Source organism: Neisseria mucosa, assembly GCF_003044445.1.
Classification (GTDB): domain Bacteria; phylum Pseudomonadota; class Gammaproteobacteria; order Burkholderiales; family Neisseriaceae; genus Neisseria; species Neisseria mucosa_A.
This window is the reverse complement of record NZ_POWX01000016.1, coordinates 1-57,671: the sequence shown is the minus strand read 5'-3', so window position 1 is coordinate 57,671 and position 57,671 is coordinate 1. Positions and strand designations below refer to the sequence as shown.

General features: G+C 50.9%; 49 protein-coding genes, 1 tRNA gene and 3 pseudogenes (1 of these 53 running past the window's edge). 25 read left to right on the top strand and 28 right to left on the bottom strand.

The annotated features are described in order from the left end of the window. The 3 genes and pseudogenes from DBY90_RS09565 to DBY90_RS09555 all read left to right on the top strand — a co-directional run. On the top strand, nt 1-515 hold the 3' portion of the coding sequence (locus DBY90_RS09565; RefSeq protein WP_234405132.1) for a FecCD family ABC transporter permease. The gene continues 454 nt to the left of window position 1, outside the view; only the last 515 of its 969 coding nucleotides appear in the window; its start codon lies beyond the left edge, outside the window; its stop codon occupies nt 513-515. Between the two features lie 3 nt (nt 516-518). After that, nucleotides 519-1,304: an ABC transporter ATP-binding protein gene (locus tag DBY90_RS09560; RefSeq protein ID WP_070490870.1), complete on the top strand. Its 786-nt coding sequence runs from the start codon at nt 519-521 to the stop codon at nt 1,302-1,304. A 418-nt stretch (nt 1,305-1,722) separates the two neighbouring features. Further along, nucleotides 1,723-1,929 (top strand): annotated as a pseudogene (locus DBY90_RS09555) (helix-turn-helix domain-containing protein); the annotation flags it as partial. Between the two features lie 135 nt (nt 1,930-2,064). On the opposite strand, the gene DBY90_RS09545 reads toward DBY90_RS09555, so the two are convergent. Then, complete coding sequence (locus DBY90_RS09545; protein ID WP_107987084.1) at nt 2,065-3,072, bottom strand: IS5 family transposase; 1,008 nt, start codon at nt 3,070-3,072, stop codon at nt 2,065-2,067. Nucleotides 3,073-3,319: 247 nt separating this feature from the next. On the opposite strand from DBY90_RS09545, the gene DBY90_RS13390 reads away from it, so the two are divergent. From DBY90_RS13390 to DBY90_RS09535, 4 genes are all read left to right on the top strand, one after another. Next, nucleotides 3,320-3,556, top strand: a complete 237-nt coding sequence (locus DBY90_RS13390) for a hypothetical protein (RefSeq protein ID WP_234405131.1) — start codon at nt 3,320-3,322, stop codon at nt 3,554-3,556. A gap of 24 nt (nt 3,557-3,580) precedes the next feature. Beyond that, entirely contained in the window at nt 3,581-3,874 is a 294-nt protein-coding gene (locus DBY90_RS13385) for a TonB-dependent receptor plug domain-containing protein (protein ID WP_325047863.1), read from the top strand. Between the two features lie 41 nt (nt 3,875-3,915). Further along, nucleotides 3,916-5,622: a TonB-dependent siderophore receptor gene (locus DBY90_RS09540; RefSeq protein WP_234405129.1), complete on the top strand. Its 1,707-nt coding sequence runs from the start codon at nt 3,916-3,918 to the stop codon at nt 5,620-5,622. A 144-nt stretch (nt 5,623-5,766) separates the two neighbouring features. Beyond that, nucleotides 5,767-6,627 carry an EamA family transporter gene (locus DBY90_RS09535; RefSeq protein ID WP_107987082.1) on the top strand — a complete coding sequence of 287 codons (861 nt, stop codon included), beginning with the start codon at nt 5,767-5,769 and terminating at the stop codon, nt 6,625-6,627. A 64-nt stretch (nt 6,628-6,691) separates the two neighbouring features. On the opposite strand, the gene DBY90_RS09530 is transcribed toward DBY90_RS09535, so the two are convergent. From DBY90_RS09530 to gatC, 6 genes are all read right to left on the bottom strand, one after another. Next, nucleotides 6,692-8,485, bottom strand: coding sequence for a 2-isopropylmalate synthase (locus DBY90_RS09530; RefSeq protein ID WP_107987080.1), 1,794 nt, complete (start codon nt 8,483-8,485; stop codon nt 6,692-6,694). A 249-nt stretch (nt 8,486-8,734) separates the two neighbouring features. Further along, nucleotides 8,735-9,739 (bottom strand): 2Fe-2S iron-sulfur cluster-binding protein, encoded by a 1,005-nt coding sequence (locus DBY90_RS09525; protein WP_070492793.1) that lies wholly within the window; start codon nt 9,737-9,739, stop codon nt 8,735-8,737. 106 nt (nt 9,740-9,845) lie between these two features. After that, complete coding sequence (gatB, locus tag DBY90_RS09520; RefSeq protein WP_070492792.1) at nt 9,846-11,276, bottom strand: Asp-tRNA(Asn)/Glu-tRNA(Gln) amidotransferase subunit GatB; 1,431 nt, start codon at nt 11,274-11,276, stop codon at nt 9,846-9,848. Nucleotides 11,277-11,377: 101 nt separating this feature from the next. Then, nucleotides 11,378-12,250: a VirK/YbjX family protein gene (locus tag DBY90_RS09515; protein WP_070492796.1), complete on the bottom strand. Its 873-nt coding sequence runs from the start codon at nt 12,248-12,250 to the stop codon at nt 11,378-11,380. Further along, a complete protein-coding gene (gene gatA, locus DBY90_RS09510; RefSeq protein WP_070492791.1) occupies nt 12,250-13,707 on the bottom strand; it encodes an Asp-tRNA(Asn)/Glu-tRNA(Gln) amidotransferase subunit GatA in 1,458 nt (485 codons plus the stop codon). Before gatA ends, DBY90_RS09515 begins: the two co-directional genes overlap by 1 nt. Nucleotides 13,708-13,878: 171 nt before the next feature. Beyond that, nucleotides 13,879-14,169 carry an Asp-tRNA(Asn)/Glu-tRNA(Gln) amidotransferase subunit GatC gene (gene gatC / locus DBY90_RS09505; protein WP_003741352.1) on the bottom strand — a complete coding sequence of 97 codons (291 nt, stop codon included), beginning with the start codon at nt 14,167-14,169 and terminating at the stop codon, nt 13,879-13,881. 233 nt (nt 14,170-14,402) lie between these two features. Here gatC and mreB point away from each other — a divergent pair, with 233 nt between their 5' ends. From mreB to DBY90_RS13380, 7 genes are all read left to right on the top strand, one after another. Next, nucleotides 14,403-15,440: a rod shape-determining protein gene (mreB, locus tag DBY90_RS09500; RefSeq protein WP_070492790.1), complete on the top strand. Its 1,038-nt coding sequence runs from the start codon at nt 14,403-14,405 to the stop codon at nt 15,438-15,440. Between the two features lie 11 nt (nt 15,441-15,451). After that, nucleotides 15,452-16,291 (top strand): rod shape-determining protein MreC, encoded by an 840-nt coding sequence (gene mreC / locus DBY90_RS09495; RefSeq protein ID WP_070492789.1) that lies wholly within the window; start codon nt 15,452-15,454, stop codon nt 16,289-16,291. A 7-nt stretch (nt 16,292-16,298) separates the two neighbouring features. Beyond that, the gene (mreD, locus tag DBY90_RS09490; protein WP_070492788.1) at nt 16,299-16,802 is read left to right on the top strand and encodes a rod shape-determining protein MreD; all 504 of its coding nucleotides are present in this window, start codon (nt 16,299-16,301) and stop codon (nt 16,800-16,802) included. 9 nt (nt 16,803-16,811) lie between these two features. Further along, entirely contained in the window at nt 16,812-18,851 is a 2,040-nt protein-coding gene (gene mrdA, locus DBY90_RS09485; RefSeq protein WP_070492787.1) for a penicillin-binding protein 2, read from the top strand. Then, entirely contained in the window at nt 18,844-20,007 is a 1,164-nt protein-coding gene (rodA, locus tag DBY90_RS09480; RefSeq protein WP_070492786.1) for a rod shape-determining protein RodA, read from the top strand. The genes mrdA and rodA overlap by 8 nt, the downstream gene beginning before the upstream one ends. Nucleotides 20,008-20,018: 11 nt before the next feature. Beyond that, complete coding sequence (locus tag DBY90_RS09475) at nt 20,019-20,675, top strand: MarC family protein (RefSeq protein ID WP_107812589.1); 657 nt, start codon at nt 20,019-20,021, stop codon at nt 20,673-20,675. Between the two features lie 354 nt (nt 20,676-21,029). Further along, nucleotides 21,030-21,221 carry a hypothetical protein gene (locus DBY90_RS13380; RefSeq protein ID WP_234405128.1) on the top strand — a complete coding sequence of 64 codons (192 nt, stop codon included), beginning with the start codon at nt 21,030-21,032 and terminating at the stop codon, nt 21,219-21,221. A 153-nt stretch (nt 21,222-21,374) separates the two neighbouring features. On the opposite strand, the gene dcd is transcribed toward DBY90_RS13380, so the two are convergent. From dcd to DBY90_RS09455, 4 genes and pseudogenes are all read right to left on the bottom strand, one after another. Then, entirely contained in the window at nt 21,375-21,941 is a 567-nt protein-coding gene (gene dcd / locus DBY90_RS09465) for a dCTP deaminase (RefSeq protein ID WP_003741335.1), read from the bottom strand. Between the two features lie 70 nt (nt 21,942-22,011). Beyond that, nucleotides 22,012-22,428, bottom strand: a complete 417-nt coding sequence (locus tag DBY90_RS09460; protein ID WP_070492784.1) for an MORN repeat-containing protein — start codon at nt 22,426-22,428, stop codon at nt 22,012-22,014. Nucleotides 22,429-22,468: 40 nt separating this feature from the next. Next, nucleotides 22,469-22,576, bottom strand: a pseudogene (locus DBY90_RS12955) (IS5/IS1182 family transposase); the annotation flags it as partial. A 20-nt stretch (nt 22,577-22,596) separates the two neighbouring features. Continuing rightward, nucleotides 22,597-23,496 carry a recombination-associated protein RdgC gene (locus DBY90_RS09455; RefSeq protein ID WP_009312388.1) on the bottom strand — a complete coding sequence of 300 codons (900 nt, stop codon included), beginning with the start codon at nt 23,494-23,496 and terminating at the stop codon, nt 22,597-22,599. 155 nt (nt 23,497-23,651) lie between these two features. On the opposite strand from DBY90_RS09455, the gene DBY90_RS09450 reads away from it, so the two are divergent. Then, a tRNA-Glu gene (locus DBY90_RS09450) sits at nt 23,652-23,727 on the top strand. A 557-nt stretch (nt 23,728-24,284) separates the two neighbouring features. On the opposite strand, the gene recB is transcribed toward DBY90_RS09450, so the two are convergent. The 7 genes from recB to DBY90_RS09410 all read right to left on the bottom strand — a co-directional run bounded on the left by recB (nt 24,285) and on the right by DBY90_RS09410 (nt 35,858). Continuing rightward, nucleotides 24,285-27,926, bottom strand: coding sequence for an exodeoxyribonuclease V subunit beta (gene recB, locus DBY90_RS09445; protein ID WP_070492680.1), 3,642 nt, complete (start codon nt 27,924-27,926; stop codon nt 24,285-24,287). Between the two features lie 451 nt (nt 27,927-28,377). Further along, a complete protein-coding gene (locus DBY90_RS09435) occupies nt 28,378-29,655 on the bottom strand; it encodes an O-acetylhomoserine aminocarboxypropyltransferase/cysteine synthase family protein (RefSeq protein WP_070491325.1) in 1,278 nt (425 codons plus the stop codon). A gap of 193 nt (nt 29,656-29,848) precedes the next feature. Then, entirely contained in the window at nt 29,849-32,614 is a 2,766-nt protein-coding gene (gene gyrA, locus DBY90_RS09430; RefSeq protein ID WP_107987078.1) for a DNA gyrase subunit A, read from the bottom strand. 181 nt (nt 32,615-32,795) lie between these two features. Then, nucleotides 32,796-33,356, bottom strand: coding sequence for an elongation factor P (gene efp / locus DBY90_RS09425; protein WP_002219406.1), 561 nt, complete (start codon nt 33,354-33,356; stop codon nt 32,796-32,798). 41 nt (nt 33,357-33,397) lie between these two features. Further along, complete coding sequence (gene earP, locus DBY90_RS09420) at nt 33,398-34,549, bottom strand: elongation factor P maturation arginine rhamnosyltransferase EarP (RefSeq protein WP_070492542.1); 1,152 nt, start codon at nt 34,547-34,549, stop codon at nt 33,398-33,400. A gap of 48 nt (nt 34,550-34,597) precedes the next feature. After that, the gene (locus tag DBY90_RS09415) at nt 34,598-34,876 is read right to left on the bottom strand and encodes a hypothetical protein (RefSeq protein ID WP_003743234.1); all 279 of its coding nucleotides are present in this window, start codon (nt 34,874-34,876) and stop codon (nt 34,598-34,600) included. A 37-nt stretch (nt 34,877-34,913) separates the two neighbouring features. Then, on the bottom strand, nt 34,914-35,858 hold the full coding sequence (locus DBY90_RS09410; RefSeq protein ID WP_070492543.1) for a class I SAM-dependent methyltransferase: 945 nt from the start codon (nt 35,856-35,858) through the stop codon (nt 34,914-34,916). Nucleotides 35,859-36,195: 337 nt separating this feature from the next. Between DBY90_RS09410 and DBY90_RS09405 the strand changes: the two genes are divergently transcribed. Next, nucleotides 36,196-37,569, top strand: a complete 1,374-nt coding sequence (locus DBY90_RS09405; RefSeq protein ID WP_070492544.1) for a DEAD/DEAH box helicase — start codon at nt 36,196-36,198, stop codon at nt 37,567-37,569. A 217-nt stretch (nt 37,570-37,786) separates the two neighbouring features. On the opposite strand, the gene DBY90_RS09400 is transcribed toward DBY90_RS09405, so the two are convergent. The 4 genes and pseudogenes from DBY90_RS09400 to DBY90_RS12945 form a co-directional block, all read right to left on the bottom strand. After that, nucleotides 37,787-38,281 carry a hypothetical protein gene (locus DBY90_RS09400; RefSeq protein ID WP_003743239.1) on the bottom strand — a complete coding sequence of 165 codons (495 nt, stop codon included), beginning with the start codon at nt 38,279-38,281 and terminating at the stop codon, nt 37,787-37,789. A 412-nt stretch (nt 38,282-38,693) separates the two neighbouring features. Then, nucleotides 38,694-38,972, bottom strand: coding sequence for a cell division protein FtsB (gene ftsB / locus DBY90_RS09395; RefSeq protein ID WP_003743241.1), 279 nt, complete (start codon nt 38,970-38,972; stop codon nt 38,694-38,696). A gap of 16 nt (nt 38,973-38,988) precedes the next feature. After that, nucleotides 38,989-40,275 carry a phosphopyruvate hydratase gene (eno, locus tag DBY90_RS09390; RefSeq protein WP_039409060.1) on the bottom strand — a complete coding sequence of 429 codons (1,287 nt, stop codon included), beginning with the start codon at nt 40,273-40,275 and terminating at the stop codon, nt 38,989-38,991. A gap of 469 nt (nt 40,276-40,744) precedes the next feature. Beyond that, nucleotides 40,745-40,861: pseudogene (locus DBY90_RS12945) on the bottom strand (IS5/IS1182 family transposase); the annotation flags it as partial. A gap of 177 nt (nt 40,862-41,038) precedes the next feature. On the opposite strand from DBY90_RS12945, the gene guaB reads away from it, so the two are divergent. Continuing rightward, the gene (gene guaB / locus DBY90_RS09385; protein WP_019270955.1) at nt 41,039-42,502 is read left to right on the top strand and encodes an IMP dehydrogenase; all 1,464 of its coding nucleotides are present in this window, start codon (nt 41,039-41,041) and stop codon (nt 42,500-42,502) included. A gap of 71 nt (nt 42,503-42,573) precedes the next feature. On the opposite strand, the gene DBY90_RS09380 is transcribed toward guaB, so the two are convergent. The 6 genes from DBY90_RS09380 to DBY90_RS09355 form a co-directional block, all read right to left on the bottom strand. Beyond that, nucleotides 42,574-44,481: an ATP-binding cassette domain-containing protein gene (locus DBY90_RS09380; RefSeq protein ID WP_070493115.1), complete on the bottom strand. Its 1,908-nt coding sequence runs from the start codon at nt 44,479-44,481 to the stop codon at nt 42,574-42,576. Nucleotides 44,482-44,600: 119 nt separating this feature from the next. Further along, nucleotides 44,601-45,086 (bottom strand): 5-(carboxyamino)imidazole ribonucleotide mutase, encoded by a 486-nt coding sequence (gene purE, locus DBY90_RS09375; RefSeq protein ID WP_003743250.1) that lies wholly within the window; start codon nt 45,084-45,086, stop codon nt 44,601-44,603. 78 nt (nt 45,087-45,164) lie between these two features. Further along, nucleotides 45,165-45,899, bottom strand: coding sequence for a tetratricopeptide repeat protein (locus tag DBY90_RS09370; protein WP_003743251.1), 735 nt, complete (start codon nt 45,897-45,899; stop codon nt 45,165-45,167). Nucleotides 45,900-45,903: 4 nt separating this feature from the next. Beyond that, on the bottom strand, nt 45,904-46,572 hold the full coding sequence (locus DBY90_RS09365) for a class I SAM-dependent methyltransferase (protein WP_070493113.1): 669 nt from the start codon (nt 46,570-46,572) through the stop codon (nt 45,904-45,906). Nucleotides 46,573-46,582: 10 nt separating this feature from the next. Further along, nucleotides 46,583-46,768: a DUF3460 family protein gene (locus DBY90_RS09360; RefSeq protein WP_003743254.1), complete on the bottom strand. Its 186-nt coding sequence runs from the start codon at nt 46,766-46,768 to the stop codon at nt 46,583-46,585. A gap of 134 nt (nt 46,769-46,902) precedes the next feature. After that, nucleotides 46,903-48,231 carry an anaerobic C4-dicarboxylate transporter family protein gene (locus DBY90_RS09355; RefSeq protein WP_070493120.1) on the bottom strand — a complete coding sequence of 443 codons (1,329 nt, stop codon included), beginning with the start codon at nt 48,229-48,231 and terminating at the stop codon, nt 46,903-46,905. A gap of 331 nt (nt 48,232-48,562) precedes the next feature. On the opposite strand from DBY90_RS09355, the gene DBY90_RS09350 reads away from it, so the two are divergent. The 8 genes from DBY90_RS09350 to DBY90_RS09305 all read left to right on the top strand — a co-directional run bounded on the left by DBY90_RS09350 (nt 48,563) and on the right by DBY90_RS09305 (nt 57,328). Then, nucleotides 48,563-49,849, top strand: coding sequence for a CAP domain-containing protein (locus tag DBY90_RS09350; RefSeq protein ID WP_070493110.1), 1,287 nt, complete (start codon nt 48,563-48,565; stop codon nt 49,847-49,849). Between the two features lie 358 nt (nt 49,850-50,207). Further along, nucleotides 50,208-50,648, top strand: a complete 441-nt coding sequence (locus tag DBY90_RS09340) for a gamma-butyrobetaine hydroxylase family protein (RefSeq protein WP_070493107.1) — start codon at nt 50,208-50,210, stop codon at nt 50,646-50,648. Between the two features lie 287 nt (nt 50,649-50,935). After that, nucleotides 50,936-51,673 carry a bifunctional demethylmenaquinone methyltransferase/2-methoxy-6-polyprenyl-1,4-benzoquinol methylase UbiE gene (gene ubiE, locus DBY90_RS09330; RefSeq protein ID WP_003743261.1) on the top strand — a complete coding sequence of 246 codons (738 nt, stop codon included), beginning with the start codon at nt 50,936-50,938 and terminating at the stop codon, nt 51,671-51,673. 215 nt (nt 51,674-51,888) lie between these two features. Beyond that, nucleotides 51,889-52,800 (top strand): ParA family protein, encoded by a 912-nt coding sequence (locus DBY90_RS09325; RefSeq protein WP_107987076.1) that lies wholly within the window; start codon nt 51,889-51,891, stop codon nt 52,798-52,800. Between the two features lie 2 nt (nt 52,801-52,802). Beyond that, nucleotides 52,803-54,467, top strand: a complete 1,665-nt coding sequence (locus tag DBY90_RS09320; protein WP_107987074.1) for a ParB family protein — start codon at nt 52,803-52,805, stop codon at nt 54,465-54,467. Between the two features lie 33 nt (nt 54,468-54,500). After that, entirely contained in the window at nt 54,501-55,127 is a 627-nt protein-coding gene (locus DBY90_RS09315) for an STY4526/YPO1902 family pathogenicity island replication protein (protein WP_185952202.1), read from the top strand. Further along, the gene (locus DBY90_RS09310) at nt 55,124-55,867 is read left to right on the top strand and encodes a hypothetical protein (RefSeq protein WP_107987070.1); all 744 of its coding nucleotides are present in this window, start codon (nt 55,124-55,126) and stop codon (nt 55,865-55,867) included. The genes DBY90_RS09315 and DBY90_RS09310 overlap by 4 nt, the downstream gene beginning before the upstream one ends. A gap of 9 nt (nt 55,868-55,876) precedes the next feature. Continuing rightward, nucleotides 55,877-57,328 carry a hypothetical protein gene (locus DBY90_RS09305; RefSeq protein ID WP_107987068.1) on the top strand — a complete coding sequence of 484 codons (1,452 nt, stop codon included), beginning with the start codon at nt 55,877-55,879 and terminating at the stop codon, nt 57,326-57,328. The last annotated feature ends 343 nt before the right edge of the window (nt 57,329-57,671 follow it).

Here is a 57,671-nt window from a genome sequence, read left to right as displayed (position 1 = left end):
TTTTGGGATTGGTAAAATATCTGGCTGACCCTGAGACGGAATTAGCGGAAATCGTCTATTGGCAGTTGGGCAGTTTGGCCAAATCGGATTACGGCAATCTGACTATGTTGGCACCATTGATTTTAGCGGCCATATCGGTTTTATTTGCCATGCGTTGGCGAATTAACGTATTGTCGCTGGGAGACCGTGAGGCGCGCCTGGTGGGGGCGGATATCACATATGAGCGGACAGTGGTGGTAGTATGTGCCACTTTACTGACAGCTTCGGCAGTTTGCCTGAGCGGTACCATAGGCTGGCTTGGTTTGGTTGTACCACATTTGGCAAGGATGTTGGGCGGTGATAATAATTTGCGCGTCTTACCTTTGGCGTCTTTGATCGGGGCTGTATTCCTGCTGTTGACCGATATGTTGTCGCGCAATCTTTACGAACAAGAAATCCCACTGGGGATTATGACCGGTTTTATCGGCGCGCCGTTTTTTGCGTGGGTCTTGGTGCGGCAGAAAGTGGCGGACTAAATAATGTTGGATATCGGTAACCTGTATTACTCATACCGGAACCGTTTGGTTTTAAACGGGATTGATTTGAAACTGGACAAAGGGGGGCTGCTGACGCTGCTCGGCCGAAATGGTGCGGGAAAATCCACTTTGTTGAACTGCATAGCCGGTTTGTTAAAACCCCAAAGCGGTCGCATTATGCTGGACGGCAAGCCGTTGCAAACCATTAGTGCGCGCCAAATAGCGAAAATAACCGCTTATGTGGCGCAATATCCGCCGCAAACTTATCGTTATACGATGTTGGAGTATGCGGTTCTCGGTTGTGCGGCAAGATTGGGAATGATGCAGAAACCCGAAGCGGCGGACTATGAACGGGCCGGCCGGGCGTTGGATGTTTTGGGAATCGCCCACCTTGCCGACCACATTTATATGGATGCCAGCGGCGGCGAAAAACAGTTGGCGAATATTGCCAAAGTACTGGTGCAGGAGCCGCAGCTGATTTTATTTGATGAGCCGACTTCTGCTTTAGATTACGGCAATGCCGCCAAGGCCTTGCGCCTGATTGCCGATTTATCGGAACAAGGTTACACGGTGGTGATGACGACACACAATCCGGAGCATCCATTGTTGCTGCACGGCCGCTGCTCGGACAGCCAGACGGCCATTTTGGACGGTACGGGTCATTTGAGGGCGGGAAATACGGCAGAGATTGTTAATGAAGAAAACTTGCGTCAATTATATCAGGTGGATTTGAAACTGGTTGATGTCCCTGGTCGCCAACACAAAGCCTGTACCATAACCGGCCTGTAAGTGAGGGGAATGCAGTTTGTATCTGTTTTAATATTTCTTCGTGCGAAAACCATTTGTTGTAAAGTAATAGTAATTCTACCGGTTGAGGAGTTCTCGGCTTGATTCTCAAACCGCCGTGCAAACCGCACGGGAATTTCTTACACCTTAGTATCTTGTTGAAATATTCCGTTTTCAGCTGAGCCGGATATAAGTACGCCCACCATCGAGCTAAGAACCAGTATGACAGGATTTTAGCTCCCGCCCATATGTTTTCCCAATATTTCCCCTGAAAAGCACTGATGATCTTATGAGTAGAATCAAAAATTTACACATTTGACGAATTCATCCCAAGGCGGATTCGCATTTGAAGTGCAACTTTCCATAACAGAAAAAGGCCAGTATGCGGTAGCATACGGCCTTTCCTGCAAGAAAGATTGCCATGAGCTACACACAACTGACCCAAGACGAACGATACCACATCCAATACCTGTCCCGCCACTGCACCATCGCCGAAATCGCCAAACAGCTTAACCGACACAAAAGCACCATCAGCCGCGAAATCAAACGGCACCGTACCCAAGGGCAGCAATACAGCGCCGAAAAAGCCCAGCGGCAAAGCCGGCTTACCAAACAGAGACCTTTGCAAAAAAAGCCCTTCCCCCGACAACCGAAACCCAAACACAGGTTTTCGGCTGTTTTCGCCCCCAATCACTCCTAATTTTACCCAAATACCCCCTTAATCCTCCCCGGATACCTGATAATCAGGCATCCGGGCCGTCTTTTAGGCAACAACAGGCACACTTAGCCTGTTGGCCGCTTTCAACAGGTTTAAACACATCGCCTTCAGATGGCTTTGCGCACTCACTTTACACAGACCAAAATAGGCTGCTCGGGCGTAGCGGAATTTACGGTGCAGCGTACCGAAGCTTTGTTCGACTACATAACGGGCCTTCGACAAATAGCGGTTACGTTTGATTTGGTCTTCCGTCAGCGGACGGTTGCGGTGGGCTTTGCGCATAATGCCGTCTAACAACTGATGCTCTTCCAGATGTTGCCGGTTTTCCTTACTGTCATAGCCTTTGTCGGCATAGACGGTCGTACCTTCGGCAATGCCTTCCAGCAAAGGCAACAGATGGTTGCACTCATGGGTATTGGCGGGGGTAATGTGCAGTTTCCCGATATAGCCTTCCTCATCGGTACGGGTATGTTGTTTGTAACCGAGTTTGTAGAGGCCGTTTTTCTTTGTCCAGCGGGCATCTTTGTCCTTACTCGGTGTGGTTTGTCCGCTGACTTGTCCTTCGTCATCAACTTCTATGGCCTGACGCTGTTTGCTGCCGGCGGTCTGAATAATGGTGGCGTCAATAACGGCGGCGGATGCTTTCTCTACTTTTAGGTTTTTTTCGGTCAGTTGGCGGTTAATCAGTTCCAGCAATTCGGACAGGGTGTCGTCTTGCGCCAGCCAGTTGCGGTAGCGACATAAGGTGCTGTAATCGGGGATGCTCAGTTCGTCAAAGCGGCAAAACAGGTTGAAATCGATGCGGGTGATGAGGCTGTGTTCGAGTTCGGGATCGGAGAGGCTGTGCCATTGTCCGAGCAGGACGGCTTTGAACATGGACAACAGGGGATAGGCGGGACGGCCGCGGTGGTCTCTAAGGTAACGGGTTCTTTGACGATTCAGGTACTGTTCGATCGGTTGCCAATCAATCACTTGATCCAACTTCAACAGTGGGAAGCGGTCGATGTGTTTGGCAATCATCGCTTGTGCGGTTTGCTGGAAGAAGGTGCTCATGAGAAATCCCCTAAATGTCTTGGTGAGAATTTAGGGGATTTTGGGGAATTTTGCAAAGGTCTCAGGTAGCCAAACAACCATGTTTTCCTACTATCGGGTATTGTGGTGCGATTGATGTTGCTTTCAGGTTTGGCATGATATTTCTTTATCTCACGCTTTAAGACTACGACATTTTGCCGATAAGCACATTTCCCTGTTGCCGATAAAATGGGCGGTTAATTTAACCTATGCAAAGAGAAGTGAAGAAATGAACCATTCAGGATTTCGCCTGAGCTTGATTGCCTCTATGTTGCTGGGGGTGCATGCTATGGCGGCGGCAGAGGAAGTTGAGGTGTTGGAAAATATCCATGTGCAAGGAGTGAACCGCAGTACGCGTACCGAAAACCGCGATTCGTTCACCACCTCCGCCATGCGTACCACCACGGGTTTGGCTTTGTCGCCCAAGGAAACGCCGCAGTCGGTCAGCGTCATTACCAAAACCTAGATTGAAGGTCAGGGCATTACCCGTTTGGAAGACGCGCTGAAGGTCACTACGGGGGTTACCGTTGTGCGCGATTCCGACCGCTCGCGCTTCATGTCGCGCGGTTTCTATATCGACCAAATAGAAGAAGACGGCATTTCTTCCGATGTTTCCAGCTATGTGGGCGAAACCATTCTCAATGCCGAGAGCCAGACCGATTTGTCGGTGTACGATCACATCGAAGTGGTGCGCGGTGCCACCGGTTTGACGCAGGCCAACGGCGAGCCGGGCGGAACCATCAATGCGGTACGCAAACGGCCGACTTCGGCACAGCAAGTGTAGGGCAGCGTGAGTGCGGGCGTTTCGACACTTACCGCGGCGAATTGGATGTTTCCGGCAGCCTAAACAGCAGCCGCACAGTACGCGGCCGTCTGTCGGGTGCATGGGAAAAGGCAGGCTCTTTCATCGACCGCGTCAATAGCCGGCAAAACGTGGTGTACGGCGTGCTTGATTTCGATTTGGGCGAAAAGGCAGTGTGGACGGTGGGCAGCCTGTATCAAAACCGCCATGCGGTGCCGGATGTGTACGGCCTGCCTGCGGGCAGCGAGGATCATCCGCTGCATCTGCCGCGCAATGCTTATTCCGGTGCGCCGTGGAACAACAGCCGCTTCACCAAATTCAATTTATTTTCGGAGCTGCGGTACGATTTCAACGATAACTGGCGGGCTGTCGGCTTGGTCGATTATCGTCGCGATACCGCATTTAGAGAGTATGCCGCGCTCAGCAGCGGGCCGAGTTGGCAAAACAGCAGCGGCACCATTTGGGGCAGCGGCAACCGCCTTGCCGACAACAAAACCACGCAATGGACGGCACAAGGCAAGCTGACCGGCCGCTTTGAGGCTTTAGGGCGGCAGCACGACGTGTTTGCCATATACAGCTACAACAAACGGCGTACCGATTCCGAAACCATGCAGCATTGGAATTTGTGGGCAGACCCGTCCGACTCTTGGAACCAGTTTTGCGCATCGCGCGGCTGGCCGAACTGGTGCGACCCTAACTTGAGCCGCGATTTCCCGCTGGAGCCGTTTGACGGTTCCGTTATCCCGCGCCCCGATTGGAGCAAACTGGCCGATCTGGATTACCGCTTCAATCCCATCCGCCGGCATACCGATGAGCATACCCGTTCCTATGCCGTCAGTGCCGGCATCCGCTTTAATCCGACCGACAAACTGCACCTGCTGGCCGGATTCCGCTACACCCGTTGGCGTTATCGGCAAAACACCGATGACATTATCGACCCTGCCAACCCTGTCTCATTGGAAACACTGACCCGCCGCATCAACCACAACTGCTTTGTGCTTTATCTGGGCATTACATGGGATGTAACGCCGCATCACAGCCTGTATGCCAGCTACACCTCGATTTTCAAACCGCAGCTCGAATATAAAGATGCCAGCGGCAATGATTTACCGCCCGTTATCGGCACCAACTACGAAATCGGCTGGAAATCCGCTTGGAACAACAACCGCCTGAACACGGCCGTCGCCTTGTTCCAAATCGACCAGAAAAACCGTGCCGTTTATGGCGGTGACGACGGCATGGGCAACGGCTACTATATCAACACCGGTCGCGTGGTCAGCCGAGGCTTGGATGCGGAAATTTCCGGTAATCTGACCGATAACTGGAAGCTGTTTGCCGGCTACACCTACAACGACAGCAAATACCGCAACGGTGATGAACACAACGAAGATGGGCAAAGATTCAGTCAGCACACGCCGCGCAATATTTTCCGGCTTTACACCAACTATCGTTTGCCGGGTGCTGCCAACCGTTGGAGCATAGGTGTGGGTATGAGCACACAAAGCCGTACCGGCAACCTGTATAACCAGCCTAATCTCAAGCAGGGCGGCTACACCTTGTGGCATGCCGATGTGCAATACGCGCCGACCGACCGAATCCGTTTGAGCTTGATAGGTAACAACCTGACAGACAAACGTTATTTTGAAAACAATGCCAACCGCAGCAACGGCGCTTACAATTTTTACGGCATGCCGCGCAATATCATGTTCAAATTGAACTGGCGGCTGTAATCTCCTGGTCGTCTGAAATAACGAAAAGCAGCCTGCACTTTTGTTTTAAAATGTGCAGGCTGCTTTTTCTTTCCATCATTGCATGTCCATCCCGTTTTTCAGACAACCTTCGGACAAGCTGAAACACAAATACAAGGAATCCCGATGCCCAACCGCACCGCCGCCATCCTCGCCACCGCGCTCGCCCCGCTGATTTGGGGCAGCACCTATCTCGTGACCACCGAATTTCTGCCACCTGACCGACCGTTTACCGCTGCACTTTTTCGCGTGTTGCCCGCCGGGCTGTTGCTGTTGGCGTGGACGCGCAGGCTGCCTCAGCGCGGCGAATGGGGCATTGTCGCCCTGCTCGGTTTTTTGAACATCGGCTTTTTCCAAGCCATGTTGTTTGTGGCGGCGTATCGCTTGCCGGGCGGACTGGCGGCGGTATTGAGTTCGACGCAGACGCTGATGGTGCTGGTGTTCACTTGGTTAATCGGCAAAACCATGCCGCCCAAAGCGGCTTGGACTTGGTCGGCGGCAGGGGTTTTGGGGATTGCGCTCTTGGTTTTATCGCCGCAGGCGCGCTATGACGGTACGGGGATTTTGGCGGCACTGACAGGCGCGGTGGCGATGGCGTTGGGCGTTTATTTGTCGAAACACCGCCGCACTTCGCTGCCCGTATTGGCATTTACCGGCTGGCAGCTTTTTATCGGCGGCTTGTTTTTACTGCCCGTCGCCCTGCTTGCCGAACCGCCGCTGGAATCGTTAAGCCCCGCCAATATCGGCGGCTATCTGTATTTGTGTCTGTTTGGTGCCGTGTTGGCTTATGTATTGTTTTTTAGGGGAATTGCCAAACTTTCGCCTGCTGCGGTTTCGTCGCTGGGACTACTCAGCCCTGTCTCGGCATTTGTCTTGGGCTGGTTGTTTTTAGGACAAGGGATGGACGCGAAGTCGTTGGCAGGATTTTCGTTGGTATTGGTATCGATATTCGGTGTACAGCGGGCAGTCATGAAAAAGGTCGTCTGAAAACCTAAACTTCGGTTTTCAGACGACCTTTTTGCTTTTTAAATTTAAATCAATCTATTTAAGCTCAAATTGTACCGCTACCCTGCGCTTTCGGTTTAGCAGACCCGAATTCCAGTTTGCTCAAGGCGGAGAGGTAGGCTTTGGCGGTAGCGACCAAAACGTCAGTATCTGCGCCTTGTCCGTTGACCACGCGGTTACCGCGTGCCAGACGGACGCTGGTTTCGCCTTGGCTTTCCGTGCCTTGCGTTACGGCGTTGACGGAATAAATCTGTAAAGTCGCGCCGCTTTGCGCCACGCTCTCAATCGCTTTGAAAATCGCGTCGACAGGGCCGGAGCCTGTGGCGGATGCGCGTTTTTCTTCGCCTTTGATGCTGAACACGATGTCGGCGCGCGGCTCTTCGCCGGTTTCAGTGCTGATTTTTTGGGAGATGAATTTGTAACTTTCGGCGTTCATGCTGCCCATTTCGTCGGACACCAGCGCGTGCAGGTCTTCATCGAAGATTTCGCGTTTTTTGTCGGCGAGTTCTTTGAAGCGGGCAAACGCGGCGTTCAGCGCCTCTTCGCTTTCCAACTCGATGCCCAAATCCGCCAGTTTGCTGCGGAACGCGCTGCGGCCGGACAATTTGCCCAAGGTCAGGCGGTTGGTTGACCAGCCGACCGATTCGGCAGTCATGATTTCATAGGTTTCGGGGTGTTTTAACACGCCGTCCTGATGGATGCCTGATTCGTGTGCAAAGGCGTTTGCGCCGACCACCGCCTTGTTGGGCTGAATCGGATAGCCGGTAATGGTGGACACCAGTTTGGATACCGGCACGATTTGCGTGGTGTCGATGCCGGTTTCCAAGCCGAACAAATCATGACGTACTTTCAACGCCATCACGATTTCTTCAAGGCTGGCATTACCTGCGCGTTCGCCCAAACCGTTGATGGTGCATTCCACTTGGCGCACGCCTGCCTGAACAGCGGCCAGCGAGTTGGCAACCGCCATACCCAAGTCGTTGTGGCAGTGGGTCGACCAGACTACTTTGTCGCCGTTGGGTACGCTTTTGATGATGTTGCTGATACGCTCGTACCACACGGAAGGGATGGAGTAGCCGACGGTATCGGGAATATTGATGGTGGTCGCGCCCGCTTCGATAACCGCCGTAAAGATTTTGGCGAGGAAGTCCAAATCCGAACGCACGGCGTCTTCGGCGGAAAATTCCACATCATCGGTGTATTCTTTGGCGATTTTCACTGCTTTGACCGCCGCATCGATGACCTGCTGCGGCTTCATTTTCAGTTTGTGCTCCATGTGGATGGGGCTGGTGGCAATGAAGGTATGGATGCGTTTTTTCGGAGCGGGGAAAACGGCTTCACCCGCTTTGCGCACATCGTTTTCAACGGCACGCGCCAACGAGCAGACTGTGGATTTGGTGATGATTTTGGCAATCGCATTGACCGACTCGAAATCGCCCGGGCTGGCGGCGGCAAAGCCCGCCTCAATCACATCCACACCCATTTTCTCCAACTGGCGGGCAATGCGGATTTTCTCCTCTTTGGTCATGGATGCACCGGGCGACTGCTCACCGTCGCGCATGGTGGTATCGAAAATAATTACGCGGTTGGTCTGTGTCATTTCTGTTCTCTCCAGAGATTCGTTTTTTTGTAAAAAAGCATTCAAATCCAGCGGTCTGCCTTGCGCTTCCGCCAACGCGGTCAGCTTTTGCAGTTGCGCCAAAGGCAGCGACCCGCGCGTGCGCCATTTATAGATGGCGGCGGTCGTCGCGGCATGTTCGGGATCGTGCTGTTTCAACGCCTCGGCAAGCGCATTCACGCCGCCGAAATAAGCAACTAAGCGGTCAATGTCTAATTGCATGATGTTCCTTGTCCAAACATTATTGAAATTATTGTTTGCATTGGGAAGAGATTATACGCATTTTAGACAAAACGACAATCTATTTTTATAAAATTACGAATTTAATTTTAGAATTGAATTAATTTTATACATTTTGTCTAAAAAGAATTAAATTAAAGGTCATCTGAAAAGCTCCAAGCTTCTTTTTCAGATGACCTTGATGACGTTTGTCTGGCTGTAATAAACCAGAGGGGCAAGAAAACAGGGTTATTACGCCGGAGAAAAGGCGTCGGAATAGAAGGCTGTTTCAGGCAGGTTGCATTGCGCGGTCAATACGGATTTCGCACTTTCAATCATGGCGACGGAGCCGCAGGCATAAACTTCGTAGCCACTCAAATCGGGATAATCCTTCGCAGCGGCGGTTTGGACGTATCCTTTTTCGCCTTGCCAGCCCTCATTGGCTTTTGAAAGAACTGGGGTAAAGCGGGCGTTTTTCAGACGACCTGTCAGCTCTTGCGCTTCTTCGAGTGCGTACAAATCATCTTGATGACGTGCGCCCCAGTAGAGATGGACAGCGCGGCTGCTGTCTTGGCAGATAAGGTCGAGCAGGATGCTGCGGATGGGGGCATAGCCTGTACCGGTTGCCAAGAGAATGATGGGTTTGTCGCTGTCTTCTTGTAGGGTAAACGAACCGAGCGGACCTTTAACTCGGACGATGCCTTTTTCTTTGACTTTGGGTTCGCTGCCGAAAATCATTTCCGAACAGACGCCGTTTTCGCGCCTGCGGATGTGCAGTTCCAAAATGCCTTCTTGGTCGGGCGAATTGGCGATGGAGTAGCTGCGGCTGACGTTGCCCGGCAGCAGTAAATCAATGTATTGCCCGGCGTAGAAGGCAAACGGCGGGGCTTTGGGTAGCGCAAGTTTCAAGAGGGCGACATCGTGTTTGAAAACAATGCTTTCGATACGGGCGGGCAGGGTGCGGACGGGGAGGGCGTTGGCGTTGTAACCGGGGATGTTGATGCTGATGTCGCTTTGCGCGGTGGTGCAGCACATCAAAATCTTGCCTTGCACTTTTTCTGCTTCGGATAAGGCCTGTTCGGAGTGTTCGCCCATTTGAATATCGCCGCTGACCAGTTCGGCTTTGCATTGCCCGCAGGCACCGCTTTTGCAGGAATGGGGCAGATTGAGGTTTTGACGGGCGGCAGCGGCTAAAACGGTTTCGCCGTCGTTGGCGGTAAAGGTGGTTTGATCGGGTAGGGTAATGGTGTGGGTCATAGCTTGGTGTGGTTGGAATAGATTAAGTTAAAAGGTCGTCTGAAAGCTTGTTTCCCGTTTTACCTTCATTGGAACTTTGCTTTCAGACGACCTGTGTGATAACGGATTAAGCCAGTTTGGCTTTAATCAGTTCTTGAACTTGTGCGGGATTCGCTTTGCCTTTGCTGGCCTTCATCACTTGCCCCACAATCGCATTCAGGGCTTTTTCGTTACCGGATTTGAACTGTTCCACGGCCTTAGCGTTGTTTGCCAGCACTTCGTCCACCATCGCTTCAATCGCGCCGGTATCGGTCATCTGTTGCAAGCCGTGTTTTTCAATGATTTCGGCGATGGTGGCTTCGGGTTCCGCCCACATGGCTTCAAAGGCTTTTTTTGCCAACTTGCTGCTTAATGTGCCGTCGGCGATTTTGCCTATCAGTGCGGCAAGGCGCGGAGCGGTAATCGGGCTGTCGGCAAGTTCCATGCCTTCTTTGTTTAGCGTGGCGGCGAGTTCACCGTTCATCCAGTTGGCAGTCAGCTTGCCTTGTCCGCTCTCTTTGGCAGCTTCTTCAAAATAGGCAGCCTGCACGCGGCTGGCGGTGAGCAGGCGCGCGTCGTAGTCGGATACGCCGTAATCCGCCACGAAACGCGCCGCCATTTCTTTCGGCAGCTCGGGCATTTCTGCTTTGGCTTTTTGCAACCGGTCGTCTGAAATGATGACGGGCAGCAAATCTGGGTCGGGGAAGTAGCGGTAGTCGTGCGCGTCTTCTTTCAAACGCATCACGCGGGTTTCGCCTTTTTCCGGGTCGAATAGCATGGTTGCCTGTTGCACTTTGCCGCCGTCTTCCAAAATCTCGATTTGCGCTTCCACTTCGTAATTAATTGCCTGCTCCAAGAAGCGGAAGGAATTGAGATTTTTAATCTCACGGCGCGTACCGAATTCCGCTTGGCCTTTCGGGCGCACGGATACGTTGGCATCGACGCGGAACGAGCCTTCCGCCATATTGCCGTCGCAGATGTCCAGCCAGGTTACCAAGCTGTGTAAGGCTTTGGCGTAGGCAACGGCTTCGGCGGCGGAACGCATTTCAGGTTCGGAGACCACTTCCAATAGCGGCGTGCCAGCACGGTTCAAGTCGATACCAGTTGCACCGTTCAAGCCTTCATGCACGGATTTGCCCGCGTCTTCTTCCATGTGCGCGCGGGTTACGTTGATGGTTTTCACATCGTCGCCAACTACGATTTCCAATTTGCCGTGTTCGACAATCGGCAAATCCAATTGGCTGATTTGATAGCCTTTTGGCAAATCAGGATAGAAGTAGTTTTTGCGGTCGAACACGTTTTTCTGATTGATTTTCGCATCCAAAGCCAAGCCTAATTTGATGGCTTTTTCAACGACTTCTCGGTTCATTACCGGCAGTACGCCCGGCAATGCGCATTCCACTACGCTGGCGTGAGCATTGGGTTCCGCACCAAACGCAGTCGATGCGCCGCTGAAGATTTTGGATTGGGTGTTGAGCTGGACGTGGATTTCCAAGCCGATTACAGTTTCCCAAGTCATAAGAGGTTCTTTCTTTTGATGTCAATAATATAAAGTGGTCAGCTGTTTTCAGACGACCTGTTTTGGTTTGTAGAGACAACAGGTCGTCTGAAAGCCCAGTATCAAGTCTTCTGAAAGCAAGCCTGCATCTCAGCCGCCATGTTATCCAGCATTTGGTAACGTTTGCGGTACATCGATCGTTTTTTGCTTTCGATTTCCGCCAAGTCTTTTCGCGGCGGGGTTTGCGGCAGATGCCAGTAGCCGTCGCTTTCGAGCGTTGCGCCGTTCTCCTGCCAAAACAGGTCGTAATTCATTTTGACCCGTTTCTTCAGCCGCCAGCGCAGTTTAACCTGATGCTCTTGGGCAATGCCGATAACGCCGCTCAAATTGAGCGATGTCGAAAAATATTGCAGGGCGGTTACCATCAGTTGCTGCGGGCGCAGGCCGTGGAGTTGTTTGGTCAGGCTGCGTACAAGGTCTTTAGCTTCTTCCCCTGCGGGGCCTTGGATGGAAGCGGCCAGCAGTTTACCGTCAACTAGAGCGAAGGTCGCCATGTAGAGACGTTTTCCTTCGCTGTCGCGCAAGGATAGCGACCACATTCCTTCATCCACGCAATTATCGTTCCGGTTCAGCCACAAAGTCAGGTCGTCTGAAAGATGTGCTAAGACAATATGGAATTCGCGAGTCTCCATACCGGTAAGTGTTTCCTGTCCGAACAGTTTTTCAGCTGCCAACAGGTCTTCTTTCATAGCTTGCAGTCTGCGCTGTCTGTCAAAACGCTTATCAATAAAGGCATGAATCAAAGGATAGGCATCTTGTGGCAGCTTTTGGAAAAAAACACGACGTAGTGCGGAAGTATTGACAAAGGTTTCAAAATCCTTAATCTGCCTCCGTGCAAACAACTTGCGTAAGGTAAACTTCAAATGTTGGATTTGAAATTTTGGCGCGTTTTTATACACGGTTTTGAAGTCGGGAAAAACAAACTGCTCCGGCATCATGCTTTTCCATTAGGGTTTTTTTTATGCCAATCGCTCGCCAACTGTACTTGATGCGCTGCGCCAAGGATTTTGGCTTCGGAGAAGTGGTTGCCGATAAATTGCACGCCGATGGGCAGTCCGCTGCTGCTGAAACCTGCGGGCAGGGTCAGGGCGGGCAATCCTGCCAAATTTACAGCGATGGTGTAGATGTCGGAAAGGTACATCTGCACGGGATCGTGGATGTCGCTGCCGAGTTTGGGAGCGGCGGTGGGCGCAGTCGGAGCGAGGATGAAATCACATTGCGCGAATGCCGTCTGAAAATCGTTGGCAACAAGGCGGCGCAGTTTTTGGGCTTTCAGGTAATAGGCATCGTAGTAGCCGTGCGACAACACATAAGTGCCAATCATGATGCGGCGTTTGACTTCGCTGCCGAAACCTTCGGCGCGGGTGTTGCTGTACATTTCTTCTAGATCGCCAAATTGGGCTGCGCGGTGGCCGTAGCGCACGCCGTCGTAGCGGGAAAGGTTGGTACTGGCTTCGGCGGAAGCGAGGACGTAGTAAGCGGGGATGGACAGGGCGGTTTGCGGCAGGGAAACTTCAATGGTTTCTGCACCTTGTGCTTTTAAAAGGTTAATAACGTTTTGCAAAGCAGCCTGCACATCGGCATCCGCGCCTTCACCAAAATATTCTTTAGGCAGGCCGATTTTCATGCCTTTGAGCGGTTTGTCCAAATCGCGGGTGTAGTCTTCTTTGCTGCGTTCTAAGCTGGTGGAATCACGCTCGTCGAAGCTTGCCATCGCATTGAGCAAAATCGCGCAGTCTTCGGCGGTTTGCGCCATCGGACCGGCCTGGTCGAAACTGGATGCGTAGGCAACCATGCCGAAGCGGGAAACTGTGCCGTAGGTAGGTTTGATGCCGGTGATGCCGCAGTGTGAGGCAGGTTGGCGGATAGAGCCGCCGGTGTCCGAACCGAGCGCAGCAGGAGCAAGGCGGGCGGCTACGACGGCTGCGGAACCGCCGGACGAACCGCCTGGGACGTGTTCCGGATTCCACGGATTTTTGGTTGCGCCGTAGAACGAGGTTTCATTGGTCGATCCCATAGCAAACTCGTCCATGTTGGTACGACCGAGCGTTACCATACCTTCGTCGAGCAGATTTTGGACGACGGTGGCAGTGTAGGGGGAGACGAAGTTGTCCAGCATTTTGGAGCTGCACGCGCTGCGCCAGCCTGTTTGACAGAAAATATCTTTGTAGGCGATGGGTACGCCGGTAAGCGCGGTAGCGTTACCTTGTGCGATGCGCGCGTCGGCGGCACGGGCTTCGGCGAGAGTTTTGTCTTGGTCGAGGGTGATGTAGCCGTTGATAGCTGGGTTCTGCGCTGCAATGGCGGCGAGGTATTCGGTTGCCAGTTCGACGGCGGAGATTTGTTTGGATTGCAGCAGTTGGCTGGCTTGTTTGAGGGTGTATTGAGTCATTGCGCCATGATTCCTAATTAAGACGGTTTCTGTTTTCAGGCAAATATTCGGGAAAGTGTTGCCGAAAACGTAGGCTGAACAGTGATTGAAATTTCGAAGGAAAAAGGAAACGAGTTTCAGACGACCCAAGTTTAGATTTCATATTTCAATATAATGAGGTCGTCTGAAAAATTATTCTTCAATTACCTGCGGCACAATATACAAACGGTTGCGCACTTCCGGCGCGACGGCTTGATATTCGGCGGCATGGTCGGTTTCGGTAACTTTATCCTCACGCAGGCGTAGGGCGGCTTCGTGGGGGTGTGCCATCGGCTCGATACCGTCGGTATTCACGCTCTGCATCTTTTCGACCATAGCGAAAATGTCGTTCAATTCTGAGAGGGTTTTGCCTTTTTCTTCCTCGGTCAGCGAAAGGCGTGAAAGTTTGGCAATTTTTTCCACATCGGTTAAGCTTAAAGCCATAAAAAATCCTTGTTTAATAGCAGGCACCCTCTTATTTGGGGTATCATTGCATTCTTCTTCGATGAAACGAGGAATTATAACCGAAAACTACTCAAACGGCGTGTGATTTCGCCATGCGTTTCATACGGGGAGTGGGAAGGTCGTCTGAAAAGGCGTTGTTCCCATGTTTTTAATATTTTGAATAACAATTAAATAAAATCGGTGCTGGGCCGATATTCAGGTATTTGTATTTTATGTTTCGTTTTTTATCCCGTTTTTTCTCCAACGATATCGCCATTGATTTGGGTACGGCGAACACGTTGATTTATGTGCGTGGTAAAGGCATTGTTTTGGACGAGCCGTCCGTGGTGGCGGTTCAGTCGGGTACAGGCGGTAAAAGTAAGATTGTCGCCGTGGGTACGGAAGCCAAGAAAATGCAGGGGCGTGCACCGCGCAATATTGAAATCGTCCGGCCTATGCAGGACGGAGTGATTGCCGACTTTACGATTGCCGAGCGTATGCTAAGCATGCTGATTAAAAAGGCCACGGAAGGTCATTCAGTCGTACCTCCGCGCGTAGTGATCTGCGTGCCGGGTGGTGCGACTCAGGTTGAACGCAAAGCGATTTTGGATTCTGCATTTGCGGCAGGGGCGTCATCTGTTCATTTGATTGAGGAGCCGATGGCGGCTGCTTTAGGTGCGGGTCTGCCGGTTGAGGATACTGCCGGTTCGATGGTAGTCGATATCGGCGGCGGCACAACGGAAATCGGTATTTTGTCTTTGGGCGGTATGGCTTACTCCGCATCCGTCCGCGCTGCCGGTGATGAATTTGATAAAAGCATCGTGCACTATCTGCGCCGTCATCGCGGTGTACTGATTGGTGAAGCGACGGCTGAAGAGTTGAAGAAAACGATCGGCTCTGCTTATGGCTTTGCAACGGAAACCGCAATGCGGATTAAAGGTCGAGACTTGGCGGAAGGAACCCCAAAATCGTTGGCTGTTACTTCTGAGGAAGTGCGCGAAGCTCTGAGCGAAACGGTTAATCAGATTATCCGCGCCGTACGCCTTGCATTGGAACAAGTATCACCGGAATTAGCGGGTGATATTGCCGACAGGGGTATTATGTTGACGGGCGGCGGCGCACTGTTGCACGGTATGGATACGGTTTTGGCTGATGCGACGGGACTGCCTGTCGGTATTGCCGACCAGCCTTTGAACTGTGTGGCTTATGGCGCAGGCAAAGCCTTGGATTATATCGGCAAATGGAATGCCGTTTTTGTGGATAACCCGTAAGGCAGGCTGAAATGGAACATTCTTCTTTACGGTTTGACGAGGCAAAGGGCCAAAAGCTGTTGCCTCGTTTTATTGCGTATCTTTTATTGGGTGCCGGCATTATGGTGGCGGACGGTCGTTTCGACCTGATGCAGCCCGTCCGTACTGCGGCGGCGGAGATTCTTTATCCGGTGCAATGGTTGGCAAACCAGCCGGTACGTTTGTATCAATATATTTCCAACCAATCTCAATCGCAAACCGAGCTATTGGAACAAAACCGTTTGCTTTTAGAAGAAAACGGTCGTCTGAAAATCCAACTTCAACGCGATAAAGTCAATCTGAGCGAATTGCAGGAGCTGAAAAAGCTATATGGTTTGCAGCAAAACGGCATACGTAATGTCATAGGAGCGGAAGTGTTGTCCACTGGCAAAGATCCGCTGTCGGAGCGTCTGATTATCAATAAAGGCAGTGGCGAAGGGGTTGCGGCAGGCGATGCCGTTATCGATCAAAACGGCTTAATCGGACGCGTTACCTTAGTTCATGCCAACAGCGCGGAAGTCGAATTGATGTCAGCTGCACAAAGTATCGTTCCTGTTGCAGTTGAGCGGACGGGCGAACGTAATCTGAGTTACGGCAACGGTGTGGGCTTGGACTTGCGCTATTTCCCAACGGGATCGGATTTGAAGCCGCAGGATGTTTTGATTACCTCCGGTTTGGACGGCATTTATCCGGCAGGCATTCCCGTAGCGCGCGTGGATAAAGTCGTTCGCGCGTCCGGTACGCCTTATTACGACACAGAACTGACCCCGTTTGCCGCTTTGCGCCGCAGCCGCTTTGTTTTGGTTCTGTCTTCTTCCCATTCTTCACAATAAATCATTCATGAACGATTTTGACGACTCCTACCGTGCCATGCCCGTCGGCGTGATTGCGGCAAGTTTTGCCGTAACCATGCTTGTCGATTTCATGCCTTTTCCCTTTGATGGCTTTTTCTGGTTGCCGGAACTGACCGCGCTGATGCTTCTTTATTGGTCTATGCACCATCCTCAACGTGTCGGCATGGGCATTGCGTTTTTACTCGGCTTGATAGTAGATGCTGCAACGGCAGCGACTTTGGGACTGCACGCATTGTCTTATACGGTCATGGTGTATTTCGTTTTGAACACGTGCCGTCAAATTATGCTCTACGGCCACATCATGCAGATCGGGGCGGTATTGGCAGCATTGTTCTGCCATCAGGCGGTATTGGTGGCGGCGCGTCTGTTCCTCAACAACCAAATCATCACTTGGCAAAGTTTTATTGCGCCGTTAACTGGTGCGCTGCTTTGGCCTTTCTTGAGCCAGTTGATGCTGATGCTGACCAATTTCTATCGCGCCAACAGATAACGTGAAACCATGTCTATACTGAATATTCTGAAACGTCGTCTGAAAAATGGCGGGAGCGGTAAAACACAGACTGCAAAGGCGGCGCAAGCCGATTCTTTATTGCGTCTGTTGGTGGCGTTTATCCTGATTGTGGTTTTGTTTGCCGCATTGGTGGCGCGGTTTGTTTATTTGCAGGTGTTCCGGCATGACGATTTTTCCGGACAAGCATCCAGCAACCGCATCACATTAATTCCAACTCCGCCCGTTCGCGGCGAAATCGTAGATGTCAACGGCGTACCGTTGGCAAAAAACTATCCCGTGTTTTCTCTGGAAGTCATCCCCAGCCGCATTGAAGGCAAGATGGAAGATGTCATCGAATCACTGTGGAAGTATGTCGATATTACGCCTACCGATTTGAAGCGTTTTTACAAATATCGCGAAAGCTACCGCAAATTTGAAAATATCCCGCTCAAGCTGCGCCTGACAGATGAAGAAGCGGCGAAATTGTCGGTACATCTGAATGAATTTAAAGGCATAGAAGTCAATTCGCGCACTTTCCGCGAGTATCCTTATGGCAAGCTGACTTCACACTTTTTAGGTTATATCGGGCGCATCAGCGACAAAGATCAGGAAATTTTGGAAGAAGAGGGCTTGACTGCGCTCTATCGCGGCAGCACGCACATCGGCAAATCGGGTCTGGAAAAATATTACGAACCGCAGCTTCATGGCGCGCCCGGCTATCAAGAAGTGGAAAAAGATGCTTACGGCAATATCGTACGCGTCTTGAAAAACGTACCGTCGCGCATGGGGCAAACTTTGCGTTTGGGCATGGACATCCGCATGCAACAAGAAGCGGACAACATATTGGGAGACAGGCGCGGGGCGATTGTCGCCATCAATCCGCAAGACGGTACGGTGTTGGCATTTGTTTCCAAACCTTCTTTCGATCCCAACCTCTTTATCGACGGCATCGACAGCGAAACTTGGAAAGCCTTGAATGACGACTGGAAAAAACCGTTGGTCAACCGCGTAACGCAAGGTTTGTATCCGCCGGGCTCGACGTTTAAGCCGTTTATGGGCATGGCTTTGCTGGAAAGCGGCAAAATTACCCAAACGACGGTCGTTCCTGCGCCCGGCGCATGGAGCATTCCCGGCAGCCGCCACGTTTTCCGAGATTCTGTACGCAGCGGTCACGGTTCGGCGAATTTGAGCAAGGCAATACAGGTATCGTCTGATACCTTTTTCTACCGCTTGGGCTACGAAATGGGCATAGACAAAGCGTCGCCGTATTTAGCGCAATTCGGGTTCGGCAAAAAAACCGGCATCGACCTGCCGAGCGAATATACAGGCGTTTTGCCCAGTCGCGAATGGAAGGCGAAACGCTTTGCCAAATCATCGGATCCTACTGCCAAAGAATGGCGCGCAGGCGAGATGGTCTCGGTCAGCATCGGGCAGGGTTACAACGCCTACACCCCGCTGCAAATGGCACATGCCACCGCTTCGCTCGCCAATGACGGCGTGGTTTATCAGCCGCATTTGGTGAAAGAGTTGTTGGATTTCGACAAACGCAAAATCACGCGCATCAACCCCAATCCCGAATACAAAATTCCGTTTAAACAAGACAATTTCGAATACGTCAAACAGGCGATGGAGAAAGTCTTGAAGCCGGGCGGGACGGCACACCGCATCGGCGGCGGTTTGGCTTACAGCATGGGCGGCAAAACAGGTACGGCACAGGTTGTGCAAATCAAGCAGGGCGGTCGTTACAACGCCTCAGCCTTGCGCGAGCAACATCGCGACCATGCGTGGTTTATCTCGTTTGCCCCCTTGGAAAAACCTGAAATCGCCATCGCTGTGATTCTGGAAAACGGCGGCTGGGGTGCATACGCCGCACCACTTGCCCGCAGCCTGACCGACTTTTATATGCTCAACGTCAAGCCGCAGCAGTTTTCAGACGACCCCGACGCAGGCGGAATGCCCGAACCACAACAACACCGCACACAACCCCAACCGCCGACCATATTCCAAAAAGCCTACGGTCTGAAACAGGAGGAAGCAAATCATGAATGAAACGGTCGGAATGTGGGCGAAAATCAAACGCATCGTATCTGCCCCGATAGACCCGTGGCTGTTTTTCCCCATGCTCGCCATCTACATCATGAGCCTGTTTTTGCTCTATTCGGCGGACGGGCAGGATTTCGGTCAGCTTGAACACAAAACCATGCACACCGTAACTGGCTTTGCGCTCCTATGGTTTGTCGCTTCCTTCAAGCCGCGTGATGCCGCGAAAGTGGCGCTGCCGATGTACCTGATTGGCGTGTTGCTGCTTGTCGCCGTCGAAGTTGCAGGCGTTACCGTCAATGGTTCTACGCGTTGGCTGGAGCTGGGTTTCACACGCATCCAGCCGTCCGAAATCATGAAAATCGTCCTGCCCATGACCGTTGCTTGGTATTTCCAACGGCACGAAGGTCGTCTGAAATGGTTTCACTACATCATCGCCATGCTTTTAATCCTGATTCCCGTTGCGCTGATTCTGAAACAGCCCGATTTGGGAACGGCGGTTTTGATTATGGCATCAGGTATTTTCATCGTCTTTTTCGCAGGTTTACCGTGGAAAGTCATCTTTGCCGCCATCGTTGCCTTCGTTGCCGCATTGCCGCTTTTGTGGAACTACGGGATGCACGACTATCAGAAAACCCGCGTCCTGACGCTGTTTGACCCAACGCAAGACCCTTTGGGCGCAGGCTACCATATCATTCAGTCCATGATTGCCATCGGTTCCGGCGGCGTTTGGGGGAAAGGCTGGCTCAACGGCACACAAACGCACTTGGATTACATTCCCGAGTCTACAACCGACTTCATTTTTGCCGTATATGGCGAAGAATTCGGTTTGATCGGCAACATCTTGCTGTTGCTGGTTTACCTCGTTATCCTGACGCGCGGACTGCTGATTGCCGCCAAAGCCCAATCGCTTTACAGCCGAACGCTTGCCGGCGCATTAACCATGACCTTTTTCTGCTATGCCTTTGTGAACATGGGCATGGTGAGCGGCATTTTGCCCGTTGTCGGCGTCCCTCTGCCGTTGGTCAGCTACGGCGGTACTGCAACGCTTTCCATCATGACAGTACTTGCGCTGCTGATGGGGATTTCCAGCGAACATAAAACCAAACGCCGCTACGAATTTAACGACAAAGCGGACGTAAACGTTTCTACAAAAAACAAATAAGGGAATGAAAAATGGAATTAGGTGTAGAAATCGGCAAACTTTTGGTTGCCTTCCTTGTATTGATTAACCCGTTCAGCGCGCTTTCGATTTACCTTGATTTGACACAGGATCACAGCACCAAAGAAAAACGCCGCATCGCCCGCACCGCTGCTCTCGCCGTCTTTATCGTCATTACCGTCTTCACATTGATGGGCGGGATGTTGTTGAAAATATTGGGCATCAGCGTCGGCTCTTTCCAAGTCGGCGGTGGTATTTTGGTATTGCTCATCGCCATCTCCATGATGAACGGCAACGACAACCCCGCCAAACAAAATATCGGTGGAGACAAGGAAGAGGGCGTCGTACAACATATCCAGAAAAACGCCAAGGCCATCGCCGTCGTTCCTGTCGCCATCCCCATCACCATCGGACCGGGCGGTATCTCCACCGTCATCATCTACGCTTCAGCCGCAAAAAATTACAGCGATATTGCTTTGATCCTCGCCGCAGGTTTCCTCGTCAGCCTGATTTGCTACGCCATCCTCGTTGTCGCCGGACGAATCAGCAAAAAACTGGGTACAACAGGGCTAACCATCCTAAACCGCATCATGGGCATGATGCTTGCCGCCGTCTCCGTAGAAATCATCGTTGCCGGATTGAAGTCCATTTTCCCGCAACTGGCAGGTTAGTTCATCAGGTTGTGCAGAAGGCAAAATTTACCGCGTATTTGTCTATCTTTATCAAGGGGAAGGTCGTCTGAAAATAGGTTTTGTGTTTTTAGACGACGTGTCCTGCAATATTCTTCAGTTGTCCCGACTTTGGATATATTGTCGAAACAATGCTTCATCAAAAATCTGAAATATTATGAAAAAACGCGATTTGATTTATACTGCTTTGCCTGCCTTTATGCTTGCTGCCTGTACGTCAACCAGCATACTGTATCCCGAGAGGCAGCCGCATTCATCATCTTCACCTTTAGAAACAATAGAAGCTACGAATACCCTTATTATTTTTTATGATTCGAAATCGGTTCGGAAAGGCTTATGAACGCAGTCCGCGAATATGGGGCAAAGATTGTTTATGAATATAGAAACTTCAATGGCATCGCAATCAAGCTGCCGAATGGCACGGATATGGAAAAAGCCGCCTCCCACTTCCGTACGGTCAAAGGCGTTTTGTCAGCCGAAGCGGATAGAAGGATGCAGCTTCATTCCGAACATAACGGATTGAGATAAAACGGGGCATTCTGTTTCTACTTTGCCATATAGACAATAAAGAAGGTCGTCTGAAACTTTGAGTCCAAGATTTCAGACGACCTTCTTGTATCGTGCCTGCATTTTATCTGCGGCAAAATGAAACGCGCTATATTTTGCCGGCTTATCCAATCATCAGGTTTTCGGCAGGGTAACGCCGGTTTGTCCCATGTATTTGCCGTTGCGGTCTTTGTAGGAAGTTTCGCAGATTTCGTCGCTCTCGAAGAAGAGGACTTGCGCCACGCCTTCGCCTGCGTAGATTTTGGCGGGCAGGGGGGTGGTGTTGGAAAACTCGAGAGTAACGTAGCCTTCCCATTCCGGCTCGAACGGGGTGACGTTGACGATGATGCCGCAGCGGGCGTAGGTGGATTTGCCCAAGCAGACGGTCAGGACATTGCGCGGGATGCGGAAGTATTCGACCGTGCGCGCCAGTGCGAAGGAATTGGGCGGGATGATGCAGCAGTCGTCTTCGACGGTAACGAAGTTTTTGGGGTCGAAGTTTTTGGGATCGACGATGGTGCTGTTGATGTTGGTGAAGATTTTAAATTCGTTGGCGCAGCGGATGTCGTAGCCGTAGCTGGACGTGCCGTAGGAGATGATGCGCTGTCCGTTGGCTTCTTTGATTTGGTTCGGCTCGAAGGGGTCGATCATGCCGAACTCTTCGCTCATGCGGCGTATCCATTTGTCGGACTTGATGCTCATAATGTTTTCCTTGTTTCTTGCGGTTTCAGACGACGTCTGCAGGGAGGTCGTCTGAAAATGTGGGACGGGGTTATTTGGTTTTGGGCAGTTTCACTTCTTTAATGATGCCGTTTTCGCATTTCATGATGAAGACGGTTTCGCCGTTTTGCGATGCGGTGAATTTGCCATGTGCCAGACCTTTTTTGAACGTGCCCGACAGTACCATGTTACGGAACTTGGTGCTGTTGGAATTGAACGGCTCGATGAAGGTTTCGCGGTTGACGGAGACGGTGTAAACGCCTTGTCCGTCGAATTTACCGTTTTTAAACGCGCCGGTGTAGCTGCGTCCGTCTTGGCAGCGCCATGTGCCTTTGCCGGCGGGTTTGCCGTCTTTGCCGACATCGCCGTCGTAGGTGCAGCCCGGCTCCTGATAGGAAGTCAGGACGGCGGCCGAGGCGGGGAGGGCGAACATAATGGCAAGCGGCAGGAATGCGAAGTGTTTAAACATAAAGGTTGTCCATTGGATGTAGGTTTCAGACGACCTTTTATAGTGGATTAAATTTAAACCAGTACGACGTTGCCTCGCCTTGCCGTACTATTTGTACTGTCTGCGGCTTCGTCGCCTTGTCCTGATTTAAATTTAATCCACTATATCGTGCAAAGGTCTTCTGAAAAATTAGTCTTGCCAGCCGCCCAAATAGGAAACCAGCTCTTCCAACATGGTGCTGACGGATTCCGCCATCAGGATTTGCGAAGCGAAGGCAAGGCTGGCGGCATCGTCGCCGTTGCTCTCGGCTTCTTCCTGCAATACGTCGAGATATTGGATGCGCTTGAGCGTGAAGTCTTGCGTGAGGATGAAGGCGATTTGTTCGCGCCATACCAAGCCGAGTTGGGTCACGGTTTTACCGTTTTTGACGTGTTGAACCACTTCATCGGCGGTTAAATCTTGTTTGGACACTTTGACGACGGGAACAACATCGCCCACGCCTTTGAGTTCGCAATCGCTATCCAATTCAAAACCGCCTTCGCAATGCCCTTGCAACAGCCACTCGGTCATCAGGGAAGAGGGCGATTGCTTGGTATTCGGCAGTGAGGCTTCCAAGCCGCCCAAGGCTTCGCGCAGCTTGGTCAGGATGTTTTCCGCTTTGGCGGAAGCCGCATTGTTGACGAGCAGATAGCCGTGGCGGGTGTTGAACACCGCTTCAGTACGGCTGCTACGGGTAAACGCGCGGGGCAGCAGGTCGTCTGTAATTTGCTCTTTAAGCTCTTGTTTTTCCTTGCGACCGACATTGCGGGCTTCATTGTTTTGAATTTCCGCCACCTTCTCTTCCAAAATATCGCGGATGACGCCGGCAGGCAGGACTTTTTCTTCTTTTTTCAGGGCAACGCGCAAAGTAAAATCGGCAGGGAAAACAAGTTCTGGGGAGAACGAAACCGGTGCGGCAAAGCCTTCGCTGGACCAGTCCAAACCTTGGCAGCGGGTAAATTCAGCCTCCGCAAGTTTGTCGGCAAGTACGTCCGCTTCGGGCAGCTTTTCTTTGTTGAGTGGATAAAAACTGATCTGCTTGAACCACATGGTTTGTTTTCCTTTTCATTAAAAGCGGCATTATACAGGCAAAGCCCATACAAAGATAAGGAGCAGAAGGGTCGTCTGAAACGAGTTTGACCATAAAAAACGCCAGACCCGTTGACAGCGTTTTAACGCTTATGTATAGTTCGCAACTCGGTTACGCGCCCATCGTCTAGAGGCCTAGGACACTGCCCTTTCACGGCGGCAACCGGGGTTCGAATCCCCGTGGGCGTGCCAGATTTTCAATAACCCCTTACTAGAAAATAGTAAGGGTTTATTTTTTTGTCTTTTGGGGATGGGTGGGGTTGGGGGCTGAGTGTTTTAATGTAGCCATTTTAGCAGGGCATCATTCTTCATATTTAGATAGATCGATACCTTTGCAATAACATAGGTTACTAAAATTTTATGCTCAATCTCATTTTCAAAATGCAAAACCTTTCTGATTTTTCCTACTTTTTGCTCAATATTAGGGAGGTTTTAGGCAATTGAAAATTTTTTGGCGCATTTTCATGCGTCAAATCTGGTTAACAGACTATTTATTGAGGGCGGCTGACGGGCTAAGTGTATCTGTTGCCGCCTAAAAGGCGATCAGGATGCCTTATTATCAGGTACCTGCAAGGAATTAAGGGAATATTTGGGTGGTACAGGAGGAGTGATTGATAATGGAAACAACTGAAAAACTGTGCTTAGGTTTCGGCTATTGGGTTGAAAGGTAAAAAAGCGGAATTCGCTAAGGTCTCAGGTCGTCTGAAAACGCTTACGCGTGTATTTTCAGACGACCTTTGTGCTTCCATTTACAGCCATTGCGCCAAGGATTCGGTATCCAAGTCCCATTGCCAGACGCCGTTGTCCGTGCCGTCCAATCCGCGTAGGAAGAGGTATCGAATGGCGATTTGGGGTAACGGTTTGCCGCGCAGTTTGAAGTAGCGGGCTACGGCGATGGCGTAGATGAGTGCTTGCAGGTAGTAGTGGTGGTCTGCTACGGCTTCGTTCATGGCTTGTTGCGTATAGGCTTCGGCGTTGTCGCCCAGATGGTTGGATTTGTAGTCGATGATGCACACGAGGTCGTCTGAATCTTGGCAAACCATGTCGATGAAGCCGTTGAGAAAGCCTTGTACATCTTGGAAATCCAATCTTTCTGCGGCTTCGATACATTCCGGCGGCAGTGAACTGTTTTCGCGGGCAAACCAGCGGCGCAGGTCATGGAGTTTGAAGTCTTCGGTGTAGAGGGTGAACCCCATTTCCGGAAGGCGGCGTTCGGGTGGGATTTCAGACAGGCTTTGTGCAGAAAGGCGCGTTTTACGGCAGGTCTCGAGCATTTGTTTGACGGCATCTGTCCAAAGCAGGTCGAAGCCGTAGCGGGTCAAGGTTTCGGCTATCAGGTTGCTTTGACTTTCGGCGCTTTGGGCAAAGTCGAATTTTTCCAACATTTCATGCAGGCAGACACCGGCATTGGCTCCGCGCGGGAAATGGTGGATGTCGGTGTTTGGGAGGTCGTCTGAAACGAGAAGAGCGGTTTCAGACGACCTTTCTGTGTCGGCGGCGGTTTCTGCGGGGTCGAGTGCGGGTTGTAATTCTTCGCGCTCATCGTCTCGGGTTTTGACTTGGCGGCTGAGACCGGTAAAGCTGGTATGCCGGATAAACTGAAATCCACGGGCGGGGATAACAGCGGCTTGATAGAGGTCGTCTGAAAGATGGCGGTTTTGCGCGGCTGCGGGTTGCGGCGCGTCTTCGGAAAAGCTGAAGTCGGTATGTTCGGGGGGATTTTTGAGGAAATGCAGCCAGTTGTTTTTCAGCATTTGCAGCTCGCCTAGGGCTTTGTTTGCTTTGCGTTCTTGGTCATGGGCCTGGCGGGTATCCGCCCGATTGCTGTCGGCGCTGCCTTCAAGCAGGTAGGCGAAAGGGGAATCTGCGGTATCGCCGCAATGTGCGGCATAGAGGACGAGCTGCTCTTCGGCGCGGGTCAGCGCGACGTAAAGCAGGCGCAGGCGTTCTGCCATTTCTTCGTCGGCAAGGTGGATGCGGTCTTCATCGTCAAGTTGCGTTTTGGCAAGCAGCTCGGTGGTGTGGTCGGCGGTGTGGAGGATTTGCCAATCGGCGGGCTTCATGTCTTTCGCGTCCCAAACGAAAGGGCAATAGACCAAAGGATATTGCAAACCTTTGGAGGCATGCATGGTCACGATTTTGACCAGCGCTTCATCGCTTTCAAGCCGTAAAAGCCCTGATTCGCCGACGGAACGGTCTTGCGCCAGACTGATTTGGTCGTTGAGCCATTGATGCAGGGCGGCGGGGCTGAGGCTTTGTCCTTCTTCTTCGGAGAGACACTCTAAAAGCTGATGGAAATTGGTGAGGCCGCGCTCGTCGCCGCGTGCGAGCAGTCCGGTTTCGATGCCGTGCAGCGAGGAGAAGTATTGCAGCGCGGCATAAATCCCACTTTTCCGCCAAATGGCGACGGATTCGGCGGAGGTGTTTATCCAGTTTAATAATTCGGCTTCGTTGCGGTTGAGTTGATACAGGGCTTGCGCGTCGTAGCCGAACAATGTGCCGGATAAGACGAAGCGCAGCGAGCCGATTTGTCCGGGATTGAGCCAATAATCCAACAGCGCGGCAAGGGCGAGGGCTTCGGGCGTGGTGAAAACCGATTCTCTTGAGAGCAAAACGCTTTGTATGCCGCGCGTTTTCAGCGCTTTTGCCACCATCACGCCTTCGTTAAACGTCCTGACCAAGACGGCAATATCGCCTGAAACGACCGGTCTGTCTTTGAATTTCAGACGACCTTCGGCAGCTTCGTTGAGCGTGTGGGCGATTTCGTCGGCGCAATATTCGGAGGCACGGCGGCGCAAGATGTCTTTGTTGAGCACTTCGTCGTCTTTGCCGTTGAGCCAGCGTATCTGTATGGCAGTTTGGGGCGGCGAAAGCCGGCTTTCGGAACGTGCGGCGCCGACTTCGGTATAGTCTATGCCGTCCAAGACGAAAGGGCGGTTTTTGCAGCGGAACAATGCGCCTATGCCGTTAATCAGTTTGGCATGGCTGCGGTAATTGGTCGCCAGCGTGTAGCTGTGTTGCGCGTCGGCTGCGGCTTGCAGATAGGCGTAAATGTCGGCGCCGCGAAAGCTGTAAATGGCTTGCTTGGGGTCGCCGACTAGGAATAAGGGCTTGTGTTGGCTGATGAAGATTTGTCGGAAAATCTCGTATTGCAGCGGATCGGTGTCTTGAAATTCGTCAATCAAGGCGATGCGCCAGTTCTGCGCTACTGCCTGAGCCAGCGAGTCTGCCTGCGGGTTGTCGGTCAGGGCGTCGTAAACATCCAGCAGCAAATCGTCGAAACCGCGTTCGCGTTTGGATTTTTTCTGTTCGCTCAGACTGGCATTAAGATGGTCGAGCAGGTCGAGATGGAGCAGGGTAAGCGTATCTTCTTCGGCTCGCACAATGGCAGCCGAATCTGCGCCGAGATTCGCCAATATCTGCAAATCGGCAAAGGCGGCAGCGTCGGGCGTATTGCCTTTTTTGACTTTGGACTCTAAAGCTTCTACGGCAAACATGGGCAGCTTTTCTGCCGTCGTTTTGCTAAAAGAAGGAAGGGCATCGGATTGGGAGGCGGATTGGAGCTCGAGAAAGACGGTTTTGAATGTTTTTTCTTGGTATGAGTTGCCATTTAATATCGAACGGATGCGCCAGAATGTTTCTTCCAAGGCGTCCAGTTTAGAACGCACTTTTTCCCATGTTTTCCGAAATTTTTCCTGCGCGGCGACTAAGTCTGTTTCGGGTCGTCTGAAAACCAAATACGGACGGCTGACGAACTTTTGTATTGCCGCCAGCATGGTTTGCGGCGTTTGGCGGCGTTCAAATACCAGCTTCGCTAGAATGGGATCATTGACGATGCGGTCGCGCCAAAAATCTTGGGCAGGAATCAGCAGGCGGTCGCGGTTGTCTTCAGTCAATTCGACATCCATAGGCGCGCGGCACAAAAATGCATAATCGCGCAAAATGCGTTGGCAGAATCCGTGAATGGTATAAATCGCGGCGTTGTCGAATTGTCCGATGGCAGCTTTGAGGCGGACAATCAGCCGCGCCCGACTTTCTTGAGCCAATGCCTGTTTGAGCAAGCCGGTTAGAAACACATCGCCCGGATGATTGTCTCGGCAATATGCTGCGAGGTCGTCTGAAAGATTGTCCGTATCCTCTACGCTTTCTAATGCCTGCAACACTTCGTCCAAACGCGCGCGCAAACGGGTTTTTAATTCCGCCGTCGCCGCTTTAGTAAAAGTAACGGTCAAAATGCTTTCAACCGGCATCTGCTCAAGCACGACCAAACGCGTGAACAAAGCCGCAATGCCGTAGGTTTTGCCCGTACCGGCAGAGGCTTCAATCAGATTGGTACCTGATATGGGGATGCTTAGGGGATCGAAGGCGGGAATGGAGGCGGTAGTGGGCATGATAAAAGGAGGATGAGTTAAGGAATAACAGGATACGGAGATAATTTTGCTCTTGCGCTTTAGATTGGTTCCCAATCTTCACCGTTTAAATCGGCTATAGTTTTCGCTATTGTTGAAGCGTTGTTGGATTTGTTGTCCGGCTTGCCGAGACGGACGATATTGTTCTGTCTTACCATCAGGTAATTTTATTCTGTGTATAGGGATACCAAAATGCTTGGTATTGGAGCATATAGTGGATTAACTTTAAACCAGTACGGCGTTGCCTCGCCTTGTCGTACTATCTGTACTGTCTGCGGCTTCGTCGCCTTGTCCTGATTTAAATTTAATCCACTATAACATTGGAATTGAAAAAAAGGTCGTCTGAAGACAGGTATTTTCCTAAACGGAGAAATGATTTTCAGACGACCTTTTTAAGCGGGGGCTTTTTCATCTAACTACGGTTGTTATTTGCCTATACCCGTGCCGCTTCCAATGCCTGCGCCAAGTCGGCAAGCAAATCATCGATATGCTCGATGCCCACGCTCAGGCGTACCATATCGGGGCTGACGCCTGCTGCGGCAAGTTCGGTATCGTCAAGCTGGCGGTGGGTAGTGGTGGCGGGATGGGTGGCAAGCGATTTGGCATCGCCGATATTTACCAAGCGCAAGAAGAGTTGCAGTGCGTCGATGAATTTTGCACCCGCTTCGCGTCCGCCTTTAATGCCGAAACTCAGCAAACCGGAGGCTTTGCCGCCGTAGTCGCGGTCGATTAAGTTTTTGTACGGGCTGTCAGGCAAGGCAGGATAGTTTACCCATTCGACCTGCGGGTGTTTCTTTAAGAATTCGGCTACTTTCAAGGCGTTTTCACAATGACGCTCCATGCGCAGGGCGAGGGTTTCCAAACCTTGTAGCAGTAAAAATGCGCTGTGCGGCGACAGGGCGGCACCGGTATTGCGCAGCGGGACGACGCGGGCGCGGGCGATGTATGCGGCCGCACCAAAATGCTCGCAGTAGTTTACTCCGTGGTAGGACGGGTCCGGCTGGTTGAAGGTTCGGTCAAAACGCGGATTGCCTGCCCATTGGAATTTGCCGCCGTCGATAATGGCACCGCCAATCGTTGTGCCGTGGCCGCCGATATATTTGGTCAGCGATTGGATAACGATGTCGGCGCCGTGTTCGATGGGGCGGAACAGCGTGGGCGTAGCGACGGTGTTGTCCACCATCAGTGGCAGCCCTTGAGCGTGTGCGGCTTGGGCAAATGCCTGAATATCGACAACATTGATGGCGGGATTGCCGATGGATTCGCAATACACCAGTTTGGTTCGGCTGTCGGTATTGGCGGAGATTTCTTCGGGTTTGGCAGGATCGATAAAGCGCACTTCTATGCCTTGGCGCGGCAGGCTGTGGGCAAAGAAATTGTATGTGCCGCCGTAGAGGGTTTTGGTTGCGATGATGTTGTCGCCTGCTTCAACCAATGTTTGAATGGCATAGGTGATTGCCGCCATACCGCTGGCAACAGCCAATGCGGCAATGCCTCCTTCCAAACGGGCGACACGTTCTTCCAACACGGCGGTGGTCGGATTCATGATGCGGGTGTAGATATTGCCCGCAACGTCAAGGTTAAACAGGTCTGCGCCATGCTGCGTGTTGTCGAAAGTGTAGGAAGTGGTTTGGTAAATCGGGACGGCAGCGGATTTGGTGGTCGGTTCGGATTGATAGCCTGCGTGTAGGGCGATAGTTTCCCGTTTCATATGAATATCCTTGTAGTGAATTAAACATTGATATAGTGGATTAACTTTAAACCAGTACGGCGTTGCCTCGCCTTGCCGTACTATCTGTACTGTCTGCGGCTTCGTCGCCTTGTCCTGATTTAAATTTAATCCACTATAAATAGAGGCCGTCTGAAAAAACATAGATTGTTTTTCAGACGGCCGGTTTCTTGCTTTATTGCGGTGTATTGTCTTCTGTTGTTACGTTTGCCTCGGTAGTGTTTTCTTCACCTGAAGCTGACGCGTCTTCCGGTTCTTCTGCTACCCGCTCGAGGCTGACCAGTTGCTCGCCTTCGTCCAGATTAATCAGGCGCACGCCTGCTGCGGCGCGGCCGGTTTCGCGGATTTGTTCGACTTTGGTGCGGATGAGGACGCCGCCGCTGGTAATCAGCATCAGGTCGTCGGTTTCGCCGACCAAGGTTGCGGCGACCAAATCGCCGTTGCGTTCGCCGGTGTTGATGGCGATATTGCCTTGTCCGCCTTTGTTTTTACGGCTGTAATCGGCAATCGGGGTACGTTTGCCGTAGCCGTTGGCGGTGGCGGTCAGCACTTGCAAATCGCTTTGCGCGGCTTCGGGTGCAAAGGTAATCAGGCTGACGATTTTGCCGTCGGCAGGCAGGCGCATACCGCGCAGGCCGCCGCTGCCGCGACCGGACGGACGCACACCGTGTTTGCCGCTTGGCAGGGCGTTTTCGTTGTCGGCGGTTTCGTCTTCGAGGTCGTCTGAAATTTCGGTTTCGATGTCGGCATCTTGAGCTTCATCGTTGCCGGATTTTTCCCAGTATTCGTTAAAGCGGATGGCTTTGCCCAAGTTGGAGAACAGCATAATGTCGTCCGATCCGCTGGTTTGCGCGGCACCGACGAGGTAGTCGCCTTCTTTAAGCGCGATGGCTTTGATGCCTTGGCTGCGGACGTTTTTAAATGCCGAAAGCTGGACTTTTTTCACCATGCCTTGTGCGGTGGCGAAGAAGACGTATTGGTCTTCGGGGAATTCGCGAACGGCAAGGATGGCGCTGACTTTTTCGCCTTCTTCCAACTGGATGACGTTGTTAATCGGACGACCGCGGCTGTTTCGACCGCCTTCGGGCAGTTTGTAAACCTTAATCCAGTGGCACTTGCCGAGGTTGGTGAAACACATCAAATAGTCATGCGTATTCGCAACGAACAAGGTTTCGATGAAGTCTTCGTCTTTGGTCGCCGCCGCCTGTTTGCCGCGTCCTCCGCGACGCTGCGCCTGATAGTCGGTGGTCGGCTGGGTTTTGATATAGCCGCCGTGGGTCAGGGTAACGACCATTTCGCGTTGCGGAATCAGGTCTTCATCAGCAATGTCGCCGCCGAACGGGTTGATTTCGCTGCGGCGTTCGTCGCCGAAATTGGTTTTGGTTTCTTCCAACTCTTCACGAATGATTTGGGTGATGCGTTCCGGTTTCGCCAAAATGTCCAAATAGTCGATGATTTTCGCCATGATGTTTTTGTAGTCGCCGACGATTTCTTCTTGATCGAGACCGGTCAGGTTGCGCAGGCTCATGCGCAGGATGGCGTCAGCCTGAATTTCGCTCAGGTAATAGCCTTGTTCCTGCAAGCCGAGGTTGGCGGGCAGGCCTTCGGGGCGTGCCATGCGCAGGTCGAGGTCGGTACGGCTCAGCATGTCTTCCACCAAACCGCTGCGCCATGCGCGAGAGAGCAGTTTTTCTTTGGCTTCGGGCGCGTCGGCGGATTCTTTAATCAACCGAATCATCTCGTCGATATTGGACAATGCGACGGCTTTACCTTCGGCGATGTGGCCCTCATGACGCGCTTTTTTCAGGCGGAACAAGGTACGACGGGTAACAACTTCGCGACGGTGGCGCAGGAATTCCGACAAAATTTGTTTCAGGTTCAACAGGCGCGGCTGACCGTCAACCAAGGCAACCATATTGATGCCGAAGCTGTCTTGAAGCTGGGTGAGTTTGTAGAGTTGGTTTAAAACGACTTCGGCGTTTTCATTGCGTTTCAATTCGATAACGACGCGCATACCAGATTTGTCGGATTCGTCGCGCAGGTCGGATACGCCTTCCAACGTTTTTTCGCGCACCAACTCGCCGATTTTTTCCACCAGTTTGGCTTTGTTTACCTGATACGGGATTTCGTCGATGATGATGGCTTCGCGTTCGCCGTTTTTGCCTATGGGTTCGATATGGGTTTTACCGCGCATAACGACGCGGCCGCGGCCGGTTTTATAGCCTTCGCGCACGCCGCTCAAGCCGTAGATGGTTGCGCCGGTCGGGAAATCAGGGGCTTGCAGGATGTTGATCAATTCGTCGATTTCGGTTTCGGGTTCGTCCAAAAGACGCAGACAGGCGTTGATGGTGTCTGTAAGGTTGTGCGGCGGAATATTGGTCGCCATACCGACGGCGATACCGGACGAGCCGTTGACCAACAGCGCGGGGAAGCGGGTCGGCAACACCAGCGGCTCGTGTTCGCTGCCGTCGTAGTTCGGGCCGAAATTGACGGTTTCTTCTTCGATGTCCGCCAGCATTTCGTGGGCGATTTTCGCCATGCGGATTTCGGTATAACGCATGGCCGCGGCACCGTCGCCGTCAACCGAACCGAAGTTTCCCTGACCGTCGATTAAGACGTAGCGCATCGAGAAATCCTGCGCCATGCGCACGATGGTGTCGTAAACCGCAGAATCGCCGTGCGGATGGTATTTACCGATGACGTCGCCGACGATACGTGCCGATTTTTTGTAGGCGGCGTTCCAGTTGTTTTTCAGCTCGTGCATGGCGTAAAGCACGCGGCGGTGCACCGGCTTCAAACCGTCGCGCACATCGGGCAGCGCGCGGCCGACAATCACGCTCATGGCGTAATCGAGATAGCTTTTGCGCATTTCGTCTTCAAGGCTGACGGGCAGGGTTTCGAGTGCGAATTTATGGTCGTTGCGGATAGTTGCGTCGGTCATGGTTTTCTTTATTTCGTATGGCAAAAATTAGCTCGGATTTTAGCATAAAAACGGCTTGGACAGGGCGTTTTGCGGCGTAATGCGGCGAATCCGGGCAACTTGCAGAACGATGGTTGTAAAATAGACAAAAGGTCGTCTGAAACTTTTCAGACGACCTTTTGTCTTGAACCGCAGCTGATGCTTAAGCGCGTTTGCGGAATTCGCCGGTACGGGTATCGATTTCGACTTTGTCGCCGTTTTCGATGTAAGACATCACTTGGATTTCAGTGCCGCCGACCAGACGCGCGGTTTTCATCACTTTGCCTGAAGTGTCGCCTTTAACGGCTGGCTCGGTGTACTCGACTTCGCGTACGATGATGGTAGGCAGTTCGACAGAAATGGGGTTGCCTTCGTAGAAGGTTACTTCGCATTGGTCTTCCATGCCGTCAACGATGAATTTCAACGCATCGCCGATGTTGTCGGCTTCGATTTCGTATTGGTTGAATTCTTCGTCCATGAAGACGTACATAGGATCGGCAAAGTAGCTGTAAGTACAGTTTTTGCGGGACAGGATGACGACGTCGAATTTGTCGTCGGCTTTGTAAATGGTTTCGGAAGCGGCACCGGTCAGCAGGTTTTTCAGTTTCATGCTGACTTTGGCGGAAGAGCGGCCGCCTTTGATGTATTCGGTTTTTTGAACGACCATAGGATCGTTGCCGACCATGAATACGTTGCCGGCGCGCAGTTCTTGTGCTGTTTTCATTGTGATTTCCAATCAAATCGGTTGTAAATAAACGCGCTATTTTAGCGTATTTTTTTATGCTTTGAAATAAAGGCAGCGAGTTTTTCAGGAGCTGACGGCTGATCGAAAAGACAACGGCTCCACTTTTCCGCGCCTTGTCTCCAGTCGTTTTGGTGTTGTTGCAGGGTTTGCCAACATTCGAGGCGTTGTGTTGCAGATAAAGCCTCTCCGCCGTTGAGGTCGTCTGAAAGGCGGCGGTGTGCCGAGGCGGTTTCGGGCGTATAGAATCCATGCGCCTTATTCCAAAAGGCGTGGAGTTTGTCGAGATGGGCATTCTCGTCTTGCGGATAGATGTGCCAAAAGAAGGATTTGCCCGCAAGCTGGGCGCGCACGAAACTGTCTTCGCCGCGTATCACGGCGCAATCGGCAAGGTGCAGCAGTTGGTCGAAATCCTGTTGCGGAACGAAAGGGATTTTGACAAGGCGGACTGAGGTCGTCTGAAAAACATCGCCGTCGTTTTGCAGGGCATTTTGCGGAATGACGCCGCTTTGTTTGAGGCTGTCGATAATTTGCGTACCCGCCAGCAACAAGGTCAACGGATTGCCCGCCTGTTGCCACATGTCCAGCCACTTTGCCCAAATATTGCTCCGATAGCCGAAAAGCAGCCATTCGGGTGCGTTTTTTTCGGGAAGCATCAGCCGCTGACGCAGGGCTTCGGTATCGAAACGGACGGCATCGCAGTAATCGCGCTCGCGTATCAGCCCGCCGCTTTTTTCGCTAAACCCCATAAACCAAAAATATTTTTGAACACCCTCCTGCGGCGAAGGCATCAAGTGTAGCCTTTCATTGCTTTCTTCCGCGCTCAAATATTCCCAATTCAGCCAAAGCGGCTTGTGTTGACGGATAACGTTCAAGACATTTTCAGGCAGGTCGCAGGCGAAAGTTTCGATGACGACATCGGCAACGGGCGCGGTATCAATGTCCGCCGCTTCGACATACCAAGTGCGAACATGAATATCCTGATGAACGCAGGGAACATCGGGCAAATCAGGGCAAAGCGCACGCAAGGCGGAAACATCGTCCGTCCACAAATGCACCTGCCAACCGAGTTCACGATGCAAAACACGGGCAAGCCGCAGGGAAACGCCGATATCGCCGAAATTGTCGATGACGTTGCAAAAAATCCAACAAACAGGAAAAACGTGTGTATTCATAAAAGACTTGAGGTCGTCTGAAATCGGTTTCAGACGACCTTTTCAAAACTAAAACGCGCCGAAATAGTGGAACAAATACACAATCAGCAAAACGATCGGAATAAACAGCAACATGGTTTGACGTTTCAAATCAAACTCTTGCTTAAGATGATGCTTGATGGTTTCGAAGAGGATGAATTTGAACAAAAACGTCGCTTCGCAAGCAAGGATGATGCCGTTGATTAAGTGCTGCGCCTCGTCTTCGGGCGGATTGACGACGAAAACGGCAAGCGTCGCCAAGGGTATCAGACAGACGACGAGCCAGCGAATGATAAGCGGTTTGGACATGGTGTGTAATCAGTTCGAAATAATTGGAAGAGGGCGGTTATTTATGCCGGATTTCCCAACACTGATGGATTTTCTTGTTGCGGAAATCGTCGGGAACGGATTGTTTGGAAATGTCTTTGACGGCGTATTGTTCCGATACCGAGTCGTCCAAGACGAAGCTGCGCAAGTTGTTGGAGAAGTACAAAATGCCGTCAGAAGAGAGCAGGTTCATCGCACCGTCAATTAATTTTTTGTGGTCGCGCTGGATGTCGAGGATGTCGAGCATCTTTTTGCTGTTGGAGAAGCTGGGCGGATCCATGACGATAAGGTCGAACTGTTTGCCTTCGGCGGCGGCGTTTTGCAAATATTGGAACACGTCGGCACGGACGATTTGGTGTTGTTCGGGGCTGATGCCGTTAAGTTTGAAATTGCGTTTCGCCCAATCGAGATATGTGTTGGACAAATCGACGGTTTCGCTGGACGCTGCGCCGCCGGTGGCTGCATAGACGGTAAAGCTGCCGGTGTAGGAGAACAGGTTGAGGAAGCGTTTGCCCGCTGCGGTTTCGCCGACTTTTTTGCGCGTGTTGCGGTGGTCGAGAAAAAGGCCGGTGTCGAGGTATTTATCGAGGTTGACCCAAAACTTGCGGCCGTTTTCGGTGATGACGAAATCGTCGCCGGTTTTGCCGGTTTTCTCGTACTGCTGCAAACCTTTTTGGCGTTCGCGGCGTTTGAGGTGGATTTGTTCGGGCGCAAAACCGGTAACGAAGGCGACGGCTTCCAATACTTCGGCAAGCCACGCTTCGTATTCTTCGGGCTGCATCAGCCAGCCGGTATCGTATTCCTGAAGGTGGATTTGGTCGCCGTAAACATCGACGGCAAAGGGGAATTGGGGGATGTCGCGGTCGTAAATGCGCCAGGCTTCGATGCCGTTGCGTTTCGCCCATTTCATGAGGTGTTTGATGTTTTTGCCCATGCGGTTGGCGAAGGGTGTGATGTCGGTCATGGTTTCAGACAGCCTGAATAAGTATTGGGAAGGGTTTGGATTTTAACGCACTTGATGCCTTTTTGCTTGACCGTTGTCCATAAAATCGATATTATCCGCCGTTCGCCTTTTTATACGAAGCCATCGTCTTCCAACCTAAACCGCCGTTTCGGGCGCGTTTCTTTTATTGCTTGCTGATTTGCCAAGCCTTTCTGTGCAGGTTGTCGTCGATGTTAACCACAAGCAAGATGCTTGCGACAACCCTGTAACTTCACATTTCCCGTATCGTTACTTTCCTTTGCTTCAGGTCGTCTGAAAACCGTTCAGACGTGCGCGTTGTTGTCTCTTTAGGATAGCCATGTCTATTAAATTTGCCGATTTGAACCTTGATAAAAACATTTTGTCCGCCGTGCGCAGCGAGGGTTACGAAAGCCCGACGCCGATTCAGGCGCAAGCCATTCCGTTTGCTTTGGAAGGCCGCGACATCATGGCTTCGGCACAAACCGGTTCCGGCAAAACCGCCGCCTTCCTGCTGCCGACGTTGCAGCGGCTGACCAAACGCAGCGAAAAACCGGGCAAAGGCCCGCGCGCGTTGGTGTTGACGCCGACCCGCGAATTGGCGGCGCAAGTTGAGAAAAACGCGCTGGCGTATGCTAAAAATATGCGCTGGTTCCGCACCGTCAGCATCGTCGGCGGCGCATCTTTCGGCTACCAAACCCGCGCCCTGAGCAAACCGGTTGACCTGATTGTCGCCACGCCGGGCCGTCTGATGGACTTGATGCAAAGCGGCAAAGTCGACTTCGCCCGCTTGGAAGTGCTGATTTTGGACGAAGCTGACCGTATGCTGGACATGGGCTTTATCGACGACATCGAAACCATCGTCGAAGCTACCCCGACCGACCGTCAGACTTTATTGTTCTCCGCCACTTGGGACGGCGCGGTCGGTAAGCTGGCGCGCAAACTGACGAAAAACCCTGAAATCATCGAAGTCGAGCGCGTGGACGACCAAGGCAAAATCGAAGAGCAGCTGCTGTACTGCGACGATATGCGCCACAAAAACCGCCTGCTCGACCACATCCTGCGCGACGCCAATATCGACCAATGCGTGATTTTCACGTCCACCAAAGCCATGACCGAAGTCATCGCCGATGATTTGTACGAAAAAGGTTTCGCCGCCAACTGCCTGCACGGCGACATGCCGCAAGGCTGGCGCAACCGCACGCTGATGGATTTGCGCAAAGGCCGCTGCAAAATTTTGGTTGCCACCGACGTCGCCGCACGCGGTATCGACGTGCCGACCATTACCCACGTTATCAACTACGACCTGCCGAAACAGGCGGAGGACTACGTTCACCGCATCGGCCGTACCGGACGGGCAGGGCGCACGGGTATTGCGATTACCTTTGCCGAAGTGAACGAATACGTCAAAGTACACAAAATCGAAAAATACATCGGCCGTAAATTGCCTGAGCTGACCGTCGAAGGCATGGAGCCGACCCGCAAGCGCAAATCCGCAGGCGGCAAGCCGAAAGGCAAAGGCGGCTGGGGCGATAGAAAATCCGGCGGCTGGCGCGGCGATAAGAAACCGGGTAAAGAAGGCTTCGGCGGCAAATCGCGCGGCGAAGGTTTCAAAAAAGAAGGATTTAAGAAAGGCAGCGAAGGCTTCAAAGGCAAACGTAAAGCCAACGATTCTTTCGGCTCAAAACCAAGCCGTCCAGCGAAAAGAGGCTGATGCTAAAGCCAAATCAATAGCGGGTATAGTGGATTAAATTTAAATCAGGACAAGGCGAGGCAACGCCGTACTGGTTTAAAGTTAATCCACTATATGAAGAAACTTTGATACCGCGTTGCCTAACAAAAAGGTCGTCTGAAAATCGATTTCAGACGACCTTTTTATTATGATGAGACGAAGGAGAGTTTGAGACAGATGGGTTCAATACGCCATAAATTTATACCGGCTCATGCGCCCATTGAGGAAGCGTGGTTTTCTGTTTGCAAAATGCAAATAACCGCTGTCCGCTGAATTTCTCAAACATCAGCTCCACACCGCTTTGCAAGCGCAAAATCAGTGCGGAAGGTGTATCTATTTTGATAAAGTCGATGCGGTGCTGTACCAGTTTTGCAATAGTCGAATACAAATCAAGCTTGTCTGCATGATTGAAGAACCAGGGATTAAGACTTAACCAGCGTCCTCCGTTTAATGGCTCTCCGGGTTGGAAATCAGCACGGATTTGAGTAAGGCGGTCGTCTGAAAAATGCAGTTCAATATTGCCATAAAGCCAGATATTCCATCCCTTTTTCACTAAAAGCCCTTTAGGAACGCATTCGGGAGCGGGGAACATTTGTAAAATCATTTCTGCAGTTTGTCCGATTTCCAGATAATCAAATCGGCCTGTGGTCAGAAAGTCAAACATATCGACAGAAATCGGAAAGTGGTAACGCATGGCAAGCTTCAGACGAGGTAGGAAGAATGGCGTTATATTAGTTCAAAAGTCAAATGCAATCAATTCTTATTTCTATTTTTAGTTGATTTCACTATTTGAGGACATTTCATTTTTTGTACAATTTAAAATTAAGATACTCTCATTAATACCGTCATTTCCGCATAGGTAGGAATATGAAAGTTTGAAGTAGCAGCAAACTCTGAATATTTTTATATGGTGGATTAAATTTAAATCAGGACAAGGCGACAAAGCCGCAGACAGTACAGATAGTACGGCAAGGCGAGGCAACGCCGTACTGGTTTAAAGTTAATCCACTATAAAACCAAGTTGTTTTCGCGGGGAAAGTCCAAGCTACAGATAAAAGAAGGTCGTCTGAAATTTTTCAGACGACCTTTTATTCCCATCAGAGCAATTAACGGCTGCGTTCGATAAAACGGTAATAGGTTTCGCCGTCTTGGACGTAACCCAATTCCACACGGGCAATTTCAGAAATCGCTTCTTGACCGTTCGCCAAATCATCGACTTCCGCAGCAAGGAACTGGTTGCGCAAAGTGAGCGTCTGGTTTTTCTCCTCCTGCACGGAAAGTTGTTCCTGCAATTCTTCCGTATGCCCGATACTGCCTTTTCCAAACCAAAGGCTGTATTGGCAGTAAGCAAGCGCGATGGATAAAACAACAGTTACCCACTTCATACATCAATACCTTTTCTTATTTGCCCAGTTGATAGAATGCGGCTTTGCCGGGGTAGTAGGCAGCTTCTGCCAATTCTTCCTCGATGCGCAGCAGTTGGTTGTATTTCGCCATGCGGTCAGATCGGCTCAATGAACCGGTTTTGATCTGCATACAGTTGGTAGCGACTGCCAAGTCGGCAATGGTGCTGTCTTCAGTTTCGCCCGAACGGTGGCTCATTACGCTGGCGTAACGGCTGCGTTTTGCCAAGTCAACCGCTTGCAAGGTTTCGCTCAAAGTACCGATTTGGTTGACTTTGACCAGCAATGCGTTTGCCACGCCTTTTTCGATGCCTTCGGCAAGGATTTTCGGATTGGTTACGAACAAGTCGTCGCCAACCAGTTGTACTTTGTTGCCGAGTTTTTCGGTGAGAAGTTTCCAGCCGTCCCAGTCGTTTTCATCCATACCGTCTTCGATGGAGATAATCGGGAATTCGTTAACCAAGCCCTCGAGGTATTCGGCAAATTCTGCGCTGGTGTAAGAACGGCCTTCGGCTTCCAAGTGGTATTTGCCGTCTTTGTAGAACTCGCTGGATGCGCAGTCCAAAGCAAACAAGACATCATCGCCTGCTTTGTAACCAGCGGCTTCGGTTGCTTCAACCATCAGTTGCAGGGCTTCTTTGTGGCTGTTCAGGTTAGGTGCGAAACCGCCTTCATCTCCGACAGTAGTCGGGAAGCCTTTACCGTCGCACAGTTTTTTCAGCGCGTGGAAAATTTCGGCGCCGCAGCGCAGGGCTTCGCGGAAGGATTTTGCGCCGACAGGCATAATCATAAATTCTTGAATGTTCAGGCTGTTATTGGCATGTTCGCCGCCGTTGATAACGTTCATCATCGGAACAGGCAAAGCCATAGGACCGGCGCCGCCCAAGTAACGGTACAGCGGCAGACCTGAATCTTCGGCAGCCGCGCGGGCAACAGCCATAGAAACTGCCAAAGTAGCATTCGCACCCAAATTGCCTTTGTTTTCAGTGCCGTCCAGCTCGATCATGATTTTGTCGATGTAGGACTGTTCGTTGGCATCGATGCCGATCAGGGCTTGGGCAATTTGGTTGTTGACGTGTTCAACTGCTTTCAATACGCCTTTGCCCGAGTAGCGGGATTTGTCGCCGTCGCGAAGTTCCAAAGCCTCTTTTTGACCGGTAGACGCACCGCTCGGTACGGCGGCACGGCCCATTACGCCGGACTCCAGCAATACATCGCATTCTACGGTGGGGTTGCCGCGTGAATCCAAAATCTCGCGGGCAAAAATATCAACGATTGCGCTCATGAATATTCTCCAAATGAGGATGAAAAAAGAAAAGTAGCTTTGTTACATTTCAGACGACCTGTGAGTGTCGCTGAAAACACATCAACGGCGATTATACCGATGGTGGTATTGGAATTACGATGAAACCAACTGTAAGTTTGTTTCACGTCAACATCGGTTTGCACAAGAAATAATATCTGCTAAAGCAGCCCCGCATTTTAACAGTTTTTGAGGTTTCAGGGCAGGGGAGCTTGCTGAGAATGCTTTGTTTTAGGCAGGAAGGTCGTCTGAAAAACGATTCGAATGAGCATTTAACCAGCCGATAATATTCAATATCTTTTCGAATTTTGGGATAAATGAGGATGTTTTTAAGGGGTTGGAGAGCAGCATTGTCTAATCTGTGATAGCCGCTGCTTTCAATAATGCGAACCATATTTGAGTGATTATTTAAAGCCCTTACGCCGAGAATGACTCATCCTTTCTCTCCATTTTCTAGGAAATATAGTGGATTAAATTTAAACCAGTATGGCGTTGCCTCGCCTTGCCGTACTATTTGTACTGTCTGCGGCTTCGTCGCCTTGTCCTGATTTAAATTTAATCCACTATAAACAGGATATTTGGGAGAAATATTGATAACTTTGTTGAAAAAGCAAAATCGGTATCAAAATTTCCGGGCATTTATCATCGTGTAAAAAAATGACAAAGGTCCTGCAAAATTTTGTCAAGGTTGGCGTTTAAATGCTATAATGCCGTGCATCTTGCACAAACTGAAAGACTGAGCATCATGCGTATCGTAGAAAAAGCCTATACTTTCGACGATGTTTTGTTGGTTCCTGCACATTCAACCGTGCTGCCACGAGACGTTAAACTTCAAACCAAGCTCACCCGAGAAATCACGCTCAACCTTCCCTTACTTTCCGCCGCGATGGACACCGTTACCGAAGCACGCCTCGCCATTTCCATGGCGCAAGAAGGCGGTATCGGCATTATCCATAAAAACATGACGCCCGAAATGCAGGCGCGTGCCGTTTCCAAAGTGAAACGCCATGAGAGCGGCGTAGTGAAAGACCCTATTACGGTTGCGCCGACGACGCTTATCCGCGAAGTATTGGAAATGCGCGCGCAACGCAAACGCAAAATGTCCGGTCTGCCCGTCGTTGAAAACGGCAAAGTAGTCGGCATTGTTACCAACCGCGACCTGCGTTTTGAAAACCGCCTCGACCTGCCCGTTTCCGCCATCATGACCCCGCGCGAACGCTTGGTTACCGTCCCCGAAGGTACAAGTATCGACGAAGCGCGCGAACTGATGCACGAACACAAAGTCGAGCGCGTTTTGGTCTTGAACGAAAAAGACGAGCTGAAAGGCTTGATTACCGTAAAAGATATTTTGAAAACCACCGAGTTTCCAAATGCCAACAAAGACTCCGAAGGCCGTTTGCGTGTAGGCGCGGCTGTAGGCACTGGCGGCGACACTGAAGAGCGCGTAAAAGCATTGGTCGGAGCTGGAGTCGATGTCATTGTCGTCGATACTGCACACGGCCATAGCCAAGGCGTTATCGAACGCGTGAAATGGGTGAAAGAAACCTATCCGCACATCCAAGTCATCGGCGGCAATATCGCAACCGCCAAAGCCGCTTTGGATTTGGTCGCAGCAGGTGCAGACGCCGTCAAAGTCGGTATCGGTCCGGGTTCGATTTGCACAACCCGTATCGTTGCAGGTGTAGGCGTGCCACAACTAACCGCCATTCACAACGTTGCCGAAGCCCTCAAAGATACAGGCGTTCCGCTGATTGCCGACGGCGGCATCCGCTTCTCAGGTGATATCGCCAAAGCCTTGGCAGCGGGCGCATACAGCGTCATGCTCGGCGGTATGTTTGCCGGTACGGAAGAAGCACCGGGCGAAATCGAACTCTACCAAGGCCGCTCGTACAAATCCTACCGCGGCATGGGTTCTCTGGGTGCAATGAGCCAAGGCTCCGCCGACCGCTACTTCCAAGACAAAACCGACAGCACCGATAAATACGTCCCCGAAGGCATCGAAGGCCGCGTTCCCTACAAAGGTCCGATTGTGAACATTATTCACCAACTGACCGGTGGTCTGCGTTCCAGCATGGGCTATTTGGGCTGCGCCAATATCGCAGAAATGCACGAAAAAGCGGAATTTGTAGAAATTACCTCCGCCGGTATGAGCGAATCCCACGTTCACGATGTTCAAATTACCAAAGAAGCGCCGAACTATCACCGCTAAGGTAAAATGAAAAAAGGTCGTCTGAAAGTTTCAGACGACCTTTTTCTATTGTTTGAATAATGCCCTAAAAATCAGATTGCTTCACCGTTCTGCTTAGCCTCCAGAAGCTCCCAGCGTTCCAATTTTTCCAAGAGCAGTGTTTCGATTTCTTCGGCACGGTTTTGCAATGCGCCGGCTTTTTCGTAATCTTTGAAAATTTCAGGATCGGAAAGTTGCGCATTGATTTCCGCTTGTTCGGTTTCCAAGGCGGCGATTTTGTCGGGCAGGGCGTCGAGTTCGCGTTGTTCTTTGTAGGAAAGTTTGACCGTGCGGTTGGCTTTGGGTTTGGCTTTTTCCGGTTCTGCGGTTATTTTTGGTGCGGAGGTCGTCTGAATTTTCTCTTCGCGTGATTTTGCGTCGATGTAGTCCTGATAGCCGCCGATGTATTCTTTCAGACGTCCTTGTCCTTCGAAAACAATGCTTTGGGTAATTACGTTATCAAGGAACATACGGTCGTGTGAGACGAGGAATACCGTGCCCTGGTAATCGCGCAGCAGGTCTTCGAGCAGCTCTTGGGTGTCGATGTCCAAGTCGTTGGTCGGTTCGTCCAAAACTAGGATATTGGCGGGGCGGGTAAAGAGTTTTGCCAGCAGGAGGCGGTTGCGTTCGCCGCCGGAGAGCGATGAGACGGGGCTTTGCGCGCGGGCAGAGTGGAACAGGAAATCTTCCAGATAGCTCATGACGTGTTTTTTCTTGCCGCCGATTTCGACGTAATCATTACCTTGGCCGAGCGTGTAAAACACGGTGTCGTTTTCGTTCAGTGCGCTGCGAAACTGATCGAAATAGGCAACTTCCTGCTTACTGCCGATACGGATTCTGCCGTAGGTCGGCTGCAATTCACCTAGAATTAGCTTGAGGAAAGTAGTTTTGCCGATACCGTTTGGGCCGATTAAGCCGATTTTGTCGCCGCGTTGCAAGATGGCGGAGAATTTGTCCATGATGACTTTGTCGCCGTAGGCAAACGAGGCGTGTTCCAGCTCGGCGATGATTTTGCCGCTTTTCTCGCCGCTGTCGAGCTTGAAGTTGACCTGCCCTTGTACATTGCGGCGTTCGGCACGCTGGCGGCGCAGTTCTTCCAAACGGCGCACGCGGCCTTCGTTGCGGGTACGGCGCGCTTCGATGCCTTTGCGTATCCACGCTTCTTCCTGCGCGTGGAATTTATCAAACAGGCGGTTGTGTTCCGCCTCGACTGCCAACTCTTGTGCTTTTTTCTCGCTGTATTTGGAGAACGAGCCGGGATAGGAACGCAGAATGCCGCGGTCGAGTTCGACAATACGCGTGGCGATGTTGTCCAGAAAACGACGATCGTGGGTAATTACGACCAAGCTCCCTTCAAACGCTTTGAGCAGGTTTTCCAGCCAGATAATCGCGTCGATGTCCAAATGGTTGGTCGGCTCGTCCAGCAGCAATACGTCGGGCTTCTGCACCCAAGCCTGCGCCAAGGCGACGCGCTTTTTCTGCCCGCCGGAGAGGTTGCCGATTTTTTCGTTTTCCGGCAAACCGAGTTCGCCCAAAGTCTGCTTCACCGCCGCATCCAGCTTCCAGCCGTCCTTCGCTTCGATTTCAAGCTGTAATTCGTTGAGTTCTTTCAATAAAACGTCGTCTGAATTGTGTTCCAAATCATGGCTGACGCGGTGGTAACGGCGCAGCAGGTCGCGGATTTCGCCCAAGCCTTCGGCGACAGTGTCGAATACGGTGGCTTCCTTGTCAAAAAACGACTCCTGCGGCACATAAACGATTTTGAGGTTGTTTTGAACGATAATCTGCCCGTCGTCGAGCTTTTGCACGCCGGCGAGGATTTTCAGAAACGAAGACTTACCCGCGCCGTTGCGGCCGATTAAACCGATTTTTTCGCCGCTGTCGAGTTGAAAGGAAGTTTTGTCGAGCAAGGCGACATGACCGACGGCAAAGGAAGCGTTTTCTACGGATAAGATGTTCATAAGGCAGATTGAGAAAGATGAAAGGGTATGGATTTTAAACGATTTTGAAGGTTTCTTTGAAATCAGGCAAAAAGGTCGTCTGAAAGACGAAAATCCGTTTTCAGACGACCTTTCTTATATCAGGCTTCGGGTAATTCCATGTCTAAAACGGTTTGCTCCTGCTTGGCGCGGAAATCGGCAAGTTTTTGCGCCAGTTCGGGGTCTTCGTTGGCAAGCAGCGAGATGGCGAACAGGGCGGCGTTGGCGGCTCCTGCTTCGCCGATGGCAAAAGTGGCAACGGGAACGCCTTTGGGCATTTGCACGATGGAGAGTAGGGAGTCTTCGCCGCGCAGGTATTTGCTAGGTACGGGAACGCCCAATACGGGGACGGTGGTTTTGGCGGCAACCATACCGGGCAGGTGTGCCGCGCCGCCTGCGCCGGCGATGATGGCTTTGATGCCACGCTCGCGGGCGGTTTCGGCGTATTCAAACATTAAATCGGGGGTGCGGTGTGCGGACACGACGCGGGCTTCGTATTCAACGCCAAACTCTTTGAGAAACTGCGCTGCCTGCTGCATGACGGGCCAGTCGCTGTTGCTGCCCATGATGATGCCGATTTTGGCCATATTTGCTCCTAGTGTATAAAACGTTATTCAATGAATGATTTCAGACAACCTTCGAATAGGGGGAGGTCGTCAGAAAAGTTATCGTTGCTTGATACTGATAGCGGCGCGTTTGGCGGCTTCGCTACCGGGATAGCTCTGTATCAGCTTGCGCCATGTGTTGCGGGCGATGTCTTTCTGTTGCAGTTGGTATTGGCATTGTCCGATGCTGAAGAGTGCGTCGGGGGCTTGCGGGCTGCTGCGGAAGCGGTTGGCGTAGCGGCCGCCGATTTCGATGACGGATTCGCAGTGGCCCATGCGCTGCTGGCTTTGCAGCAACAAATACATATTGCGGCGCGCAATATCGCTGCCGTTACCGCCGTCGGCTTCCTTCAGAATGGCTGCCGCCGCCCGATAATTCCCGCTGCGGTAGTATTTGGATGCACGCTCGTAAAGACGGGTTTCGTTTAGGGTAAGCGAATCTGTTTCGGTCGGCGCGGTACCGCCGTTCTCCAGATAATGTTTTTTGAGCTTCTGGTCGTCCAAGCGTTGGGACACGGTTTTCTTAGCAGGACGGGAGTGGATTTTGTTTTGCTGCTCGATTTGCTGCAAACGAAGGTTTACCGCCTCCATTTCCCGCTCAATGCGTGCAACCTGTACGCCCAAATGGTCGATTTGTGTCTGTTCGTCAAGCTTGGGATAGGGGATGGATACTTTCTGCGGGCTATCGGGAATATCCGGCAGCGAAAAAATGTCGTCTGAAGACGGGGATGAAACGGAAGTACAGGCGGCGGTAAAGGCAATGGGAAGCAGTCGGATAAGCAGGTTTGTTTTCATCGGTTTATTTTTTCAATAGAAGGGTCAATCCGTCGCCGACAGGTAGGGTAATGGGAACGATACGTTCATCGTCGGGCAGGCTGCGGTTGAATGTTTGCAGTATTTTCAAGCTGGGCGGGGAGTGTTCGTCGCCCTCATGCAAGACCCTGCCGTTCAGCAAAACATTGTCGATGGCGATAATGCCGCCCTTACGCACAAGCTTCAGGCAACGTTCGAAATATTGCGGGGTAGGGGGCTTGTCTGCATCTATCAGGGCCAGGTCGTAACTTTCCGCTTCGCCTTGCGCTATCAGGTCGTCCAAAGTCAAAAGGGCGGGTTGCAGGTACAGCGAAATTTTGTGTTCCACCCCTGCCGCTCGCCAAGTTTCGCGCGCTATGTCGGTAAATGTTACGTTGATGTCGCAGGCGGTAACTTTGCCATGCTCCGGCAATGCAAGCGCGACGGCGGTGCTGCTGTATCCTGTAAACACGCCGATTTCCAAATATTTTTCGACATGGATAAGCTGCGCCAACCAAGAAAGCAGGGCGGCTTGTTCGCGGGCGATGGCCATATTGCCTAATCGGTGTGAAAGCGTGCGCTCGCGCAATGCGGCAAGGACGGGATGCTCCGCTTGTCCGATGGTATTGAGGTAGTCCTGTATTCCGGCAGGTGTGTTGGATGTGCGGACGGTCATTTCGGCACGATCAGTCTTGATAGTATGTGTAGGGTTTTTTGGCGACTTTGGCAGCCTCAAACTCTGCCTGCTCTTGCGGATTTAATTCGACATCCCAAAGCAGGTGGCGGTTTTCTAGGCGTTGCGTTTCCAGTTGCGGATTGTCTTCGATAAGTTTGTCGAGAAACTGGGTGGCTTCGGATTTGTAGTGGTACATTTTTGTACGCTCCGTGGGGATAGGGTCGTAAAAGACGGGTTTTGTTATGCGGTGATATTATAGCGGATAATCCTAATGCAAAGGTCGTCTGAAAACACATTTTGCGTTTTCAGACGACCTTTTTTCAGACGACCTTAAAAGAAGTAATTCGCCAGCAGCAAACCGAATGCCAAGCTGAATGCCATGCTCAAGAGGCCGGGGATCATGAAGCTGTGGTTGAAAATAAATTTGCCGATTTTGGTCGAACCCGTGCTGTCAAAATCAATCGCTGCGATAATTGGACCGTAGTTTGGAATGAAGAAATAGCCGTTCACCGCGACAAACGTGCCGATGATAATCGGAGCGGGAATGCCCAGCGAAATACCGATGGGGAACAGCGTTGCGACGGTCGCCCCTTGGCTGTTAACCAAGACGGACAAAACAAACAGGGCAAACGCAAAAGTCCACGGCGCGGTTTCGACCAAATGCGATACGGTTTCTTTGACTTCTGCCAGATGACCGTGCATCAACGTGTCACCCAGCCATGCCACGCCGAATACGGCGATAACGGCGCGCATCCCCGCGTGGAACACCGAGCCTTTGGTAATCGCGTTACCATCCGGTTTACACAGCAGGATAATCAGCGCGGCGGCAGAAAGCATGACGATTTCGATGGCGTGCGCCATACCCATCAGTTTCGGTCCTTCTTCCGTTTGGAAAGTCGGGCGCAACTCGGGGACGGCACCCATCACGACCACCAGCAATGCAGCGGCGAGGAAAATCCCGACCGAGAGTTTCGCCTCTTTGCTGACGGGCGCATTGGATACTTCAGCCGAATCTTTTTCGTTGGCTTTTACATATTCCGGGTCTTTCAGCAACGCCTGATAATGCGGGTCATCTTTCAACTCTTTGCCAAGTTTGTTGACGAATATGCAGGCGAGACCGATACCGAGAATGGTTGAAGGAACAGTCACTTTCAGCACATCAGCCATGGTGATGTGTTGCGGCTCAAGGTAGGTAACGCAGGCAACGACCGCGGCCGCAATCGGGCTGGCAACGATGGCAAATTGCGACGCGATAACCGCCATCGTCAACGGACGCGACGGGCGGATGCCGTTGCGGCGGCTGACTTCGGCAATAACGGGCAACACAGAATAGGCAACGTGTCCCGTGCCTGCCAATACGGTAAACAGGTAAGTGACCGCAGGCGCGATGAAGGTGATGTATTTCGGATTGCGGTGTAAAACGCGGGTGGCGATTTTAATCATGTAGTCCAAACCGCCGCTTGCCTGCATCGATGCGGCGGCGGAAACAACCGCCATAATCATCAGCATCACGTCAATCGGCGGACTGGTCGGCTCGAGATGGAAACCAAAGGCCAAAACCGCCAGCCCGATACCGCCGAGTACGCCCAAGCCGATACCGCTGACCTGCGCGCCGATTAAGATACACACCAGTACGATGGCGAACTGGATAAAAAACATTGTGGACATGAACACTTCCTAATTCGAGGATATAAAGCAAATATCAGATTCGGGCTGGCCAAACCAATACCGATGGAGCAAATATTCAATATTTTCAACAGACAAAAAAGAGGATGAAGTCATTTGCCCATAAAATGCAAAAACTTCATCTTTCAATATGGCAGGAATTATAAATCAGGCAGATTCGCTTAACAATATTTTACTGTAATAAAAATACATTTATTTCACTTGGCCGGCACTTTTCAGACGACGTTTACGGATATTATGCTGTATGATTCGCCAAGTTCTTTCATCATTACGTTAAACTCACTTCACTCTATAAAATGACAATATGAAATCCATCTCCATCTGGCTGGTAATATTAGCAGGCGCGCTTGGTCTGTTTTATTACCAGCAAAATCGCTATTTCTTTTCAGACGACCTTATCCATCCGCAAGCCGGTCAAGACCGTTCGTCCGTAGAATCTTTAAGCGGTTTGGGTTACCTTAATTTTTTGCGTGCCGCTGCCGGTTTGAATTCTCTGTCGAATTCCCCGGTATTGGAACGCTCAGCCCGCAGGCACGCCAAATATCTGCTGATCAATCCTGAAGACGGCCATGACGAAAAACATCGGAATAATCAATTTTACACGGGATACAAGCCCTCCGACCGCGCCCGCAAGGCCGGCTATTATTTCGATGGGGTTCATGAAAACATCAGCACGGGCGAGTACCGTCATCAGGATGGATTTAAAAACACGCTTGTCCTGCACGAGCAAACCGATGCCCTGATGACAGCCATTTACCACCGTTTTTCTTTGCTTGGTCAAAATATTGATGAAGCGGGCGTAGCTGTTGAGCATGGCAACGGAAAAACCGCAGTCGTCTTCAATCAGGGCAACCGGGAATTCAATCATTGGTGTTCGTTAGGGCGATCCTATCCGGAAGCAGGCCGCCGTTTCTATAAAAATTCTTGTTTCAATGGCTCTATCGTTTACGCCGACGAAATTAAAAATCAAACAAAATTAGCGTATATCGCTTATCCGAAAGGAAATTTTGCCGCGCCGGATTTTTACGGAGAACATCCCGATCCCATGCCCGGTTATGAATTTACCGGAAATCCCGTCAGCATTGCATTTTCAGACGATGGGGGTGAAGTCAAGATGCTGTCGTTCAAACTTTATCAAGGCAAAAACGAAATCGACAAAACCAAAATTTTGGATAAATACACAGATCCAAACGGACAGTTGACCGACAAACAATTCGCGCTTTTCCCGCTATCGCCGCTCGAATACGACACTGCCTACCGCGCCGTATTCGAATACAGTCAAAACGGTAAGAAACAGAAAGCAGAATGGACATTCAAAACCAAAAAGCCCGATTATCCTTATTTTGTCGTTAATGGCGGAGAAACGCTTGCCGTCAAACCGGATAACATTTATTTCATTCATTGGAAAAACCACTGGTGTCTTCGCGAATGCGAAAAAATCACATTCCGCCCGCGAGGTGATGCAAAGCTTGAGGTTTTGGAACGCAAACCCGGAGGCTTCCTCGTGCGCCTCAAAGGAAAAACCGGCACAGCCGTACGCCTGATGCCGAATGAAGAAACCGAAAAAGCAGTTGTCCTGCTTATCGAGTAAGCCTGATAAAGCAAAAGCCAAAAGGTCGTCTGAAACAGGCGTTTCCGTTTCAGACGACCTTTTATCGAAATTAGCCTGCAAAACTGATAGAATGACCCGACTTCAAGTTCAGCAACCCTTGCGCAGCCATGAGCCGTCATCACAAAATCAATGCCAATACCCGCTAGGCCTTCATTTCTATCGCTTTAATGGTTTCGGCGTTTTTAATATTTGCAGGACTGATGATGTTACCTTTGGGCTTAAACGGGCAGACGAGGATAAATTTGATACGCCTGTCCCTTTATTCAATTTTGCTGTTTGCCGCGGCCGGGGGCGTTTTTTCCATCAAAGTTGCGTGGCTGCGTAAAAAATCCGGAGTATGACCGTGAACGAAAACAACCTCATTCCGACGGAAATACGTCTGTCGAAAGACCGTGCATCGCTGACGCTGTGTTACGATGCCGATGAAAAACCACTTTCCGCAGAGTTTTTGCGTGTTTATTCGCCCAGTGCGGAAGTGCGCGGACACGGCGTAGGGCAGGAGGTTTTACAAACCGGAAAGGCAAGCGTTACCGTTGCTGATTTGGAGCCAGTCGGTAATTATGCTTTGAAAATCACTTTTTCAGACGGCCACAACAGCGGCCTGTACGACTGGGCCTATCTGCACAAGCTGGCGCACGACTACGATGCGCTGTGGGCGGACTATCTGCGCCGTATGGAGCTGGCTGGCGCGTCCCGTATTCCTTCTTCTGACGATTTGAATGCCGAACCGAAATCCGGCCATACCTGCGGCAGCGGAGGTTGCGGCGGAAGACATTGACAAAAGGTCGTCTGAAAATATGGAGCTGCAATTTTTAGGTACCGGAGCATGCTTGCTATCGAGAGCGTACAACGTTACCTTCACTGTCTTGAAAACAGACGGATTTTTTTCACGCACCTGTACGGACACCACATCTTCGGTTTGTACGGATTACCCAACAACCGCTCGTTTTAAGGTGGGGCAGGCGAAAAATATATTTCCTGCGTCGAAAATGATTGGCGATTTCGACGTATTCAATATCTGAGTTCACATTATTTTAATTTTAAATTTATCAAAAGGCAGGCAACATGAGCGACCACAAAACCCATTTTGGTTTCAGTACCGTAGATGAGAACGAAAAGGCAGGCAAGGTAGCCGAAGTATTCCATTCTGTAGCGAAAAACTATGACATCATGAACGATGTAATGTCCGGCGGCCTGCACCGTGTTTGGAAGCATTTCACCATCAATACCGCACGCTTGAAAAAAGGCGACAAAGTATTGGATATTGCCGGCGGTACGGGCGACCTGTCTCGAGGCTGGGCCAAACGAGTGGGAAAAGAGGGCGAAGTCTGGCTGACTGACATCAATTCTTCAATGCTGACCGTTGGACGCGACCGACTGCTCAACGAAGGGCTGATTCTGCCTGTATCGCTGGCTGATGCTGAAAAACTACCGTTTCCCGACAACTATTTCAATCTGGTTTCTGTCGCCTTCGGTCTGCGCAACATGACGCATAAAGATGCCGCGCTGAAAGAGATGTACCGCGTGTTGAAACCGGGCGGCACGCTGCTGGTGTTGGAGTTTTCCAAAGTCTACAAACCGCTGGAAGGCGTGTACGACCTGTATTCCTTCAAGCTGCTGCCGGTTATGGGCAAACTGATTGCAAAAGACGCTGACAGCTATCAATATCTCGCCGAATCCATCCGTATGCATCCCGACCAAGAAACTTTGAAACAGATGATGCTGGACGCGGGGTTTGACAGCGTGGATTATCATAATATGAGCGCAGGAATTGTAGCATTACATAAAGGCGTAAAATTTTAGGGAATAAAATTCTAAGATATCCATAAAAAAAGCCATCTGATAATTAAGATGGCCTTTAAAATACTACTATCGAGTAAATTTAACATAATATACATTATGCGAACTAAAGAACGCTGCCTTTGGTAAAATTTCCAAACCGGCGTTCGAAGTGGCTTAAAACAGTCAAGATATACGGTATAGGCTTATTTTTAACGCAATTTTACAGAGGTCATCCTATGCCTATTACGACTCTTGGAATCGTGGGGACCAAAGGTGGAACAGGAAAAACAACTGTTACTGCAAACATCGGCGGCATGCTTGCCGATATGGGCTTCCGTGTATTAATGATTGATGCCGACCCTCAAGCATCTTTGAGCAAATACTATCCGCTGCATTACGTTGCACCGAACGGTATTGTCGAGTTGCTTTTGGCAGACAATTCCGAAAATACCATTTCATCTACCGTTTCCAATACGGTTTATCCGAATTTAGATATTATCCTGTCAAACAACCTGTCGGATGATGTCCGTATCAATGTCCAAAACCGTATCGACCGCGCTGTTTTGCTGCGTTCGAAGCTGGTTCATCCATTCATTCAGACTAATTACGATATTGTTATTATCGACACCCAAGGTGCTGTCGGTCCGGTTCAGGATGCTGTTGTCTATGCTTCAACCATGCTCCTTAGCCCAATCAATCCGAGCGCACTCAGCACGCGTGAGTTTTTGAAAGGTACGTTGGGTCTGCTGGAACGCCTCAGCCTCGGTTCAGCCATCAACTTAGAGGTTCCGCCTCTGCGTGCCTTGATTTACGCGCAAGACCGTACGCGTAATGCTCGTCTGATTGCTTATGAAATCAAAGCCGAGTTCAATACTTCCATTGACGGAAAAAATCAGATTCTGAATACGGTTATTCCGTATGCTAAAGCCTATTTGGAAGCCTCTACTTATCGGATTCCGGTACATTGCCACGAACGGGAACACGCAGGCAAGTCCGAATCTGCACTCTCAGTAATGACTTCTCTCGTGTATGAGCTTTTCCCGCCGATTAAAGATCAGCAGTTGAAAGGCACTTTTTTCAATAATATGGCCGATTTGTACAGCGAATATGGTACAGATGAATCTGAAACCGATACAGCGGGAGAATAATCATGTCCAACGGCAACCAACCCATCAGACCGACTCGGAAACTGACGGGCGGCTTGGTCAATTCCAGCCTGCTCGTTGCCAATCCGACCCAAACCGGTATGAATCTGAATACTGCCCCGCAAAATATGCCGGGCATGTTCCTCAATTTATCAGTTAACGACATTGATTTTTTCGACAAAAATCCCCGCCGCCAACACGACGAGGAACTGTACGGACAAATCAAAGCCTCTATCCGCGCATCGGGCGTGCAGCACCCGGTGCATGTGACCCGTCGTCCCGATTCCGGCAAGTACATACTAGCACAAGGCGGTAATACGCGCCTTAAAATCGTCAAAGAACTGTATGAGGAAACTGGCGATGCCCGTTTTGCAAGCATTCCGTGCATCTATATTGAATACACCAACGACGAAGACATCCAAATCGCCCACCTGATTGAAAACGAACAACGTGCGGATATGGTTTTTTGGGACAAAGCCTGTGCGTATGCGGAAATCCGCGATATGTTGCAGGAAAAATCCTCTGAAACCTTGGGTTTGCGCAAGTTGGTGGACGCGTTCTCATCTTATGGTCTTTCAATTTCGTTTTCTAAGTTATCTCTATTTTTCTTTGCTACCGACAATTTGAGCGCACTCGGAAAGTTTTGTAATGATTTGTCATTATCAAAGACAACTGAAATCCGCAAACAATACAACGAATTACTGGGACAGCTTGCTTTTGAGCATGAAACTGGGACAGCGTTTGCCGATTTTTGGGAGTCGACGTTAGATAGGTGGCACAGTGAACATATTGAAGAGACGGAACTCGATGTTCCGGCGCTTCAAGTATACCTGCAACAGCAGTTTGAAGCCGTTTACGGCATCAAACAAGAAACTGGGACAACTTCTCCAAACGGCTATGGCGCAGCTTCCGCCGCCGTAACTGGAACAGCGTCCGATTCTGAGCCACAGGAAAAAGCGGAAACAACAACAACGCCTGACGTGCAGAGCGACAGCGTGGCTCGGAATGCGGTCGAACCGCATTCCGAGGCATTTATACGCGAAACTGAAACCAGTAACCGCCCTCTTCCTCAATCTGCTGCCGAATCCCCTACTTCCGTTTCTGCCCATAATCCCGTAACCCTGCCTTCGGCTGCCGCAGCGGTAGCCTTAGATGAAAATCAGGCAATCAAAGCCCTGCATACTGCCGTGATTAATCTGACAAATGCAGCCAACATCCGTGATTTCCTGATATTTGACGACAAAATGCCTTATGGTTACATGCTGGATTTACCGGATTTTTCCAGTGACGAATGGCGCGGCAACCTGCTGATAAACGGCAGTCTGAACATTCGCCATCCGCGTGCCTCAGTCGTCTTCGGCTATTTGTGGCAGACCAGCAACGAATCCGAATTGTTCGGTTCGCCTGATATGCTGCAAAAATACAATCCGTTTTTGGCAAACGAACGCAGACATCCCGTACTGGCGGCCGCTTACCGCGATCCGGAATTATTCAAAGACGTGGTTGAATACACTTTGGGAGCCGGCGGTTTCGATAATCTGAACCTGAACGTCTATTACCTGATGACAGGCGATGAAGAACTGTCGCCGCTGTTGTTCGAATATCTGCAGGCGGTTATCAATGCACACTATTGCGGCTGGCCGAAAATGGATGTGTTCAAACCGGTTTGATGAGGAGGTCGGAGTATGTTTCCAGAACGGAGAATGTTAAGAAATACGGCACGCCGCCAGCCTGTCGTGATGCCGGCTGCCGATACCTACAAGATGCGTCTGACAGGCAAGAACGCCCTACTCTATGCACAGATTCTGAATATCCTTGCTGCCGGTTCGCCGTGCAAGCAGGAACGAATAACCAATTCTGTGATGATTGGTAAATACGCTGAGGTATTCGAATATCTGAGCAAACTAACAGCGGAACAAGTCGGCACGATTGCCGAACGCCTGGCAGGAGTATTGGAAGTCCGTATTGACCTAAACACTTTACAGGAAATCATGCGTATCGAGCGCGAACAGAACGAGAAGCGACAACGCCAGATGCAGCAATGCGAATGGCTGGTTGCTCATGGCGCGAGTAATACCATGATCCTGAATATGTGCGCGATGCTGGCATCGGCCGATATTAAGAAACTGCGATCAGAAATGAACCTGCCGGTAGCAGTCGGCAGACGTAAAACACTGGAGCTGGAAGAGCAACTGACGGTTGCAGCTTACTGGGAGAAATTGTGCAAACAGGAGAAAGACAGTTATACGCGCTATCAACTGCTGCACAAAGCCTTTCCCGACTACGACCTTTCCCAGTTAAATACTGCCATCTCGGAGTATTTGAAATGAACAAAGTATTAAATCTGTACGAATATCCAGAACTTGCGGAAATCGAACAGAACCAAGTCATTACCAGCGTACTGGGTTCTCTGATGGAAGAACCAGTTCTGTATGTCCCCGCTTACGGCCAGTTGGTGGGAGATACCTATGCCGGTTACTTTTTATCGTGGATGGTCCGAAGCTGTCCTTACGGTCAATCGGTCGCCATCAGCGATGCCGATATGCGCGACGGCTTGGGCTTCGGCCAGAGCCGTTGGCATAATGTGCGCCGTCTGCTGAAACAGCAGTGGTTTCTGCTGTCCGAACGTTCCGGTGTGCATACTGTATACAGCCTGAACGAGAAGCACTTCTCCGATGCGTTGCGCGAGCAGGATAACGCTTTGCGCGGAGACAGTACATACAGCATGATGCCGTCCGTTCCGGTTGACCGGATGTGTGCGGCAGCCATGCTGAAATCCGGCCTCAAAATCAACGATGTGCTGTTCTATTTTATGGTACAGGCACAACAACGCTATCAGACACCGGACAAACGCGGCGATTTCAGCGAATGGATCCCCTATACCGAAGAACAGGTAAAGGCCATGTCCATGTTGGATGAAACAGAACAGCATCGTTCCATGAAGGCTTTGGCCAAAGCCGGATTGTTGGAAGCAGGCCGACACCCATTGTACGAACTGACCGTATTCCGTCTGAATCATAAAGCCATGGCAGATTTGTCATGGCAGTATCTTCATAACACGCAGGTATAGGGAGGCATGATGAACGAACTGCTCCCTCCGAAAGAGTTCAACGGCAATCTTGTTGCTTGCTGGCGCCGTTTGCAGTCAGGCCGCCGGATCGTGGTACACCGCAGCCTGATACACATTACCGGCAGCCTTAAAACTGCCGCCTATCTGTCACAATTACTTTACTGGCTGCGGGTCGGTATCAATGTCGAAATCCGTGACGGTTGGATATTCAAATCCATTGGTGAAACGGAAGAAGAAACCGGTCTGACCAAACGCGAACAGGGTCTGTGCAAAAATAAACTGGTCGAACTCAACCTGATTCAGATTGCCCGTATCGGCCAAGGGGCGCGTTTAGCTGTGCGTGTGAATTTGAAGGCTCTGTCGGAAGCCATCTGCGAATCCTTCGGTTTAGCAGATGTAACTCAACTGACCATCGAAGAATGGCGCAAACAGGAGCTAGGTTTTATCCGCGACTATTTCAGTGATTCCATCGTATACCACCTTGACTTGGTATGGCTGACAGGCGACATCCATGCGGCTGTTATCCTGTCGAACGCCCTGCACCAAAGCGCCCGTCACGCTAATCTGAACAACCCCTTTATGATGCGACGACTTTATTACTCGGCCACCATCAAAGAATGGGAAGAGGCTACCATGTTGGGCTACAAACCGCAGCAACGTACTCGAACCATGTTGAAGAATGCCGGCCTGTTGGTAGAAAAACATTACGAGCAGAACGCCCGTATCTTTAGCCACATCAATGGCGCACGTCTGATGTCCATGCTGGAAGAAAAAATCAGACTCACACAGAAGCCAGAAATGCGTTTGGGCGTATTGGCGGCAAGCAAAACGCAATCGAGGAAGGTTTTGGGAAGTGACAAATTGGAAAACTCGGAAGTAACTAAAGGAGAAGGTCAGAAGTTTAGAAGTGACGATTTGGGAAAATCAGAAGCGACGAATCGGCAAAATATATATAGTAATAATTACAACAATCCTCCTACGGAGGATATTACAACTACAACAAACAAAGATACTGGAACTTCACAGGAATGTGATGTGGTGGTGGTTGATACTCCTGTTCCTTCCAATGGAGATGCCGAGATACGTCTTGAAGGTTTGGTATACCCATCCAAGCTGTCCAAATTGAAAACAGACTGCCGACACGTCTTTGACAAGTTCTTTCCCAATGGCAGCCACGACCAATATCAGGAAATTCTTGACGAAATTGCCGGACAGGTTAAACCCGTCAACAGTCCGCTGGGTTTACTGACACACTTGTGTAAACAGGCTGCTAGTCCTGAAGGCTTAACCTGCTCATTTGCATCCATTGTGAGAAACATGCGTATTGAAGCAGCACGTATGACAGCTAACCGAGTATTGCCGAATACAGTAGAGCCGTCTGAAGCACCGAAAGAAAAAGATTATGGCAAAAAAGTTATTGGCGATATGCAGAAAATGCTGGAACAGAAACACACCCGTTAAAACCATGAGCCTCCGATAGTGAAAATCCATGTTTCGGAGGTTGGTTAAGCAAGATTCCGAAGTGTCGGTTATCCGTGTAATTAAAGTTCGCACAATAAAAGGCTTTTAAGGGTAAGGGGTGAAGCTGCGGCAAAATGCTGTTCACACTGTGAACACCTGAAACCGATTACCGAGACTGTGCATACTATGCACACCCAAACAACGAATTTCTGAGTATGTCCCCCAGACACACCCAAACAACGAATTTCTGAGTGTGTCCCCCAGACACACCCAAACAACGAATTTCTGAGTGTGTCCCCCAGACACACCCAAACAACGAATTTCTGAGTATGTCCCCCAGACA

Coding starts and splice junctions, on each gene's coding strand:
- DBY90_RS09560 (WP_070490870.1), top strand. CDS start 519: ATGTTGGATATCGGTAACCTGTATTACTCATACCGGAACCGTTTGGTT.
- DBY90_RS09545 (WP_107987084.1), bottom strand. CDS start 3,072: ATGAGCACCTTCTTCCAGCAAACCGCACAAGCGATGATTGCCAAACAC.
- DBY90_RS13390 (WP_234405131.1), top strand. CDS start 3,320: ATGAACCATTCAGGATTTCGCCTGAGCTTGATTGCCTCTATGTTGCTG.
- DBY90_RS09535 (WP_107987082.1), top strand. CDS start 5,767: ATGCCCAACCGCACCGCCGCCATCCTCGCCACCGCGCTCGCCCCGCTG.
- DBY90_RS09530 (WP_107987080.1), bottom strand. CDS start 8,485: ATGCAATTAGACATTGACCGCTTAGTTGCTTATTTCGGCGGCGTGAAT.
- DBY90_RS09525 (WP_070492793.1), bottom strand. CDS start 9,739: ATGACCCACACCATTACCCTACCCGATCAAACCACCTTTACCGCCAAC.
- gatB (WP_070492792.1), bottom strand. CDS start 11,276: ATGACTTGGGAAACTGTAATCGGCTTGGAAATCCACGTCCAGCTCAAC.
- DBY90_RS09515 (WP_070492796.1), bottom strand. CDS start 12,250: ATGCCGGAGCAGTTTGTTTTTCCCGACTTCAAAACCGTGTATAAAAAC.
- gatA (WP_070492791.1), bottom strand. CDS start 13,707: ATGACTCAATACACCCTCAAACAAGCCAGCCAACTGCTGCAATCCAAA.
- gatC (WP_003741352.1), bottom strand. CDS start 14,169: ATGGCTTTAAGCTTAACCGATGTGGAAAAAATTGCCAAACTTTCACGC.
- mreB (WP_070492790.1), top strand. CDS start 14,403: ATGTTTCGTTTTTTATCCCGTTTTTTCTCCAACGATATCGCCATTGAT.
- mreC (WP_070492789.1), top strand. CDS start 15,452: ATGGAACATTCTTCTTTACGGTTTGACGAGGCAAAGGGCCAAAAGCTG.
- mreD (WP_070492788.1), top strand. CDS start 16,299: ATGAACGATTTTGACGACTCCTACCGTGCCATGCCCGTCGGCGTGATT.
- mrdA (WP_070492787.1), top strand. CDS start 16,812: ATGTCTATACTGAATATTCTGAAACGTCGTCTGAAAAATGGCGGGAGC.
- rodA (WP_070492786.1), top strand. CDS start 18,844: ATGAATGAAACGGTCGGAATGTGGGCGAAAATCAAACGCATCGTATCT.
- DBY90_RS09475 (WP_107812589.1), top strand. CDS start 20,019: ATGGAATTAGGTGTAGAAATCGGCAAACTTTTGGTTGCCTTCCTTGTA.
- DBY90_RS13380 (WP_234405128.1), top strand. CDS start 21,030: ATGAACGCAGTCCGCGAATATGGGGCAAAGATTGTTTATGAATATAGA.
- dcd (WP_003741335.1), bottom strand. CDS start 21,941: ATGAGCATCAAGTCCGACAAATGGATACGCCGCATGAGCGAAGAGTTC.
- DBY90_RS09460 (WP_070492784.1), bottom strand. CDS start 22,428: ATGTTTAAACACTTCGCATTCCTGCCGCTTGCCATTATGTTCGCCCTC.
- DBY90_RS09455 (WP_009312388.1), bottom strand. CDS start 23,496: ATGTGGTTCAAGCAGATCAGTTTTTATCCACTCAACAAAGAAAAGCTG.
- recB (WP_070492680.1), bottom strand. CDS start 27,926: ATGCCCACTACCGCCTCCATTCCCGCCTTCGATCCCCTAAGCATCCCC.
- DBY90_RS09435 (WP_070491325.1), bottom strand. CDS start 29,655: ATGAAACGGGAAACTATCGCCCTACACGCAGGCTATCAATCCGAACCG.
- gyrA (WP_107987078.1), bottom strand. CDS start 32,614: ATGACCGACGCAACTATCCGCAACGACCATAAATTCGCACTCGAAACC.
- efp (WP_002219406.1), bottom strand. CDS start 33,356: ATGAAAACAGCACAAGAACTGCGCGCCGGCAACGTATTCATGGTCGGC.
- earP (WP_070492542.1), bottom strand. CDS start 34,549: ATGAATACACACGTTTTTCCTGTTTGTTGGATTTTTTGCAACGTCATC.
- DBY90_RS09415 (WP_003743234.1), bottom strand. CDS start 34,876: ATGTCCAAACCGCTTATCATTCGCTGGCTCGTCGTCTGTCTGATACCC.
- DBY90_RS09410 (WP_070492543.1), bottom strand. CDS start 35,858: ATGACCGACATCACACCCTTCGCCAACCGCATGGGCAAAAACATCAAA.
- DBY90_RS09405 (WP_070492544.1), top strand. CDS start 36,196: ATGTCTATTAAATTTGCCGATTTGAACCTTGATAAAAACATTTTGTCC.
- DBY90_RS09400 (WP_003743239.1), bottom strand. CDS start 38,281: ATGCGTTACCACTTTCCGATTTCTGTCGATATGTTTGACTTTCTGACC.
- ftsB (WP_003743241.1), bottom strand. CDS start 38,972: ATGAAGTGGGTAACTGTTGTTTTATCCATCGCGCTTGCTTACTGCCAA.
- eno (WP_039409060.1), bottom strand. CDS start 40,275: ATGAGCGCAATCGTTGATATTTTTGCCCGCGAGATTTTGGATTCACGC.
- guaB (WP_019270955.1), top strand. CDS start 41,039: ATGCGTATCGTAGAAAAAGCCTATACTTTCGACGATGTTTTGTTGGTT.
- DBY90_RS09380 (WP_070493115.1), bottom strand. CDS start 44,481: ATGAACATCTTATCCGTAGAAAACGCTTCCTTTGCCGTCGGTCATGTC.
- purE (WP_003743250.1), bottom strand. CDS start 45,086: ATGGCCAAAATCGGCATCATCATGGGCAGCAACAGCGACTGGCCCGTC.
- DBY90_RS09370 (WP_003743251.1), bottom strand. CDS start 45,899: ATGAAAACAAACCTGCTTATCCGACTGCTTCCCATTGCCTTTACCGCC.
- DBY90_RS09365 (WP_070493113.1), bottom strand. CDS start 46,572: ATGACCGTCCGCACATCCAACACACCTGCCGGAATACAGGACTACCTC.
- DBY90_RS09360 (WP_003743254.1), bottom strand. CDS start 46,768: ATGTACCACTACAAATCCGAAGCCACCCAGTTTCTCGACAAACTTATC.
- DBY90_RS09355 (WP_070493120.1), bottom strand. CDS start 48,231: ATGTTTTTTATCCAGTTCGCCATCGTACTGGTGTGTATCTTAATCGGC.
- DBY90_RS09350 (WP_070493110.1), top strand. CDS start 48,563: ATGAAATCCATCTCCATCTGGCTGGTAATATTAGCAGGCGCGCTTGGT.
- DBY90_RS09340 (WP_070493107.1), top strand. CDS start 50,208: ATGACCGTGAACGAAAACAACCTCATTCCGACGGAAATACGTCTGTCG.
- ubiE (WP_003743261.1), top strand. CDS start 50,936: ATGAGCGACCACAAAACCCATTTTGGTTTCAGTACCGTAGATGAGAAC.
- DBY90_RS09325 (WP_107987076.1), top strand. CDS start 51,889: ATGCCTATTACGACTCTTGGAATCGTGGGGACCAAAGGTGGAACAGGA.
- DBY90_RS09320 (WP_107987074.1), top strand. CDS start 52,803: ATGTCCAACGGCAACCAACCCATCAGACCGACTCGGAAACTGACGGGC.
- DBY90_RS09315 (WP_185952202.1), top strand. CDS start 54,501: ATGTTAAGAAATACGGCACGCCGCCAGCCTGTCGTGATGCCGGCTGCC.
- DBY90_RS09310 (WP_107987070.1), top strand. CDS start 55,124: ATGAACAAAGTATTAAATCTGTACGAATATCCAGAACTTGCGGAAATC.
- DBY90_RS09305 (WP_107987068.1), top strand. CDS start 55,877: ATGAACGAACTGCTCCCTCCGAAAGAGTTCAACGGCAATCTTGTTGCT.